Genomic DNA, 42,180 nt, shown 5'->3' on the forward strand with positions numbered 1-42,180 from the left:
GAGGACGTCTACATCCTGCTCCACGAGAAGAAGCTCTCCAACCTCCAGGCCATGCTGCCGGTTCTCGAAGCCGTCGTGCAGACCTCCAAGCCGCTGCTCATCATCTCGGAAGACGTCGAAGGCGAGGCTCTGGCCACGCTGGTCGTCAACAAGCTGCGTGGCGGCCTGAAGATCGCCGCCGTCAAGGCTCCGGGCTTCGGCGATCGCCGCAAGGCCATGCTGGAAGACATCGCCATCCTGACCGGTGGCCAGGTCATCTCGGAAGACCTCGGCATCAAGCTCGAGAATGTCGGCCTCAACATGCTCGGCCGCGCCAAGAAGGTATCGATCTCCAAGGAGAACACCACCATCGTCGACGGCGCCGGCAAGAAGGAAGAGATCCAGGGCCGCGTTGCCCAGATCAAGCAGCAGATCGAAGAGACCACTTCGGACTACGACAAGGAGAAGCTGCAGGAACGTCTCGCGAAGCTCGCGGGCGGCGTTGCGGTGATCCGCGTCGGCGGCGCGACCGAAGTGGAAGTCAAGGAAAAGAAGGACCGCGTCGACGACGCCCTCAACGCGACCCGCGCGGCCGTGGAAGAAGGCATCGTGGCTGGTGGTGGCGTTGCGCTGCTGCGCGCTTCGGCCAACATCAAGGCCACCGGCGCCAATGCCGACCAGGCTGCTGGCATCAACATCGTTCGTCGTGCACTGCAGGCTCCGGCCCGTCAGATCGCCGCGAACGCCGGTGCTGAAGCTTCGATCGTTGCTGGCAAGATCCTTGAGAACAAGGGTGCGACCTTCGGCTACAACGCCCAGACCGGCGAATATGGCGACATGATCGCCATGGGCATCGTCGACCCGGTCAAGGTCGTGCGCACGGCTCTCCAGGACGCGGCTTCGGTCGCCGGCCTGCTCGTCACCACCGAAGCCATGATCGCGGAGGCTCCGAAGAAGGAGTCGGCTGGCGGCGGCATGCCTGGTGGCATGCCCGGCGGCGGCATGGGCGGCATGGGGGGTGGGATGGGCTTTTAAAGGTCCACGCATCTCGATAATTTCGAAAGGGCGGCAAGCAAAGCCGCCCTTTCTTCGTGTCCATTGCGCCGGTTGTCGGCGACCCGCAAGCCGGATATAGGCCCGATAAGGGTTAAGCTTATGTTTGGACGGATACTGCCTTTTCTCCTGGGGCTGGCTTTACTGTTGGGTAGCGGCTGCGCACGCAGCGATGATGGTACGTGATTATTCCGAGAGCGCTTGATACCAGGCGATTCTTTGACAAAGAGCCGCCACGCCTGCAGCAGCCACAGATCGAAACCAGCGTGTTTCCGGTTGCGCCACAGAAGCCGGAACGGCTCGAACCGCGCCGTATGGCAAGTCTCAAGACATCCAACAGACGGGCATCGCCGGCCGCAAGCCCGCCGCTCTCCTCTTCCGAGCCGAGCAAGCCGCTTGTCTGCAAGAACATCAGCGAGCCCGGCAAGCGGTACCGTGTGGTTTGCGAATAGGACCCTTGGTTCGGCCAGCATTCTACCCACGCGGCGCCTTCCGGATCAGGTTGAGCGACGGACCATAGATGTTGCGATCCGGCACAGGAACACCGCCTCAGGCATGGTGCTGACGGATTGCCCGTATGGATAAAGTTCGTCAATACTCCAGACAGGACAAGGCTTCCCGGTCCGCCCGCCTCATCCGACGAAATCCGAAAGACCAGGCGCGAGGCGGTTTGTGCTTCGCGATGTAATCACCGATCTGCCGCAAATCCGCCTTGGCTTCAGTCGTAAGGCAGACTTTCATCGGCCGAGTCCGGCAGCGTGGTTTTCTACCCCGCAGTTCGCTGAAAACATCCTCAACGGCATGCGTTCGTCCTGCGTCAGCATCGGCCGGTGCTCATTGCACGAGCCGGTCGAATTGAGGTGCGCCCATGGCGAGGCGTGCTCCCTTTCGAACTCCGCCACCTATGCTATCTCCTGGGCACGGCGAAGCATGGCAGCTTCCGCAAGGCAGGTATCGCCGTACCGGTTGGAACGATTGGATGACTGGCGGACGGCTGACCGACGCCGATTATTGACCCGCCAGAGCGCAACTGCTCGACAACGCGGGACTCTGCTATTGATGATAATGCAAATTTGCATTATCTAATCGTATCGATGAATTGGAGCTGTAAGATGACGACATTGACGGTGACGGCACGGGGACAGGTGACCTTCCGCAAGGACGTTCTGCAGCATCTGGGAATTAGGCCGGGCGAGAAGATCGAACTTGATCTGCTCCCCGACGGCCGGGCGGAATTGAAGGCGGCGCGGGTGAAGGGATCATTCAGGGAGCTCTACGGTTTTCTCAAGGGCAAGACGAATGGACGCGTGTTGAGCATTGAAGAGATCAACGAGGCAATTGCGGAAGCGGGTACTGCAGCTGGATCGAGCAAGGAATGAAAGTCACGGCCGACACCAACGTTCTGCTGCGCGCCTATGTCGCCGACGATGAACGACAAGCGGAAGCAGCCGTCGATCTCCTTGCGAAGGCAGACATCGTCGCCGTTAGCCTTCAGGCCTTGTGCGAGTTCGCATGGGTCTTGGCCCGACAATATCAAACTGCACGCTTAGATATAGTGGCGGCAATCAGGGCCTTGTCGAACACCGCGAATGTCGTCGTCAACCGGCCAGCTGTCGAGGCAGGGCTTGCAGTGCTTGAGGCCGGCGGTGATTTTGCGGACGGCGTGATTGCCTTCGACGGCGACTGGCTGGGCGGGGAGACATTCGTCTCCTTCGACCGCAAGGCGGTTAAACTGCTGTCTGCGCAAGGACATCCTGTTCGACTTCTTTCGTAGCCATCTTAAGGGGTGTCTAATGACCGCGCTTGGCGGTTCCGCAGTGACCAAAGTTAACCATTGCGCGCCGATGGTCGCGCGCCGCCATCGGGCTGCGCAAGCCGAACCCCTGGGCCGCCGCCATTTTGCGCAATGAACTCGATGCCTGCCGCCTCAAACGCCGCGCGGATTGCCGCAACTGTTTTTGCCTTGAGGCGGTCACCTTTTTCGAGACGAGTGATCGTTTGCGTTGCGACCTGCGCCACTTCGGCCAGTTCCCGCACACCCCACCCAAGAGCTACCCGTGCCATCTTGCATTGGATCGCGCTAATTTCATCACTGTGTGATGATTCTTCTTGCCGACTCACATCCCGACCTGTACTCTGCCAACCTGCAAAACGGCCGGACGACGTGGTGACTCACATCGCCCAGCCTGACCAGAACCCAGGCTATAGGGAGCTCGGATCATGGGTGATTCCGACAATACACGAGTTCGTCCCACCGTCACGCGCAGGATGTTGTTGACTGGTGCAGGAGCGGCCGCGGCGGCCGTGCAATTTCAGCAAAGCGCGTCCGCAGACAGAGCGCTCTCCGGCAACACTGCCTTCGATCCAGCACTGGCGCTGTGGCAAGAATGGCAGTCCGCATACACACGCACCGTCGCGCTCTGCCGCAAGCAGCAGCATCTTGAGAGTAGACTGGTCGACGCCATCGGCTTCCCAAAAGCGGAAGTCGAGTTGCCCGACGAGAATGTCACCGTCACCGTCTCCTGGCCGGGTGATATCGAAGACCTATTGGGGGACAATCCAGGCCTTCCGGACCTGCGCGCTCGGGCGGAGGCGGATTTAGCAGCCCACCAGGCGCGCTGGGATGCGGAGGACCGGCGCATCGGCTATTCCGCCGCCAAGCGGGAGGAACTTGCCGCCGCCGACCAAGAGCAGGAGCTGGTTGAGTCCCTGATGGCAGCGCCTGCTACGACACTCGCCGGCGTGGCCGCCAAGCTGGATGCGGTCCTGCGCGAGGGCGAAAGCGCCGAAGACTGCACCGAGTTCCCCTGGCCTCAGCTGCGTACCGCGCTCAGCGATCTGACGCGCATGGGCGAGGCGCTGCAGCCGGGCGCGTTCATGCCAGGCAGCGACCACGCTGAGCCATACCCGCGAAATCGCCGGGAGGACGTCTGCATGTCGGTGATGATGTACCAGTGCGGAGATCGTGTGATATGAAAAGCCCATCGATGGCAACGCCGGTTCAGCGTGTCGCCGCGCGCAACGCAAGAGCCGGTGCCGCAATGCCCTGCAGCACGCCCGCCGCATCTGAAGAACACGGTGGCCTTTGGGCCCACAGTACCCCGGAGGCGTTTGCCAGGGCGGCGGGCGACTTACTCGGCACCGACGCCGCCCCGGCGATCGAATGGTGCGCGCTTTCGGGCCGAAAACAAGTCTTCCTGCCCCGCAGCTCGCCCACTAAGTGTCTGCCGCCCGCGAAGGCCCTGGCTACCGATCAGAAAAGTCTTTGAAAGAAAAGGCCGCGCTCGGCGGCGATCGCAACCGCGTGGGCCAAGCTTTTGGCACCCAGCTTGGCCCGTGCCAGATCGAGATGAAATTGCACCGTGCGAGGGGATAGCGACAGTATCTCTGCGGTCCGTTTGACCTTCTCTCCCCTCGCGTACCATTTCAGGCATTCGATCTCTCTATCGGAGCAGACCGTCTGATGGCGTGGCCTTCCTTGGATTCGACCGATAGCATTGTGAAATTCGCCGGCGAGATACTGGAAGTCGCGAACCTCGGATTTGAGAAACGCCTGCCACGCCGCTGCGTTCTCGTTGCTCGTCACGCTCAGAATGCTGCGGTCGCCGTCGACACCCCTAATCGGGAACGTGATGCCATGCTTCCCGACACCATGTTCCCTCGCTTCACCAAAGAACGTGCGCACGGCGTTCTCCGATAGGTCGATTTCCTTCCAATCAACCAATGTCACAGCACGCAGCCCATGGCGAAGCACGGGATCGATGTCGAAAAAATCCTTCTCGATGTAGCGTTTCACCCAGTCAGGCGAATAGGTGGTCACATAGAACGGCTTACTCGGTTCCTCGTAAACCGGCCTGACGGTAAGAAAGGCCGCCGTCTCAAGGCCGTAACTTTCGACAATTGTGTTCAGACGGTCCGCGGCGTCCGCAAGAGAGGCAACTGCTCTAATACCTTCCGTCATGTCGTGAAAATTTGAGTCAAATTGCGCCATATCCAGCTTATCTCCTTGATATCAACGTGCCTCTCCAAGCCATTCGGACGGCTATCTGACCAAGTTGCTCCTCGCTGGATCCCAGCGTCTCGCGACCTGTCAAAAGTGACAGGCGAAACCGCCAGTATACTTAGGTTGCAACCCACTTTATTCCAGGTTGCATTACCACAACCCGGCGTGGAGGAAACGCCTTGGATACGATCGGACTTTCGTCAAACGATGTGGATCGGCTGACCAAGCATATGGGTACCTCGCGCCATACGTCACATCGGAGTTCCGGAACGACCGACCACGAGGTTTGCCGTTTCTGTTCGGAGCTGGAACAATTAGACGCTGATAGAGATGCTCTTTTCGCTTTGTCCCCTCCACCTGTGCCGGGCAACCCTGCGCAGAGCAAGCAGTTCTTCACAAAGCTGAATGCGATTACGGCTCGCTATTTAGCGCTCGGACAGCGGCTTCGAGAAGCTCGCAACGACACCAGGCAAGGCTACCCCCGAAGCCGCTAAGTTCGTCCAGTCGGATGCCGCTGCGACCGCTGCGGCATAGCGCGCATTCAGGCTACCGATTGCCCCATGGTCCAGCCTTGCCGAAATCCAGAAAGTCAGACCGCCAGCGTCAACTCGACACCGATGCACTTACCTGGCCCATCGGGCACCGATGCGGATACAAGCACCCTCCTCCTTCGCTGCATCTGAGTGAGAGACACACTTGCACAGCGATTTGCAAGATAGTTTATTGACTCAATGACTCTGAAGAGGAGTGATTCATGAGAACCAGTAATCAACTTTTGCTTCGTGCACCTACGGCGGCGTCAACGGCTGCGACCAGACCGCGACGCGGGGAAAGCAGACGTGGCCTTATGGCGTTGTCACCATGGCATGGCTCGCTCTATCGGAAATCCTCACCTGCAAACCCATGACCCTCGAGCCCGATATGCGTTCATTTCGTCACATCCTCCACCTCGTCGCATCGGCGGCCTTGCTCGCCGGTTGCGCCGGGCGAGTGCTGGATGCTTCACATTCGGCCGGGCCCGTTTCGGTTACGGACTCCTATTGGAAGCCCGATCGGGTCAGTCGCAGCCGGCAAGAATATGCGCCCGACTTGGGCCGCTTCCCACCGGTCATTACCCAGCGAACCGGCTACCCGACCGAAGCTCAGGCGAATGGCGCCTTGCGCCGCTCGCATTGGAGTTCCGTGCCTGTGCGCACGCTCGTTACCAAGGAAGGCATCAAGACGATCTCCGTCCCTGCGGAAGCCCCGGACACGATCGCCGCAGGCGTTCGTGTATTTGCGTGCCGGCCCGGAGCGCTCAACGGCTATACCGGCCGCGTGCAACACTACGACGGCCCCGTCGTCGCCTGTGCTTCCGACCTCCTGTCTGCCGATGGTCGCGTGCTCGCCCGAGTACCCCTGAATTTCTACTACTGGCAGAAAGCTTGGCGCGTCCGAGACCCGAGGCCGTCCTACACGTCCGTCCCGTGGGCTTATCAGGAACCCTCGCCACCCAAGAGCAAGGGCTGGTTCGGCAACCGCTACTGAGCAGCGGCCGTCACACTGGCGCGTGTCGGCTGGCCCGATGCGCACAGAAGCCGACGGCCAAAGCACGGCAAGGCGGCGGCGTCGCCACGGAGGCCCCATCGCTGGCCTCCGGCCGAAAAGCCGCCCTTCCCGCACTTTTTCTTTTAGGTTCAATCCCGGCGAGCGATTATTTTCGCAAGGCTTTCGTTCAATTCCTTTCCAGGGCGAAATCAGTGTCAGTGCTCCGAGTTGCTGACGGTCGCTCTCGGGGTATCGTGCATTCGGCATATCGGGGGATCGGGCGGCAGGCTGCCCAGCCTAGCTACTTCACGGTCCTATCGGTTAGGTTCTGCTCTTCTGCTGGGGGCTCGCTTCGTACGAAAACGTCCAGCACTTGCGCGATATCGACCCCTGACGGCGATCCATTGCGCACCATACCCCTCGATACCGCCGAGCGCATGGCTCCAATGACGCAGCAGGCCGCGACGAGCGCTGCCACGGCATCGCCGTCGGTCTCGGTCAATAGCTGCTCCGCCAGCGCCCTCGCTCCTCGCGGAATTTGATCGACATCTTCACCAACAAGCGACCACTGACGATTTTTTTCCGTCACGGCGACACTTCCCCGACTGTTCGATTTGACCATTGGCGGCCGAGCTGGCGGAGCGGATCTCCGATCGCCGCTGTCAGCACATGAGACAGCCCGATCGCAATCGCGATCGAGATGGTTGCCGTCGTCGGAGCGCCCAAGAATTGGCCAAGGGACCAGTTGAACAGCGCCAGCACCGGCACGTGGATCAAATAGAGGGCATAGGAGATGTGTCCTACGTAGCGCAGAATGCGCGCTGGCCAGTTCACAGAACGATTCCGCAAGGTCGCCCTTGTCACGATCCATCCGCACATCAGAGCCAGTGCGGCAGTCGCCACGCCATGTGTGGCCGGCGGCAAGATCGCCAGCATAAAGGCCCCGACCGTCATCCAGAACGCCGCTTCCATGTTGCCGATCTCCCGAAGGTGTTCCGCTTGCCGTGGCCATGCGCTCGTCCCGATGATGGCGCCGCTCGCCAGCCCGACCGCGATTGCATCGATTCGGAACGCCCAGAGGGTCCCGCCCCATGGCCGCGGCGTGCACGCCCCGGCCACGAGAACGAGCCCGGCCAGCGCGACGAGCCCCCGCCGCGGTAGCAAGAACACCAGGAGCGGAGCCAGCAGATAAAATTGCATCTCGGCGGCGACCGACCAGAATGGCCCAAACGCAAAGGCGTTACCGCATCCTGTGGCGCCCCCGAAACAGGGCGCCCAATGCGCATTCGAGATGAAGGCGAATGCCGCCTTCGCGTCTGCAGGCTCAACGCCGCTTCCCGGGATGATCAACCCGATCGAGAGAATGGCGCCAACGCACCAGGCCAGCGGCACGATCCGCATGGCACGCCTGACATAGAAGGCGGAGGCCGCCTCGAGCGCTCCGCGCTCGAGGCGCAGGCTTCGCAATGAGCGTTCCACCACCAGGCCGGAAATCACAAAGAACAGGTCGACCCCGACGCTCCATGCCGGCGCAAACAGCAGAGCAGCGACCGGCCCGCCTTCTCCGAAGACCGGCCCGACATGCGACAGCACCACCAGCCCGATCGCCAGGCCTCGCAATTCATCCAACCCCGAGAGGCGGGCTTCTTGTCCCATCCAAATATCATGCTCGACAATCATTACAACATTGATTTAATCATAGGGCATAAAAGCGAGGCAAGGAATGCATGGACGCCTGACATTTGTCGCAGTCGCGACTGCCCTTACATTGGCGCCCCACGCTTCGGCTCAGTCGCTCACGCATGATCCGAACGCCTGGCGCGCCGTCGCCTACGCCGATCTCGAGCTCCCGAATTCGGAAGCCGTGCCCTACGCCTCCCTATGGGCCGACCGACTGAAGAAAAACAACGACGCCTATGTGGCTAAAGGCGATATGCGCTTTGCGGTCGCCAATGCGCCAGCTTCCGAGAGTCACATCGTCGTTCGCAGCCCAACCAAAACCGTCGTCCTCTCGGTCCTGCACACGCTCACCGGCTGCTCGCCCATTCGCACCGATCCGGTCGGCAAAGCCACGCTGAAACGGTGTCCCATGCGCTTGGCGATTTATCAGAACGGCCGATCCACGGTCGCTGACGCTGGATCCGGATGTTTCATCGAATATGGCGCGCAACCGAATAACGTCCGCCCCGACCTCGCTCGGAATGGTGCAATGGGTGCATACGATGTTCAGGGCAAAAGCATTCGCGCCGGCATCGTATTCCAAGGTGAAATCGCCCCGGAATGCCAATTCCGGGTCCCAATCCCCCAACCCTAGGGGAAGCCGCGATGCCCGGTTTGATTCCGGCAACCTCGATACTCGGAAGGAGCGCAACCATGATCGACATGGAAAACCTAACCTTACTCAGTACACCAGCGTGCCACCGGCAATCGCCAGCGGATCAAGGCTTCCCTGACGTCGCGCGATGCGCGGCCTTGACCGCGGCTGAAGGCGGCGGCCACGGCGGTGTGAAGCTCAGGAGGTTAACCAAGTCCACGCTTGGCGCTCTCGCGATTATCTCCATCTCTTCCATCTCCGCACACGCATGGGAGCCTCTAGGCTACCAGTCGCTTACGGCCGCAGGCGCGCAACCAGCCATAGAGAGCGCATGGTCCGATATCATCGCTTCGAATGCCGCCTATTGGCGTGACGAGCTGCACAGAAGCATTCCGCCCGGGCAGATACCGCCACTCGATATCCTGTCGAAGCCCATCAAGGTCGGATCGCGCACCTTGATCGTCTCGATCGCCTCGACCCGCAAATGCGAGACTGGCGCAAACAACGCCGGCTCTTCCTTGGAGCCTGACCTCTGCGAGGCGCGCATCATCGATGCAGACAGCGGCAAAATCGTTACACGCGCGCAAGCCTGCTACGTCGATCTGTCCGATGACGATCGACCCCAGGCCAATCGGGACGATCGAACCGAAATCGACGTCAAAGTGAACGCCAAAGAGATTCGTTTTCGTTCGTTCGTCGGCGGCAAGGAGTGGTCTCGATGCACAACCAGCCTAAAGCTTCCGTGAGGCACATCCCTATGTATCGTCTCTATTCCAAACTGAGCGGCGTCCTTGCCGCCGGCTTTCTAGTCTGCAACTCGGTGGCGGCGGCATCAGCCGGCGCACAATATTGCGAACGCACCGACTACTCCGCACAGGACATCACAGATGCCGTGAGGAATTCATCCCTGCGCGACGAGCTGAAAAACACGTCGTGCAGCCTCGGCGGCCTTGGCCGCTTCGAATCCGGCGGCAACAAAGGCGTCTACAATGGCTCTTGCTGCACCGGCATTTTCCAGTTGAACAACACCAACATCAAAAACTACGCAGGCATGTCGCGTTCCGAGTTTGGCTGCCAATCCCTCCAGTTCCAAGTCGACGCCTGGGCCAAACTTACGAACGACGGCTATAACTCCGCGCCCGTCAAGCAGCTCATGCAAATGGGTACCTTCGACGGTCAGAAGGTTGATGCCTCATTGATCGCCGCCTGCATTCAATTGGGGACGGGCAATTGCCAAGAGATGGTTCGGTCGGGCCGCTGTAGCGGATTCTCCGACATCAACGGGACAACGATCTGCGATATGGCGAAGAACGCCCGCTCCATGGCCGATGCCAATTGCCAGGAAGATAACAAAGCCGCTTGCCTGGGCCCGGGGGATTTCAATACAGGCGGCGACACAAAACTCGCTTCATCCGCTCCCGGTCCCACCGGCAGCGACATCAACGTTGCCCCTGGTCAGGTGTAACCGCGCCTTCCTATTGAGGGCCACGCTGTCGGCCCGCGGCCTTCAATGGGAGAGATTTCGCGACGAGAGCTTTCCAAATCCTCGTTTCAGATGGCTTGCCAGCTCCTGGCGCACGTCATCAGGCCATTGCTCCATCCCAACGCAGTTCACTTCGGCGGCAACCAGCGACCAGTACAGCAGATCCGCGTGTCGTCCTTCGAACAGAGCCGCCACGATGAACTGTCCGATCACCAACGTGATCGTCTCGGGCTTGCCTTTCTGCCGTAGAAAATCCGAAACCTCTTCCACCCATGGTTTCGGGTGGCGATCGACGAACGCGGCCGCTTCCTTATAAAGCGCATCGTCCCCCGCGACTTGCCAGATATTCGCTCGCATCGTGAACCCTTCAGCAACATAATGCCATTGCATCGACGCTGACGGATTTCTTGGTGCGAGTCAAATAAATATGAAATAGATTTTCTGCCAATCGTAGCAAATGAATCTACGCTGGTTGTTTAGCAGCTTCTACTTTTCTTGTATCTACTGATTTGCCCTGCGTCCCTTTTTGGTCGGAGGCAGCCGCTTCTTCTCGGAGGTTGCCCCAGCAGGGCTAGCTGCCTCTTTCAAAGAAGGAACACCACTGAACTCCGTCATCGAGCGCTTCACAGCCCGCGTGGCCTCAATATGCCGCGCAATCTCGGTGAAGCTGAAGCCGAACGTCTCGATGTCCCGCTTCACGGTGTCGTCGTCACCAGTCCGACCAATGAGCGTCCACACCGGAACCTTCAGGTGCCGCGCCAGCCGCTCCAGGGTGACGAATGTCGGGTTCCCCTTCCCCGTCCGCAACTGGTAGAGCGTGCCGCGCGACAGCCCCGTAGCGTCGGCAAAACTCGCATAGTCCGGGTACTCATTCTCGATTTGGCGAAGTCGCAGCGCGAGCAGGATCGAAAGCCAACCATCACTGTCTTCTGTCTTGTTTTTAAATATCGGCACAGCTGCCCCCCTGCTTATCGGTCGGAATATGACGGCCATTTTTTGCAGAATGTCTAGTGCTCAGGGGGTGTAGCCGAAACGATAACGCATTGCCCTATTGATAACGCATTGCCCTATTAAAGTGTCGCGGCATCCTCCCCATACTCCGGCAAAGTGACGACGTACAGCTTTTGACCCGCCAAATCGTTCCAGATGCACGATAGCATGTGACGATCTGCTGCGCTGTTAAAAATGAGTAATTAAATGAATCCGGCTTGGATGTCCTGCGTCCAAATGCATTTCTCGTGATGCCACCTCATCCGGAGCGGCAACCGCTGCCCGATACCACTTTGAATGACCTGGTTCAGGCCGCAAGGCTTGGTCCCGGACCCAATCGCCATCACTGTTCGAGATGGAAACGGCGCCGGGCAATACTCTGAAGCCGATACTGCCAAAAACGGTACCATGCCCTCAGCCGTCGAAAAACGCTTGATCCATGAGGGCCATTCTATCTCCATTGATCATTATAATGACGATCAATCTGTGATATTATAATGATCAGCATCGAAATAGGAGGCTCTCTGTCATGTTCGTGAGGTTCGCGTTCGCAATTTTCGCCGGCGGCGTGCTCGCTTTCTTCGCCCTGCCCGATCGGGAAGCCAGCCTTCGCATGCTCAACTTTTCCACTGCTTTCTTGATCCTGTCCCTCGCTGCCGTCTGTGTCATCGAACTTCTAACCCGCAGTCTCGTACGTTATCGTCCTCGGTCGTCGTTACAACCGCCGCGCTGTGATGACGATCTTCCTTTGCATGACGCTGCAAAGGTCGAGCGCTCCGCCTGGTCAACGTCCGGCGTCAACCCCAAGGATTCGAAACTGGTCTGGCAGTACCGCGTCAACGATCAGCGCCTTGGCCGATTCAAACTCTAACAGGCTCTGCGTGCCAGGATCTGCTCAATCACGCACACAGACGATCCTGCCGTTCCGTCAGGTCTGCGATCTCCTGATACGGCAGCCCCAAATGATTCGAGGCTTGCGCAACACCGCGTCGCAAATTCCCAAAAGGTCCCCACCGAGCCGGCCAGGAACGCCACAAATGTGCCGATCGTCTGAAGCTCGGGTTGCGCGCCCGCGCGCAGTCATAAGCCGTTCCTGCGCAGACACCACCATGCTGCGGTTCGCAATTACCTCATGCAACGGCTCCTTATCGCTAATCTCGAGTGTTTGCGAATGGCGCTCTCAGCGATCCAGGCTTGGGGCTACCTGCCCGAGGTGATCCTGCCGTCACGACGGCTAAAGTCCTGGCCCTTGAAACGCCCGGCTATTCCGCCGGCAATGTTCATCGGGCTATTGAATCATTCTATTGATCCGGCGGCGACTTGGCGGCATTATCAGATCCATGACAAAGGTGTCGTGGCCAAGCGCTGCACAGGTATATCGCGCTTTAGGAGGGTTCCCGGCGCGCGGCAGCTACTTGTGCCGTTGCCCAGTACCAAGTCATGGGCAGGGGAAAGGCGACCGCCATCCCTCCCTCTCTGTTCGCGACGGGGATTATCGTCTTATGCTCTACTGCTTTGCGGGCTGCGATCCCGTCGACATCGAGACCGCCATTGCGGACCTGGATTTGTCGAAGCGCGCGGCCGAGCCTCTGCGTCGTGTTCGTCCGGCGGCGCCCAAAACCACGGCGGCGGACGCGCTCGCGCTCTGGTCGAGAGCGACTGCGCTCGCCGGCACGCACGCCGAAGATTATCTTGCCTCTCGCCGTCTGCCGGCGACGTTGCCAACGTTGCGCTATCTGCCGGATTATCGGTTGGGAAAGAACCGCTTTCCCGCGCTGGTGGCTGCTCTGCAGGCCCCCGACCGTTCGATCTGTTCGGTGCAACTCACCCTCTTGCACCCGACACGGCCAGAAAAGGCGGGGCTGGACGAGCCGCGCCGCATCATCGGCCCGAGCCGGGGCTTTGCCTTGCGGCTCGCCCCAGCGGCCGCCGTCCTTGGTATTGCCGAAGGCTATGAGACCGGCCATGCCGTAATGCTGCGATACGGCCTGCCCGTCTGGTGCTCACTGGGAGCACCACGTTTGCCATTTCTTCAGCTGCCCGAATGCGTACAGCGGATAGTCGTCTTCGCCGATCCGGACAAGCCCGGCCTCAGCGCGGCCGAGCGCGTTCGCGAAGCCAACCCTGAGCGCCAGGTCCTCATTCACAGACCGCCCGACGACCGGGATTTCGCGAAGCTGTGGGAAGACGACCCGACGCCCGAGACCTTACCCTTGGATCTTTTGGCGCGCGAAACACTCGACGCAGACACCTGACCTCTCGGCGAGCCAGCTTGCCATCAACTTTGATCACAAATTTGGCACCACCAACCGATCCGGTCCCCCTGCGATCCTTGCTGTCACGCGTTAGCCTTTGGCGCCCGCCAGCTGCGTCAGTCCCACCGACACCTCCCCTCCAAAAAACATATAAAACGGCACAAATTCGTGCGCCGCAGTACAGAACCTCACAAGCGCGCGGTTCCGGCCGCAGGAGGTCACCATAGTGGCGTAGCTTCGTCGGATCATCCGGCACGAGGACATGACCGCGTGCTCTTCATGCGCGCCATCAATGAAACAGTCTATGTCGAGGATCGTATTGTCATCATGCTTCACCATCCCGGCGGATCACGCCGCTGACGGCTACATCGCCGCCAGAGCTGCTGCTTGCGGTTCTATGGTCGCCCACCTGAAACATCAGCCTATTCGCGCCTACCGGGTTAACCACTGTCAATCCATGGGAAGCATCGCTGAACCCAATGGGTTGAACGAAATATCGGTTCAATGATTTAATCATAAGGCGAACGATCTAAAGTCGGATGGCACCTTATGAGTGACTTTGCTATTCTGGGTCGCACGGTTGGCCCTCAGCACCCCGAAATTCAGACGCTCTTGCGTCAGGCGCGGGATCAGCAGGCTCGCGTCTTGTGTTTGTGTCGGCATCCCGGTGTGCCGATGTACATGGCCGCCGTCGGCGAGGAATTGATCATCAAGCGCATGCCGAACACCGGCAAGGACCATGCGGTAGACTGTGATCGCTATGAACTGCCGCTCGCACTGTCGGGAAAGGCGGAGGTCCTAGGTCAAGCAATCGTCGAGGATCCAGCATCGGAGGCGGCGCGGCTGAAGCTGGCCTTCGCACTGACACAAGGCAAGGCGCGACTGGGACCATCCGGCGAGGGGACTTCCCACCACACAGTGAAGGCCGATCCGAAGAAGCTCACGCTGCGAGGCTTGCTCGACTATCTCTGGGAAGAGGCGGAGCTGACATTAATGGCACCCGGCTTTGTGGGAAAAAGAAATTGGGGAGTGGTCCGGAAATTTCTTTGGGGCGCGGCCGATGTGAAGTCGAGCCAGAAGTTCCAGTTGCGGGAGCTGCTGTTCATGCCGGCAATGTACTCCCCTGAGCACAAGGATCGGCTGGCGGCGGATCGGGAGCGGGCTTTCGCGGCGGCAGCTAAGGCGGAGCACAAGAAGATCGTGATCGGCATTGTGAAATCGCTCGATCCTGCCCGGTTTGGCGGCAAGCTATCGATCAAGCATATGCCCGACGCGCCGCTGTTCATGGATGAGAAAATGTTCAAGGCAGTGCCGAAGCGCTTTGCAGCAGAATTCGACCTGTGGCGACTGCACGAAAATTCGCACCTGATCCTCATCGCAACGGTCACGCAGAAGTCGTCCGGCATCCTGTCGATCGACGAAATCGGCTTTATGAACGTGACACAGAATTGGATCCCGTTTCAGCACAACGACGAAAAGGAATTGATCGAGGTCCTGACCGGGGAGCATCGGCGGTTTGTGAAAACGTTGCGCTATAACGTCCTGCCAGCGGTGCCGATGGCGTTCGGTCTTCTGACCGACGTTGACCAGCAGGGAACGGCGCTTTTTGTCGTACCGCATGATGCCAAGGAGGCCGTACGGTCGGAATTCGACCATCTGGTGTCTAGCTGCGAGCTTGAGACCTGGTGCTGGGACGCTAGCGGTCCCCGTCCGGCGCTGCCGGGCAAACAGCAGCGGGTTCCTGGGCCGGACAGCAGACCGGCCTTGGAATATCGACCCAACACGTGAAAAGCGAAAGTCCGTGCGAGGGCCGTGACCAGGGGGGCGAAAAGGAAAATGCCATGCTGAAAAAATTCGAGATGGATCCGGGAACGGGCATCGTGATCGCAACAGTCCTGATTTTGGTGCTGTCCGGCGCCCGGCTTCTAAATCAGTGGGACAGTCTATCGTTTTGGCGAGAGCCGGGGCTGATCGCGAGTATTATTCTCGGCTTGATTTCGGCGATTGCGCCTGCCGTGGCGTTCGTGATGTGGCGGCGGCCTCAGCGGGATGTCAGGCATGATCAAGCCCGCCGGGGACCGATTATCGATTCGCAGGTGGATTCGAAGACTGACCAGCCGCGTTAGATGCGTTGCGGATGTTGTGGAGGATGATGGCATTCGGATCGGGAACGTTGGCGAACTGCCACAGGCCAAGGTGCTGCTTTTTAGCGACCTCCTGCGCGACAATATAGGGAGCGTGAACCGGAGTGCCGTTCGGAGTGATGGCCGCAAAGGCCCAGCCTGTTGAGATCAGCGCCGTGCCGAGATCGATGCGAGAACCGGCCGCGGATCCTGAGATAGGCTGTGCAAGGCAGACGACGAAGCGCGTTTTGGTCGCGACCTGCCAGGCGGCCGTGTAGCACTGGGGTTTGAGATCCCGGATAAGAGAGACGAGCATGGCGAGGCTGGCCTCGCCGCAATCGACACGCCCCCCTGCCGCATTTGTGAAATAAGTGCCTCGCAGGCAGGCTTGAACGCCGTAGAGACGGTGGGTCTCGCCGGCATAGGTCCAGGTGTCGCCGGTGCTGAAAGATGCTGTGGCGGGGATTTGAAACCAGGGATTGGGTTTGTCCTCGGCCCGTGCCGGAACATTGGCGAGGACGGCCGCGAGAAGGCCAACGGCCGAGAAGCCACGCTTCATCATTGATACCTGCTCAGATCGAACCAGAAGCGCTGTTTGCCGTCTGTGGTCGTGAGATCGAGATAGTTTGGCTCCGTCCTCTTCTCGCGCGGCGTCACGGCGGATGTTGGACGCGCACCAAAACCCGAGCCTCTCGGGTAAGTGCCCCATGAGGCATTCGTTGCATTCCGCGGCGCGCAGAAAGCGCCGTTGCTGTCGGGCTTGTAGACAGTTTGTGAGCGAGAGCTGTTGTCGCTTCCGCCCGATTCCGTCTCGGGCGAGACGGCGATCGTGCCGTCCGGGCAGGGTTTGAATTTCTCATATCCGATACGACCGGAACTGCCGGCCTCGGGGCACTGAGGCCAGGGCTCCCCATGCGCGACCATACGGAAAGCCCGCTCGACCGGAGGCACACATTCCCCGACGCTCGCCCAACCCTGCGGGTTGAGGATGCACAGCAAAACCTTGCAGCCAAAATCATCAGCATGGGCCGGCGCCACCGACAGAGCCGACAAGGTCGGCAAAAACGCCACAACGGAAAGAACCCTGCTCATTTTCATTGCGCCAACCTCATTTTCGCGATTGCGGTTCATCGATTCATTGTATTAATTCAGCATTTCAGAATCGGCAACGGCGCAGGATTATTTTAATGATTCGATCCCGCAAAACAGTACTGGCCGTGGGTGCGATCCTGGTGACGTGCCAAGCAGCGTCTGCGCAGGAAGCTTCCGGGAAGTTCCAGGGCAACGTCACCGCACGTACCGGTCGCATCGTCATCGCGGCTGTCGACGCAAAGGGCCGGGTGATGCCGGCCTTTGAGGTTGAGAGCTATGACGTGCAGCGGATCGGTGCGGCGGGAAGCGCTGACAGCGCGGCCGCTACAGTGACATCGACCAAGGCTGACAACCCCTGCCCCGGCGTCGCTGCCCTGTCGAAGGAAGAGGGACAGCGTATCGTCGAAACGGTTGCGCGCCAGCAAGGCTTTGCCCCACCGCTCGTCCTCGCGGTTGCCCGGGCCGAAAGCCGCTTCAATTCCGGTGCGCTATCGCCCAAAGGTGCCTATGGCCTGATGCAACTTCTGCCGTCCACGGCAGCAAGCTACGGGGTCGATATCTGCGATCCCGCGGATAATGTAAAAGGTGGGATCGGCTTTCTGCGGGATCTGCATCGCAGGTTTCCGAATCCGATATACATGCTCGCCGCCTACAATGCCGGCGAGGTCGCGGTTTTCAAATACAAGGGCGTGCCGCCCTACTCCGAGACGGTTGGCTACGTCGCCAACGTCATCAACGATTTCTACCAATGGCCATCGGTCGGGTCTGAGGCAGTGATGCCCGCAGGGGCGGTGCCCCTTGACCTGGCCGGCGCTCAACCGGCTGCGGCCGGCGCGACGGATCAACAAAATGATCCGACATCCCGCCCCAACTCCCGCAATGGCGGCACCACGACGTCTCGCGAAGCGACGGCGCCGGTCTGGCAGGGCGGGATGGTGCAAAACTTTGACTGAGGAGAAGCTTTGATGACCATGTGGAAGATGATTGCGACACGCAGCGCTGGTGTGGCGATGCCGCTCATGCTCTTGGCAACGCAGGCGCTGGCCGGAGGCGGAAATCTCCAGCCGGTGCAAAGCACGCTGCAGACGTTGGTGCAGACCCTGACCGGGCCGATCGCGACGGCTTTGGCGGTTCTGTTCTGCATTTTCATGGGCTTCATGGCCTGGGCGGCACGCCTGTCATGGTTTGTGGCTGGAAGCTGGGTCTTGGGTATCGTGCTGGTCTTCGGCTCGGCTCAGATCGTCGAATTCTTTCAATCCGCGGTCGGCAGGTGATCGGCATGGCAGACGGCCGGATCGATCCTGGCGAGCCCAGATTGTTGATCACTCCTCTCGTCAAGGGCTTGACCCGAGCGCCGACGGTGCTCGGCATCCCCTACGAGCTAGCGGGGTTCATCGGCGTGTTGACCGCTGTCGTGTTCCTCGCAACCCATAATCTAATCATGCTCTGTATCTGCGTGCCGCTCTATGCGGTTGCCAGGATCGCGATCATGCGCGATCCCATGTTCATCGAGATCATGTTCATCCGTTCACGAAAGATGCCGCCCCGGAGCGCCAGCTTCTGGGCCGCGCGCAGTTACCGGGTGTGACGTGGCGATCGCACGGGCTCTTCGCGATGAACTGAGTTTCGGGGCCGTATCTCGTCGGGAGAACCCGGTTTCGGCCCATATACCCTACTCGCGGCATGTGTCCGACGAGGTGATCAAGACGCAGGACGGCATGTTGATGTCCTTCGTTCACATGAGCGGGCTATGCTTCGAGACGATCGATATCGCCGAGATCAATTCGCGCCTGCTCGGTCGCAACGATCTCATTCGGGGGTTGGCGAATTCCCGCTATGCGATCTACTCGCATATCCTGCGCCGCGAGGTGAAGCCGGCGATCGAGTCAAGCTTCGAGAATAAGTTCTGCCAAGAGCTGGATCAGCGCTATACGGCGACCCTGCGCACCCAGCGCATGTTTGTGAACGACATCTACCTGACGATCGTGCGGCGCGAACTGCAGGGAACCGTCGGGACAGCGGATCTTGTGATCCGCAAGCTTTTGGGACGCAGGGCGGCGGACGGTCGCACTTCGAGCGAGGAGCGGTCGCTGATCGAACTCACGGATGTGTTGAAAGCCGTCCGAGAGAGCCTGCAGGCGTATGGCGCGCGGGTTCTGAGCGTCGTCAAGCGCAATGACGTTTGGCATTCCGAGCCGCTGGAATTCCTGGTGCAGCTCGTCAATGGCGGGTTTCCGCGGCCGATGGCACTGCCGCGCATGAAGCTTGCGGAGGCGCTGGCGACCAAGCGGCTATTCTTCGGCCCGAATGCGCTGGAAATTCGCGGGGCGTTTCCTGGCGAAACGCGATACGGCGCCATCATTTCGGTAGGCGAGTACCCTTCCATTACGGGACCGGGGATGCTCAACCCCATGCTGAGGGTGCCGCACGAATTCATCGTGACGCAATCCTTCGCCATCATCGACAAGCCCCAGGCGCTGACCCAGATGGAGCGGGTCGGGCGCAAGATCGACATGTCGGATGAGGCCGGCTCGATCGTGGCCGATCAACTCGGCGAAGCGCGCGATGAGCTTTTATCTTCGGAAGCGCTCTATGGTTTGCATCATCTCACGGTGCTGTGCCTTGGGAAAACCATGGACGACGTGGCGCGCTGCGTGACCGACGTCGGCACCGCGCTGACGGAGGTGTCCGCCCTGTGGGTTCGCGAGGACCTCAATTGTGAACCAGCGTTCTGGGCCACCCTGCCCGGCAATTTCGCCTATGTGGCGCGCAAGGCGATGATCTCATCGAAGAACATGGCGGGCTTCTCCGCCTTTCATAACTATCCGAGCGGCCGGGCTGGCGGGGTGCATTGGGGAACGCCGATAAGCGTCCTCGAGACGACGTCGCAAACGGCCTACTTCTTCAACTTCCATGTTCGAGACCTCGGCAATTTCACTCTGAACGGTCCCTCGGGCTCGGGCAAGACGGTCTTGCTCGGCTTTCTCGCGGCACAGGCGCAGCGCATCACGCCGCGCCCCAAGCTGGTGATGATCGACAAGGACCGCGGCCTGGATATCTTCGTGCGGTCGCTTGGCGGCCGCTATGAGGTTCTGAAGGCCGGGGAGCCTTCCGGCTTCAATCCGTTGCGCCTGCCCGATACGCCGCGCAACCGGGATTTTCTCTTCCAGCTTTTCAGCTTCATGCTGCGTCGATCCGACGGACACGCCCACTCGACGCGCGAGGAGCAAGTCATCCGCAACGCGATCGCCCAGGTGGCGAGCGCGCCGCCGGAAGGTCGAACCATGGAGGAGTTCGCCGAGCTGTTGCGCGGTGCGATGCGCGCCGGCGATGACGATCTCTATTCGCGCTTGCAGCCATGGATGAGGCCGGATCAGCGCGGTTGGTTGTTCAACAACGCGGAAGACTCGTTTTCGATGTCGTCCATTTTTGGCTTCGACATGACGAGCGTGTTGAGCGACGCAACGACCAGCACGGCGGCCTTGCTCTATATCTTCCATCGCATCGAGGAGCTGCTTGACGGGCAACCGGTCATGATCTTCCTCGATGAAGGCTGGAAGCTCCTGGACAATGATATTTTCAGCTACTTCATCAAGGACAAGCTGAAAACCATTCGAAAGTTGAATGGCATCATTGGTTTCGGCACGCAGTCTGCGGCGGATATCGTGAAGTCGTCGATCGCCAACACGCTGATCGAACAGACGCCGACCAATATCTTTTTCCCCAACCCGAAGGCCGATGAAGAATCGCACAGGGCGTTCGGGCTGTCGGAGCGCGAGATCAAATGGATTCGCGAAACCCCGCCCGAAGCCCGCAAATTCCTGATCAAGCATGACCAGGACAGCGTCATCGCGCGCCTCAATCTCGGCGCGATGCCTGACGCGATCAAGATCCTCTCCGGTCGAATTGAGACGGTTCAGGAGCTCGACGCGCTGCGCGCGCGCGTCGGCGACGATCCGCAGGTCTGGTTGCCAATCTTTCTTGGGAGGGACCCGGAATGAAGACCATCATGGGCGCGACGGCCGCCCTTGTCACAATTTTCGAGTTATCGACGGCCATGGCGGCCGTGCCGGTTTCTGACAGCCCTATTCTGTCGCAGCGGAGCGAGGACAAGGCCGACACGGTTCAGATCAAGCTCATCCAGGAGGACACGAAGTCCGCCACGCAGGGCGTCAATTGCTCGGTGACGACGCCCAAAAAGGCGCAGAACGTGAAGAGCCCGAAGGCTTCGGTCGATCCGGCGAGTGGCAGGGCGTCCTTGGAACAGGCCAATCCCGACATCAAGGGCTCTTCGGCGTTCGCCTCAACCGTGTCGGAGTCGGGCGCTGTCGGCGGCAATGCCGGTGAAAGAAGCCTGCTCGACAGCACCGGTCAGGTTCTCGGCGGCATGAACGGCAGCATGTCGACCGTGGTCCCCAATAGGCGGGTTTTCGAGACCATGGGGCAGGATATCGGGACCGACAAAACGGTCATGGAAGCCTTCGACCGCAACAGCGCAATCCGCGCCCAAGGCGGGCTGACTTTCAACGAGGTGATCCAGGCAACCGGGTTCTTCGCCCAAGCTTTCAACGTGCGCAACATCGGCACTGCCACACTGACGAGCCGCGGATCCTCCGGCCTGGTGGTGCCCACTCCTGCGTCCCCGCCGCCTGGCTCCAGTGGCGCGACGAGCTGCCCCGGGGGGTCGAGTGGCATCGGCAAAGCCGGCAACCCATGCTGCTCGTCGACGGACAGCGCATGCCCGGCGCCGCGCACGACCGACACGGTTGAAAACGTATCGCCCATGCTTTCGCAAATCCAAAGGGACGCGAACAGCGCCCCCGTCACCATGACGACCGACGAACTGATGTCGGCTGTCAAGCAATATCAGGCTCAATAGGAGACAGGGCTATGCGTGGAATTGCGTTAACAGCGGCACTCTTGCTTGGCTTTGGCGGGATCGCCTTTGCGCAGGTGCCTACGATCGACGAGGCCAATCTGGAGCAGGCTCGGCAGATTGCATCGGCCACGAGCGAGATCCTCAGCACCGACCGCAACATCATGAACTATACGCAAAAGACGCTCCAGGCCGTCACGGGCGACCGGTCGAGCCAGGCCGGCGAGCTGGCGCAAATGGCCTTGGGCAATGGCGGCTTCTCCATGGGGGACGCGCCCTCGCTTGGTAGCGTGATCTCGGGTGGCTCGTTGTCGTTCGCCGGCCTCGGCAACGGATCGCAGGGGATCGTTTCGAACCTGATCAACGGCCTACAGCTGGTGAAAACCATCTCGGGTCTGATCAATGGCCAGACGACGCAGATGGATAAGAACTACAGCGCCCTGGTGAACGTCGCGGCCACGGTCACCGGACTGGTCGACTCCTCGCAAAACGGGGTGAAGACGCGTTCCAACGCTTTTCAGTCGGGCGCTCAGCGGATCGGCACGGCGCAGGACATCAAGGGCTCGATCGATCAGAACAGCCAGATCATGGTGCAAACCGGTCTGACCGTGAACGAGCTGATCGGCGCGGTGAACACCGCAACGGCGGCTGCCAACCAGGAAAACATCGATCGTATGAACCTGATCACCCAGGCCTCGCGGGGGCTCGAATACAAATCCGGCCAATGACGGTGCGCTTGCTTCTATCAGCGGCCGCCATCATTGGCGCCGTCGCGACCTCCGGGTGCGGCCACAAGCCGCTCAAGGCTCCATGCTCGCGCGACGAGGGACCGATGCAGCCCCTGGGGTTCGCGGCGCCCGAACCAAAAACAGAAGCGGCGAAGCCATTTGAGTGCGGTCCGATGAAGGCACTCAATAGCGATCCATCTCTATTTCCAGGTGGGATGGCGAAAAAATGAACTTCAATATCACGACGCTTCTCCAACAGGTCGACCGGTTCGGCAATAACTACGTATCGCAAGCCTACCAAAACCTCGCGTCCGCCTTGACCGGCGGCGGACAGGTGGGTGTCGCCGGCCTGATGCTGACGCTGTACGTGATATTTTGGGCCATCAGCGTCTGGCAGGGAACCTCGACCGGATCGGGAAAAGAGATGGTCTGGCGCCTGTTCCGCGCCTTCGTCATCTACGCTCTGGCGACGAGTTGGGGGGACTTTCAAACATATGCCTATTCGTTCGCGAATGAGACACCTTCCGCGATCGGGAACAGCCTTCTCACGAGCGTGTCGGCCAATGTGACCGGGACATCGGCCGGGCTGAACTCCGTCAACTCCGTGCAGACCGCCCTGCAAAATATCTGGGATTCGCTCGCCAACTCCACCGCTGCCTTTATCAAGAGCCTAGGGGTGTTGAACTTCGGCGGCTACGTGCTGGCGGCAATCATCCTCGTCGTGGGCGCGCTGCTCATCGGTTATGCGATCTTCCTCATCATCCTGTCGAAGATCTTTCTTTGGCTTTTGCTGGCGCTCGCCCCAGTGTTCATCATTCTCATGCTGTTCGGCTACACGACCCGGTTCTTCGCTGGCTGGATAACCGCCATCGTGCAGTACATGTGTGTGCAGATTCTGGTCTACGCCTTCTGCGCCTTCTTCATCTCGATCACCCAGACCTATTTCGACGCGGTCAACCGGTCGAACGGCGCCGCGACAACGACCTTGACCGAAGCCGCGCCGCTGATCCTGATCTGCCTCGTCGGCGTGCTGCTGCTGTCGCAAATCACCAACGTTGCCGCCTCACTCGCAGGCGGAATTGGTATTGGAACGCCTTCGTTTGGGCGGTTTTACGGCGGGGCTTTCGGAGCGCTGGGCCAAGCCGGTCAGCGGACGCTGATGGGACGCATGGGCTGGAGCACGCGGCAGGAACGTTTGGCGGGTCGCGAGCGGGCGCGCGTGAGCCTCGCACAAAGAAGATACGAGAATTCAGCGGAATATGCGCGGCTTTCGCGAAAGCTGACGGATCCCGCATAGTTTTGGGGCACCAATGAGCGATGTGACGGAAAGCGCTGGGGGACCGGCGAAGGAAACCGAGTCTCCATTGCCGTACTACGTGGATGCGGCAATCTGGGAAAAAGATATCGCGCGGCGCAATCGCTGGTCGCGATCTCTGGCATGGTGTGTGGCAAGCGTCGCCTCGGTCATTGCCGTGGCAGCCGTGGGCGCACTGATCCTGGCGCTGCCGCTCAAGACCTATGAGCCCTACATGGTGGTGGTCGACAAATCCACCGGGTTTGTCGAGGTGAAGCGGCCGCTGGCTGACGGTCCTTTGCAGCAGGACGAGTCGATGGGGATGTTCGATATCGTCCGTTATGTGAAGGCTCGCGAGACCTACGATCCGAAGGCGCTGAAGGACAACTTCGACCTCGCGCAATTGCTGAGCGCCGGCGATGCCTCGAGAGAGCTCGTCGAGCTTTTCAGCCCGGCAAACAAGGTGACCAACCCCGTCGTGCTCTACGGGCGAAACACCGTCGTGGCTGTGACCGTGAAGTCCGTGACATTTCCTAACCAGAGGACCGCCCTGGTCCGGTTCATGACGGAGGAAAAGAGCCAGGCCAACACAGTGCAGCGGCATTGGGTGTCGTTGATCCGGTTCCGCTACACCGGCGCGCCAGCCAAAAACGAGATCCGCTTTCAAAATCCGCTCGGCTTTCAGGTGCTCGAATATCGGCGCGATCAGGAGACGGCGCCAGCACCCACCGCGGAGACTCCGCAATGAAGGTCGCCGGCATCCTGACGGCAATCGGGCTCGCCGTTTGCGCGGTCCAGCCAGCCCTTGCCGAGCAGACCCCTCGGGCGGGATCTCGTGACAGCCGCATTCGCTTCGTCTGGTATCAGAAGGACGATGTCGTGTCGGTGCCGGCGAGCTATGGCGCCTCGACCATGATCGAATTCGGTGATGACGAGAAAATCGAAACCCTCGGCGCTGGCGACGTACCGGCCTGGAGCATCGAGCCCAACAAGAAGGGCAATGTGCTGTTTGTGAAGCCGATCGAAAAGAATGCGGGCGGGAATCTCAACGTCCTGACGAACAAACGCAGCTACGTGTTCTTCCTCAACGGCGAGTTTCGGCCGGTTGCGCAACAAGTCTATGCGATCAAGTTCCGCTATCCCGAAGAGGCGTCGGACGCGGCGCTGATGGACGAAGCCCGGGCCCGGGCAGCGCAGCCGAACCGGCAAGGCTTCAGGGCGGAAAATGCCAACTCGTCCTATGCCTATAAGGGGTCGTCGGCAAATAAGCCCCTCGTGATCTACGACGACGGCGCGAAGACCTGGTTCCGCTTCGATCCGGCAAGAGAGGTGCCGGCGATCTATGTCGTCGATAGCGAGCGCAATGAAACCCTTGTGAATTATCGCCGCGAGGGCGCGTACATCGTCGTCGACAAGGTCAATTACCAATGGACCCTGCGCAATGGCAACGAAGCAACCTGCGTCTTCAATTTGAGACTGAACAATGTAAACGAACCGACCGGGCTTGACCCTTACGAGCCGCAGCGTGTCGGCGGTGGGGCTGTTCGGAAAGTGAGGGGACCCGATGCCATCTCCCAATGAGTACAGAATGCTCGCTGAGGAGGGCACGGCGGTCGCCGCGCCAAAATTCGGGGCAAGCACATTGTTCAAGATCGCCGTGCCGCTGGGTGCGGTGGTCTTCGCCGGCTGGATGATCTATGCGGCGACGCGTGCGTCGGACAAGCCGCTGTTGACGGCGTCGGATGGCGAGGAGTTTCACACCACACAGTTTCCCGCACCTGGGCTCGATACGCCGCGTCCCCAGCTTGATAACGGCACCCTGAAAATCTCGACGGCTCCCGAGGAGCCGCCGGCGGCACCAGCGCAGCCGCCGTCCACGATCGAGGCTCCCCCTCCCCCTCCGCCAGCATTGCAACCGCCTGCGGCTCCACAGCAGGTTCAGGACGATTCCGAGGCCCGGCGTCTGGCTGAGGAAGAACGGCGCAGGCAGGAAGAAGAGGAGCGCCGCAAATGGGAGCGCCTGCGCGCCAAGCAGCTCGTCGTCGATAGCGGCGATACGCCTGGCAGTGCATCAGCACTGGGCGGCAATGGAACGGATCCAGCGGCGGCCGGGAACGCAGGCGAGGGCGAGGAGGACCCCAATCGGCGTTTTTTGGCACGGGCGAGCCAGAGCGGAGCGGATACATCGAAGGCCACGATGAACCCGCGCACCGACGCTCTGGTCGCCCAGGGGACGATGATCAAGGGCGTGCTCGAGACCGCGATCCAGAGCGATCTTGCCGGTATGGTTCGGGCTATCGTGTCGGAGGATGTATGGTCGTTCGACGGTCGCAGGGTTTTGATCCCCGGTGGCTCCCGCCTTATCGGTGAATATCGCAGTGGCCTCGCAACCGGCCAAACGCGGGTGTTCATTGTGTGGACACGCCTGCTTCGATCGGACGGCATGTCGGTGCAACTCGGTTCGACCGGCACCGACGAGCTCGGTCGCAGCGGCATGCCGGGCGAGGTCGACAACCATTATTTCGAGCGGTTCGGCTCGGCGATCCTTCTAAGTGTCGTGGGCGGCGCGACCCAGTTCATCGCCAACCTTGGCAATGACCAGAACGGGTCGAACACCAATCAGACCTATACTGATCCGCAGACCGGACAGACGGTGACAGCGCAGACGCAACCCAACCAGTACATGCAGAGCGCCCGCCAGATCGGCGCGCAACAGATTTCGCAAAGCCTCAACCGCATTGCCGAAGAGGCGCTTCGCAACTCGATCAATATCGCGCCCACGATCCACGTCGATCAGGGGTCGCGCATCATGGTGTTCGTGCGCCGCGACCTCGATTTTTCGGAGTTCTATCCGGACCCGGTACGCGAGGCTTTGAGGGAGATACGACGTGAGCGGGCAGCAAAGAACCGTCTTTCTAAATAAGGCGCTGGGGCCCGTGCGGCGCTGGCTCGATGACGAGCGCGTGGTGGAAATCTGTGCGAACGGGCCTGGACTTGTATGGGTCGAAATCGTTGGCTCCGCCCATATGGAGCCCTTCGACGTGCCTGAGCTCGACCGCGCCGCGATCACATACCTCATGGAACGTATAGCGGCATCATCCTCCCAGTCGGTCAGCGAGGAAAATCCCTTGCTTTCGGCCGCCCTCCCCGGCGGCGAACGTTTTCAAGGCGTGCTTGCGCCGGCAACCCCGACAGGGGGCGCCTTCGCGATCCGCAAGCAGGTGGTGAAGGATATGCGCCTTGAGGATTATCGGAAGCGGGGGGCGTTCGATACGATCTCCGTCCAGGATCCCGGCGACTTGAGCGAGACTGACAGCGCCCTTTGCGAATATCTCGACGCCGGCAAGATCGAGGATTTCCTCCGCTTGGCCGTGCGCGAACGTTATTCGATCTTGCTTTCGGGAGGCACATCGTCGGGCAAAACGACATTTTTGAACGCGATTTTGCACGAGGTGCCTTCGGATGAGCGTATTCTCACGATTGAGGATACGCGCGAGGTCAAACCCCACCAGCCCAACTATCTGCCCCTCGTCGCGTCAAAGGGCGACCAGGGCCTGGCGCGCGTGACCGTTGAAACGCTGCTGCAGGCGGCGATGCGCTTGCGGCCGGATCGAATCTTCCTGGGCGAGATCCGGGGAGCGGAAGCCTATTCGTTCTTGCGCGCCGTCAACACGGGTCATCCCGGATCGATCACGACGATCCATGCGGACAGCCCGGCCGGTGCGTTCGAGCAGCTGGCTTTGATGGTCATGCAGGCCGGGCTCGGGCTGAGCAAGGCGGAGATCATCGATTACGTGCGGTCGGTCCTGCCGATTGTGATCCAACAGACGCGCCGGGGCGGCTGGCGCGGAACCTCGGCGATCTGGTTCAACCGCATGACTGAGTGGAGAGCCGCCAGAAAGGTTCCCCAGAATGTCTCGCTTATTGGCTTATAGGCTTTTCCTCGGCCTCATCGGCCTCGCCGCCTTCTTTGCTCTTTGGAGCCTGGCCTACGAGCTGGTGGCGACATGGCGTTGGAATCCCGCCCTCCCTTCCGAAGGCGCCTCGCGCTGGGGGCTTGTAAAGTACCAGAACGCGCAACGCAGCCTGAGCGGCCTGTTCGTTGCCTGGCAGCATTTCAGCCAGCGCCTGGCCTATCATCCCACGCAGGGCGAGACGATCATTCGGGGCGCGATCGCGGTCGCGGTTGTCGTGGCGATCGGCGTCGGCCTGATCTTTGCAAGCCTGATCAACCGCAAGCCAAAGCACTACGGCGATGCACGGTTCGGCACGATCATGGACGCCGAAAGGCAAAACCTGCTGGCAAAGCAAGGCTTGATCCTCGGCAAGATGGGTGGGGCGACGATCCGCTCGGATGATCCCGCGCACGTCCTGGTGGTCGGGCCGACCCGATCCGGCAAGGGCGTCAGCTTTGTCATACCGAACGGTTATATGTGGCGAGGATCCTCTGTGTGGTTCGATCCTAAGCGGGAAAACTTCGAGGCGTTCGGTGCGCACCGGCAGGCTCTCGGCGACAAGGTCTTTTTCTTTTCCCCCGGCGAGCGGGACTCGCATCGCTATAATCCGCTGGATTTCATCCGGCGCGATGCGCGCATGCCGACGGACTGCGCGGTGGTCTCCTCCTTCATCATCCCGGAGGCGACAGGAAGTTCCGAGATCTGGGCGCGCGCCGGCCGGCAGCTGCTTGCGGCCATGATCGGCTATGTCCTGACATCGCCGCGTTATGAGGGGCAGCGTCATTTGCGCGCCGTCGCGATGCTTCTTTCGACCGGCGTGGACTTTCTGAGGGTGCTGACGAATATCCGTAATGACGAGGAAAAATATCTGCCGTCGTGGGTCCTGCACGGGCTCAACCAGTTCATTGCGCTGGAAAAGGAAACGCGAAACTCGGCCTACTTCAACCTGACGGCGGCTCTCAACCCCTGGACCAATGATCTCGTTGCGGCCGCTACGGCGTCGACCGATTTCGATATCTCGAAGCTTCGCAAGGACCCGACGGCCCTCTTCATCGGCTGCTCGGTGGCGCAGCTCGACGTGTTCCGGCCCATCATCAAAATCCTGGTTCAGCAAATCCATGATGTGTTGATGGCCTCCTTGCCGGGCCCGGACGAGCCCTACCAGGTCCTGGTGATGATCGACGAGTTTCGCCAACTCGGCAAAATGGAGTCTATCGTGTCCAAGCTAGCGATCAACGCGGGCTATGGCTTCCGCATGGTCCTGGTCCTGCAGGACCTCGCCCAGCTCGACGAGGTCTATGGTAAAGCGACGCGGCAGACCACTGTGTCCGCGTGCCAGGTGAAGCTTTTCATCCGCATGAACGACGTGGAGACCTCGGAATATGTCTCTGTAATGCTGGGACCGACCACGATCGAGGTGCCCACGCCGATCATCAGGGCCGGTCAAGGTATATTTGGAGGTCGAGACAAGAGTTTAAGTTACCAGGAAAGGCCGTTCCGGACGGCGGCGGAGCTTCGACAGATGCCGGCGAAGCAGGCCGTAGTTCTGGTCATGAGCGCACCTGGTTTCATGGTGCGCAAGATCACCCATTATAAGGACGCTCCCTATAAGGCGACCTACCAGGAGTTTCGGCACCGGCGCTTGAAGGTTCCGCCTCTCTCACGATGGCAGGATCTTCCGCTGCGCTCCATGGCGGAGGTCGAAGCGGCGGCTAGCAATGCGCCGGCGGCACCTTTCGAGTTGGGGGAACCCGATACCGTCGAAGCGCCGGTTTCGGGCGATACAGCCTATGCCGAGGCGGTGCCGCCTGCGAATGGTGCGGCGGCTGAAAGGGCTGGTCCCGTCGGGTTAAAGCCGAAAGTAAAGAGCGGCAGCGCGGACGCACCACAGGCGCTGCCAAGCTCAGGCCTTCCAACGGGCGGTGAGGCTGAAGCAAAGAGCGAGGTCGCCGCTGAAGTTCCGGAGTTGAAGCCGAAGCGGACCGCTCAGACAGCCGATGATGCGCCGAGGCCGCTTCCCACCCTTGGCCGGCGATCGGCGCCGGCAGCATCAAAGGCGTCTGACCCGAGTGCGTCTGAAGGCAAGGCGAGTATCTTGCAATTCCAAGTCCGGCCGGGAAACAAGTCCACGTCGATCGCCGCGCTGCTCGCATCGCTCGATCAGGAAGTGGAGGCCGGCGCTCGTTCCCTGTCACCGTCAGTGGATAGCGGAGATGTCGACGGGGTACCGTCAGCCGCTCTTGAGGCGCTGCAGGATCAAATTAGACGTCACGGCGATCGCTAGGACGTGAAATTCAGTTGAAATGAGCGATTTGTGCGTTCGGTACTTATGTCGAGTGTGAGAACCAGACAAAACGTCCCTAATCCGATGGCGGGCGCATCGAACCGGTTCGAGCGCCTCCCGGTTCTTGGTGGGGACGTGAGCTGATTGCTCGTCCGTAAAATGCGATTGATTTCACTCTAGCCAACCTGTATCAAAACCGATACAGTGCACCCCGATGAAGGTGATTGAATGGCTTGGAAGCAGTAGGGCGGATGTTCGAGCGTTTCCTGACGATGCGCGGATAGAGGCCGGCTGGCAGCTCGAACTTGTCCAGCGCGGCGACGATCCCGACGATTGGAAGCCTATGCAGATCGTGGGGGCCGGCGTCAGGGAAATCAGAGTCCGAGAGGCATCCGGAGCGTTCCGCGTCATGTATCTGGCAACCCTAGAGGACCGCGTTTTGGTGCTTCATGCGTTCCAGAAGAAGACACAGGCCACATCCAAGAAAGACCTCGATCTGGCGGCTCAACGGCTAAAACGATGGAAGACAGAACGATGAATGTAGAAATCTATGAGAACGTCTGGGACGCCCTGGCGGACACCGAACAGGAGGCAGCAAACCTTAAAGCGCGCTCGGCGCTGCTCTACGAAATCCGTAAGGCAGTCCAGCGTTGGGGCATTCCCCAGGAGGAAGCCGCCAAGCGGCTCGGCCTGACGCGCCCTCGTATCAATGATCTGCTGCGCGGTAAGCTCGCCAAGTTCTCGCTTGACGCGCTCGTCAACATCGCCGCCTCCGCTCACTTGGATATAGAAATCCGGGTGAAGGAGGTTGCATAATCACGAGGTGTCTAATCCTCGCCTTTCCTCGGAGTACATCCGCGTTTGGACGCGAGCGTGGGCCGAACGGAGCGCTGCCAGAGCCCCGGCTTAGGGAGCAACGAGCCTACGCGGTGCTGCATGGCGAGGTGACTATTGCTTTTGCGGCTTATGTGAATCCGGTTCCTCGCCATCCACGGGTGAGGTGTTGATGCTTTTCGATTGCAGGCGCTGCAGCTCTTCGAGACGTTCGCCCTTGACCGTGTTTGGATCGAGCCGTTCGGACGGATTCTGCGCCAATGCGCGAGCGGCCTCGCTTGCAGCCTGCGCCTCGCGAGCTTCCTTCGCCGCGATGCTTTCGGCATTTCGAACCATTTCGCGGTCTTGTGCAACCTGCTCAAGCGATGTCGGATCGATTGAGCCGGCATGTTCATCACGAAGTTGTTGCTCGATGGCACGATTGCGGATTTCGTTCGCGCGCTGTGCCTCTAGGTGCTCCGTAGCGTCGATCTCACGTGCACGATTTGTGAGCTGCACGGCCGCTGGTTCGTGTTGAGCAGGACCATATTCTTGTCGCGCCTTTTCCCAAGCATAATCTTTAACATGTTCAGCAAAGGGCTCATCTTGTTCCGCGTTTCTTTTCGAATAGAATTCGTCATCTGAGCGTTGCACGGATCTTGCGAACGCCGCTACGTCAACATCCGTCCATTCCGACGGATCTTTGATCCTATACTGTTCATCTTCCATCTCCCATGCTCTTGCGATAAGCGCTTCATTTCGTGATCCGGCGATCTGATGCGCTTCTTCATGCGAAATGTGCGTCACACCGCGTTCCTGCAGTGATTTGAGATCCGTCCGGATCGCCAATAGCTCCATGGTGGGCGCTGCCCGCCGCAAGAACTCCGCTTTGTTCTGGCCGTTCATCATGGCCGCTGTCTTGTTAACGGTCTCGTTGATCTGTTTCAGGTTTTCCCGCATCTGGTCCGCGCTGGCATCTGAACCCATTCGAACACCCTTTCCATCTCGAATAGCGACCACAACACTACCTGATCGGACAGCTTGCGTCATCCGATCAATTAATTGACTCGCCATCGTGTTATCCGGCTGAGCAGCTGCGACGGAGCGCCAGTCCCGAAGGCTTGCCTGGGTGGCCCGCAGCTGGCGCGCCGAAATCGGTATCTTGATCGGGTTGGCCCTCGCGTAGTCGATCCGTTGTCGTGCTTTCTCGATGACGTGCGGGTTTGCACGGGCATAGGCGCGGTCCCGCGCCTCCCTACCTGGCCGCGGCTTTTCGGCCGTGGCCACGATCGCCTTGTCGCGCGTACCATAGCTTTGTGATGACGCTCGATAGGCCGCGGAGGTCGCGACGATTTTCATGCCCTGCGCTTGTGCGTGCTGGGCATAGAGAGCGCGCCATTCGCGAAGCTGGGCCGGACCTGGTCGCAATCGCTGACCATCCTCACCCTTCACCGCGACGATGGCATGGACATGAATATGGCCGCCCTCCTCGGCCATATCGGCATGCATCCCAAAGGCGAATTTGTGATTGGGGAACTGTTCATGCAGGAACCCACGTGCGGCCCTCACCAGGGCGTGTCCGTCCTCGCCTGACTTGGCCGACAGGATCATATGCATGGTGTCACGAGGCTTGTAGGAATTCAGCGTCTTGTCCCAGGACTGCGCGGTCTGCCGGACCGCCTCCTCAGACGCGATCGTGACGCCGTCGGCGCCGATCGCCGCTCCGTCATGGGTAAGGCGCGAGAGCTGGAACACGACACCAGCTTTGCCGTGGCTGGGTTCCCCAATCGGCTTGACCGAAACAGTATCCTCGTTGACCCCAAGCTTCTCGGCGATCCGCGAGGCGATCATGGCCCGGGTCGGTGCCGAGAACTGGCGATCCTCCTGGCGCCGATCGGAAAAGTGAAACCGATGTTTCTTCTTCTCGTCTCCGTTCTCGCCCCGCTCGACGCTGTGTCCGGCCATGGTCGCGACGACACGCGCGACGCTCGATCCGTCCTGCAGCGTATCGATACGATAAGCGAAACCGTGGCCGGCGAAACCAGCCTGAACCGCCAGTGAATGGCGCTCGGCATTCTCCTCTCCAGCCACCGAAAGCCGGAACGTCGCGACATCGTCGCTTTCCCGCCGCTTGTCGAAGCCCTTGCCCCACTGTTTCATTTCCTCGGCAACGGCCTCCTGCGTTGCCAAGATACGCGCGTCATGCGTTTCGGGCGCGACGCCCTCCTTCTGGATATATTGACCGATGGCGGCTGCCCTTGTGACGCCATGCCCGTAGGAAATCACCTTCAGAACCGCCGGCTGATACCCGGCCGCCAGCCTGTCGGCAGCGGCCCTCGGTGCAGGTCCGTCGGCGAGCTTCCGCCGCTTCGTTGGCAGGGCGAGGTTCAGTCGCCCGGCTTTACCGCGCGGCGGCTCCAGCTCCTGGGCAGACGAGCGCGGCACGGCCGGTTCCGGTGGCTGGCTTGCCTCGGAACCGCCCTCCCCCTTCCGGCCGCGAACCGTCTTGAACAACCAATCATCGTCGTTTCCAGCAAAGGACAACATGGCCTGATGCCGGCGCTTGCGGTTCTCGTCTTCAAAAGCTGCGCTCGCGCGAATCCGATCGGCGATAGCCTGTATGGAGGACTCGTCGAGGTTCACGCGTTCTCACCATCCAGCAGATGCGCCGCCTTCCGAAGTTTCAGGCCATGCGCGATCGTCATCGCCGTCAATTCGGCGTCGACGGCTTTCACTCTCTCATCCAGTGCTTCCCATATCGGCAACGCCGTCTCCATGGGGACAGCATCGCCGGAATGAATGGCATGCAGAAGCTGGCTGAGATTTCGGCCAACCATCCGGACTTGCGAGGCCAAGGCCGCGACAGTGCGTGAATTCTCTGCCGACAGAGCGGGGCCGACATCCAGGCTGGCCCGGATGATGCGTCGCAACGTCTCCGCCCGATCAAGCTGGAACACCTTGCAGGCCTCGTCCAGGAGTGCGCCCGCCTCCGGCCCGATATCGATCCGGGAGCGCTTTCGAGTGTCCTTTTGGGCGGGGCTGGTGCCGAAAATTCTCGCCATGGCGGATGGGGCCTCACGTCGAAGACGGTCCAGGTCGAAGCGAAGCGACGACCTGCTCAGCCAATTTGGACCCAAATTGCGTATCTTGTCAATTCACGATGCAACATTATAATGAGCTGATGACTCGCTAATCCATAACCATCTATGCCTTCTTGAGCATTGCACAGACACGCAAATTTATATTATTACATAGGCACTTAGGCGCATATGCACCTTGTTGCATCGGCGCATAGGCAAAATGCAAGAAAGTCACTTTGGCGCCAAATTGCCTACACGCATTGACGCCAAGGTGACGCGACATTTGGAAAAAACAATGCCGGAACAACGCGCGGTGCAAATCACAGTGGCCTCTCCCAAAGGCGGGGTCGGCAAGACCATGACCACCATCCTGCTCGCTGGCGAATTCGCCGCCGCCGGTCATCGGGTCACGGTGCTCGACACCGATCCACAACTGTCCGCGGTGGAGTGGAGCAAAAACAGTCGCCGCGCCGGGTACGCTCTTTCAAACATCGACGTCATCCCCATCAGCTCGACCGACGAACTGATCGATCGCCTGGCGCAATCCGACACCGAGGACCTGCTGCTGGTGGATGTCCAGGGCACGGCCGTGGCCGCACTCGGCCCGGCCGTCGCCAACGCCGACTTCGTGTTGATTCCGACGAAAGCGCACGTCTTCGATGTCAAGCAATGCCTCGGTCTGATCCGGCACATCCGCTCACTTGGCGGACGCCACCGCGAAATTCCCTACGCGGTGATGCTCAACATGGTTTCCGGGATCGAGCACAACACGATGGCCTTCCGCACAGCCATCCAGCTGCTGCGGCAGGCCGACGCCAGCGTGCTTGAGACCTTTTTGTCGCAACGGCCGACCTTCGCCTCAATCGCAACCGCCGGGACGCTTTACGAAGTCCAGCCTGTGAACAAGGCCGTCGAGGACGCTCGCGACCAGACGAATGCCCTGACTGCCGAGATCATCCGCAAACTGAACGGAGCCGCCACGCAATGAACGAGAAAAGCGATCGGACCGCAAACCAGCTGCCGCTGCCCGCCTTGAAACCGCGTGCCCGTTCGGATGATCCGTTCTCGCGCAACATGGCTGCCATAGTGGAATCCAGCATCGGCGAAACGGACAGGCTGGAGCAGCAGACGAGAGCCCAGTCTGCCAGAGCGGCGAAAGCGAAGCTCGAAAGGCCAAAGGCAGACGGCGAGACAGCCCGGCTGCACACACGCATTCCGGTCCCGCAGATGATCGAGCTGCAGGTCCATTGCGCGCGCAATAGAACAACCATGCAGGAGGTGGTGCAGGACCTGATAACGGAATTCCTTGCCCGGCAGCCGAAGTAGCGAGACGCGCCAATCAGCGTCGATTTTCGTTACGACCGACCACGCATGACTCGGGCCCAACAAGGATTCGCTACATCTCTCCGGGAAAGCCCTCAAAGATGCTGCTGAACGACTGACGTTCGGTTCCATCCATCACGAGAGTGAATCGATCCGCGTCCGCTGATTCAAACCATTCGTTGGACGCGCGCGTCCGGCTGCGCGATTCTGTCCCCCATGATCGCGCAGCTCTATTGCCTCTGTATTGAACGCCGCGACGCGGATCGGAACATGGCGCGCTTCTATGCGCTGTCGATCGAGGAGACTCTGTTTCGCTTCGGGGGCACGCAGCCCGCAGCCGGGCGCGCCCTACACCTATGTGACGACCAAGAATTTTCTGTCGCTATTTGGGCTTGATACGCTGCGCCAGCTACCGGATTTGGAGGCGCTCGAGGACACAGGGCTGCTATCGAAGCAGAAACTTCTCGCGGGGGACATTCCGGCAGGACTGGTTGGCGGGGCGGGCGATGCCGAAGAAGGGCCGGAGGACAATGTCGTTGAGGACCAGATGTCGTGAGCGGGCGTTGTCGCGTTGCGACCACAGAGACAGGCGATGACTCAGGACCAGGACGACTGGTCGTGCGGCAGCCGTTGATCGGGATCGTGAACCGCGGCATGGTCGCCGTCGATAAGATTGGCCGGAAAGATCACCAGATTGGTGCCGCCGGCATGACGCAGCGACGGAAACAGGATGCCGCGAAGCCAGGCGGTGATGACCAAATCCGCGAGCTTCCACGAAGGCGGGATCTTCTTGTCGATGCGAGCGATCTGGCGCCAGGCACAATCCCACTCCTTCCACGCGCCGTCCCATATGTCCGGGTCGAATCCGGGCGAAAGATCGGCCACCTCGGCGAGCGTGATCTTGTAAGCGGCAAGGGTGGCAGGCGGAGTGATGCTGGCACCCTGCTTGTATTCATCGAGCGCTGTCTGGGCCGAACGGGACAGATAGAGCGCCTCGACGCCTGGCCGGTTGAAGCGCCCGCCGTCGATCGCCGCGCCTGCGCCACTGATGGGCAGGAAAGCCCATTTGGGTGTCAGATAGCGATGGAAGATTTCGTCCGGCCCGACGCGGGTGACGTTCACCCGCGCGCCCCGTTCTCAAGATCCCGGATAAAAGCCAGAACCGCCTCGACCTGGCCGTCCGCGACGAGCTCGGCCGCCGTGCGATGGCCATAGTCGGCAATCGGTTCATTGCGGTACCAGTAGATCGCCTTGTCGACTTCGCCGGTGAGTTCCGTCGCGGCCGAGATCACTTTCACCATTTCGCGCATCCGGCCCTGCAGGCGCTCCGATGACGGGTTACGGAGCGTGTTGCGGTGGACACCGGTCAACTGGGCCAGGTTGGCCACCTTCACACCCAGCGCCTGCGACAGGCGCTTCGGCGAGATATAGGGTGTGCGCGGCTCCTGCAGGCTGTCGACAAAGCCTGAAACCACCGTGGAATGTGCGAGCTGTGCGTGGGCCATGACAAATCTCCGACCTCTCATACGCACAATATATGCACATTTAAACGCATAGCAAGTGAACAGTGACTTGGCGCCTTCCAGCGCCCTGTTTGTCCTTCCTCATCCTCGTAGCGGTTGCCAGCTGGCGGCAGCAATGCGCCCCAGAATCGGGCATTGGGGCTCCGAGATGGAGCCCGCGAAAGCAGACACCACTTTCGAATTTGTCGAAGTGCAGGAGGAAGCCAAGTCGCCGCAGAAAACCTGCGGTACCCGCCAAAAAATATCGCCCTCGATTTGACCTCCGGCGTGACTAAGTAGCGACCAATTCGGCGATTTTGGCGGCGACTTCCGCCATCGACTCTTCGGCAGTATTCAGCCCGGCTCGAGAGGCTAACAGGAGGCTGACCTGCTCAAGCTCTTCATAGGTCGTTCCGTGAACAACCGGGACGAGCCGCTCCCGCCGGAGTAGTGCCGAAAGCTCTTTGTCTGCGATGCCTTCTGCCGGGAGGCGTCGCAACATAGCCGGCGTCACCAAAACGATACCGACGCGCGAATTCACCAAGCCCTTGTCGATCGCCCGCATCATCGGCACCCCGAGGCCAAGGTCTTTCTCGCTGAACCACACGCGAACACCACGCGCTTCGAGCAGATCATGCAGTTCCTTAGCGGAGCCCTGCCTGTCATCCCACGCGTGACAGAGAAACACGTCTCGAAGGTCAGGCTGCGACGCCGCTAGGTTCTCGACGTTCTCGCGAACCGGCGTGAGCGCCTGCACTTGTTCAGGCGTGTACCACACAGCCGAACCGGCTCCCGACCAGCGCGGCTTTGAGGTGCGGCGCCCCGACCCGCCGCTGCTCCTTGAGGAGGAGGAGTATGAAGGGGACGAGTATGATCCGGAGCTGCTGTAGCCGCTGCCGTACCCGTGGTAACCGCTATAGCGGCCATAGCGGCTCCCGCATGCAGGACAGTCGGCTGCGGCGGCCGATGAGCGATGGCCCCTTACTGGTGCAGTGCATCTAGCCACGTCTTTTCTTCTCCTTCACCAATCCGCAGCTCGCCGAGCCAACGCATTCAGGGTCGGTATGTGAACATCCCCGATCGCAGGGCCGCATCGCAGGGGGCATTGCTTTCCCTGCCCCCCTGCGCGATTCTCTGTCATCAGAACATGCTCGGAGTGAGCAGTTACCGTGTCAAGGTACTTCCCCGTTCTCAGATGATTGAAGCAGTTGCAAAGCGGGTGAGTTCTGATGATATTGCGAGAAGGTTTGGGACTTCGTCTGATCTCGTTGACTAACGCCTAAAGCGCCTGGTCTCTGTGTCAAGCGAAGTAAGGATTTGACCCCCCTATTGCCTCATCCGAGCGTTACCGAGCGCAGTAGTATCGACATGGCGCGGGCGCGATGTCGCCAGCCGGAAGTCAGTGATCTTGACACTCCCACAGGTCGCACTTCCGGGGCCGTTGCCGATGTGCACTCAGCGTTCCGGCGGCCCGCGCAAGCGCAGTAGAAAAGGGCAACACCTGCCCTTGTGGCTTACCGCTTTGCTTTCCGCCAACCGGCGGCCACCGCCTCTTCCTCGCTGCAGAACCACCGCTCTCCCTTGCGAGTCGTAATTAGGGTGCGATCGTAATACTCTTGGCCGGGCATGTGATAGATGTGCTCACCGCGAGCGTTGATGTTGCCCTTGATGTTGCAGGCACTGGGCGACGCAGCGAGCAGGGGGGGCGACCGCCGATGGCGGTTCATTGTCAGCGCGATGCTCGGCACGCCAATCCCAAGGCGCTTCAAACGTTCCTGCCCAGATGCCAACCCTTGCCGCCTTGGCCTTCTCCTGCACCATGGCGTAGGCACCTTGGCTGTATTTCGGCCAATCAAGAGCTTGGCCGTTCTCGACCATCCAGACGGCGACGCTGACCCCATCGGCCCGGCTACAATTGCCGACATAGCGGCCGTAGCGATCCCATGACACAAACATGCACTGGGTCGGTCGGGAGGCGGCGAGAAAGGCATCGAGCGCGGCGGCAGACTTGACGCCACATTGATACTGCAAGCCATTGGCGTCGTCGCACTGCTGTGCTGACTCCGGTGCATCGATACCATTGAAGCGAATGCGTTGGCCGTGGATCTCGATCGTGTCGCCGTCGATCACAGATGCGACCCCAGCAATTGCTACCGGTCTCGGCCTGATTAAGTTCTGCAGATTGATGTCCGGCGGCAATCCGCTGGTATGCATGACAAACTGAGTCACAAAAGCGGAAGCCGCAGCTACGGTCACCAAGACCAGCCGCATCGGCACGTTGGCCCAGCGTCGTACCAGCGAGCGTCTTGCGCCAGTACACTTGCGCCACGGGCTCGACCGATCATCGTAGCGGGATTTATCCAAGCCCCTTCTCCCCGGCGGGGAGAATGCGCCCTGAATACACGGAAAGTCCAGAATCTTATCGGAGCCGCTCAACGGCTCGCCTGTCGTGAAGTAGAAGGGACATTGCCGCTCTATCTGTCATGACACGGCTCTGGATTTGCTCAATCGGGCGGCACCATGGCGAGCGCGCACGAGAGTGGGCAAGGCTCGTGCAGCGACCTGCGCAGCAGGCGCACGGAGGAGCCGAAACACGTCAGCTTTTTGGTGAGGCCGTCCGGCCCTTGCGGCGGACCGAAAAGCCGTAGGCTCAGGTGGCAACAGAGGGGACACCGGATTCCGATAGGGGCCCGCGTCGGTTTGCCGTCTCGGCGAGACTGCGATGCCGACGGAGCAGCACGCCCGAAAGGCGACGCTTCTTGCTCCGTCCGCCTGCCGGCGTTCGTTTGGGAGCGGCCAAAGGCCCCGCCTTGCGGCGGAGCCCTCGTCGAGGCGATCAGTCCCGGTTGGGGCGAGACCAGATCAGCTGCAGGCCTTCCTCGCCTTCCACCTCGATCAGGGTGGCGTAGATCGGAGCGGGGAAGCTCGGGTCGTCCAGCTTGACCGAGAGGTAGTCGCGGCCCTCGTTGGAGACCTTCTGCCAGGCGGCTCCGAGATCGACGCTACCCGAGTAGACGCGGAAGTGAGGGCCTTTGTCGGAAGGGTTCTCGACGCGGATCAGCTTGGCCTTGACGTTGAGGTTGAGGGTCTTGATGGCTCCGGAAAAGCCGGAGTTGCCGTTTGAGGTGAAAGTGCCGATGGTAGCCATTTGTCGTCTCCTTGAGTTTCTCGGGCCGCGACCACCGCGACCTCGATGGCGGTCGACAGACCGGAGGCGATCGGCCCGCACCCACCGGGGTTCCCATTGCGCGTGCGCAATGGGGTGGTCCTTAGGGCCGGAACGACAGTGAAGGGCAGCCAGGGCGCGGCTTTCTTGTTCCGCGCGGAATGATGGCGAAGCCAGCAGGGGAAGAAAGTCGCGACCGGCTGTTGCGGGCTAGAGAACGAGGCGGAGCGAAGCGAAGACGGCCTTCGGTCAGACCAGCCACATCGAGGACGCAGGTGGTGCGCCCTTCCACGAAACCGCGGCCACGGACGACAGGCGAAGCCTATCGGCATGATCACCGCAACCGCAGCCACGGTGGGGCGCCATCAAGCCCGGCCGTCCACGTCACGCGTCATTGCAGAACGACGGCCCATAGCCGGAAAGATGCGCCAGCCTCCTCATATCGGTCGAACGACGACGAGGCCGATAGGCGAAACAGCAGCCAAGCAACCTGCTGCTTCAAGCAGGAACGGCCCGTAACGGTCATGGACATAGGCATCTCGGACAGGGCGCCGGCACGGGCCGGCTGATTGGCTCCGGCCCCTAGGTTACCGCTCTGACAGGGGCCAGCCGCAAGGGGGGCCTTCAGCCTGATGTGCAGCCCGGTGTGCTGAAGCCAACGACGCTTTCCAGGCTGGACGATCACACGCCGCACGTCCCTTCACATTCATTTGGCAACAAGTCGAGCTGGCCTGTGCCGTCGACAAACCGACTTCGCCAAGGGGAACGCCGGATCGGTGCAGAAAGACCTCGCCGCCGATACCACGCAGGCCGGTGCGAGTTGCCGGTCAACGTCGACAGCACCGGGGACATGCCTCGGCGTCATTGTCACGCATGGATCGCGAGACGCTATTGGCGTGGATGGGGCAGCCGATGCAGGCGCTTTTCGGCGGATTCCGAGCCATTGAGTGGCGACCGGATGCAGCAGCGAGCGCCCGCGCGTGAGGCTAGCCGGCGCGGGATCGTTTCGATCCGCCGGCTGTGGTCGTGCACTGCCAGCGGGTCATGCCGATCAAGACATTGGCGCGCCGGTCGACGGTGCGGGTAATAGCGGGAACCGATGCCCAACGCTTGCCTACGGCGAGCGTCGAGGAGATTTCGCGCAAATTGCAGCCGAGACAAAACCGGAAACGGGCAGCACATTCGGCGACATAACTAGAGACAGCGACGGGTTTCCAGCACGCATCGGCGAATATAGTGCAATCCAGCCGCCCGAAATGCCATGTGCCGCCATCAGGGCGAGCGCGCTCGATTGCACTCCCCCGCCGGGGCTGAGCACGCGAAGGCGGATCGAGGAGGGCTCGGCGCCCTCCCCTTGCAACGCGGAGCGCGTAATGTCAGGCCGCCCTCCCCAATTCTTTCGCCTGCGGCTGGAGTTCGTGGAGATAATTGACCGCGCGTTGCGCGTGGGCGGCTGCCTGGAAGATCGCGCGCTTGTCGCCGCCCAGCAAGCTGGCCCACCCCTGAATGTAGGCCGCATGATCGGGCCTCGGCTCGAGCTCGGGGACGATATCGAGGTCCGCGCAGAGCATGGCGGCGCCAAGCTCGACGAGCAATTCTTCGCGCGCGCGGTCCGTGCGGTCTTTGTGGTAACGGCTGAGGTCTCGGTTCAGTCGATGGGGAGCCGCCGTCCAGTGCAGGGTTTCGTGCGCGCGCGTAGCGACGAACGAAGCCATGTCCCGGAAAAATTCCGGGGACGGTAGCTGCACATGATCGGAAGAGGGAGAATAATAGGCCTTGTCTCCGCCATACCGCACGACCGCTCCAGTATTGTCGAAAAAGCGATCGGCATGCTCGATGCGCTGGACAGGATCGGTAACAGGATCGGGCGCCGCGTAGTAGTGGGCCGGCAGACCCTCGATCTGGTCGGCGCAGAACACCGTATAGGCTTTCAGGAACGGAATGCCCCGTTCGACTTCTTCGCCATGAGCATTGGTTTCGGTCCTGGTGAAGCGGCTGGCATAAACCACCATGGAGCCGGTCTCCCCCTTGCGGACATGACCCCCCAGTTCGACGCTCTGCTTGAAGGTTATCCACGTCGAACAGACGAAGCCTTTCGAAGCGGCCTCCGACCACAGAAGCAAGGTATTGATGCCCTGATACGGAAGGCCATTGTGGCGTAGCGGGCGCGTGATACGACCCTTCGCATTGCCCACGCTCCACGGCCTCACCCATGGGCGCACACCCTTTTCCAGGTCCGCGACGATGCGATCGGTGATTTTCGCGTAGATGTCGACGCGGGGCTTGTTGCTATTCTTGTCCATTTCAAACCTCCATTCGAGGCCGCGCCGATCGCGGCC

General features: G+C 60.5%; 45 protein-coding genes and 1 pseudogene. 29 read left to right on the plus strand and 17 right to left on the minus strand.

From position 1 onward, the window contains the following. The 3 genes from groEL to FCU66_RS30865 all read left to right on the plus strand — a co-directional run. Positions 1-1,014: chaperonin GroEL (groEL, locus tag FCU66_RS30850; RefSeq protein ID WP_136621846.1), on the plus strand; the 1,014-nt coding region annotated here is incomplete at its 5' end. A 1,130-nt stretch (positions 1,015-2,144) separates the two neighbouring features. Continuing rightward, the gene (locus tag FCU66_RS30860) at positions 2,145-2,411 is read left to right on the plus strand and encodes an AbrB/MazE/SpoVT family DNA-binding domain-containing protein (protein ID WP_136621845.1); all 267 of its coding nucleotides are present in this window, start codon (positions 2,145-2,147) and stop codon (positions 2,409-2,411) included. After that, positions 2,408-2,806, plus strand: a complete 399-nt coding sequence (locus FCU66_RS30865) for a type II toxin-antitoxin system VapC family toxin (RefSeq protein WP_136621844.1) — start codon at positions 2,408-2,410, stop codon at positions 2,804-2,806. The genes FCU66_RS30860 and FCU66_RS30865 overlap by 4 nt, the downstream gene beginning before the upstream one ends. Positions 2,807-2,859: 53 nt before the next feature. Here the strand turns inward: FCU66_RS30865 and FCU66_RS30870 are convergent, their stop codons facing one another. After that, the gene (locus FCU66_RS30870; protein ID WP_136621850.1) at positions 2,860-3,117 is read right to left on the minus strand and encodes a helix-turn-helix domain-containing protein; all 258 of its coding nucleotides are present in this window, start codon (positions 3,115-3,117) and stop codon (positions 2,860-2,862) included. Between the two features lie 135 nt (positions 3,118-3,252). On the opposite strand from FCU66_RS30870, the gene FCU66_RS30875 reads away from it, so the two are divergent. After that, positions 3,253-4,008 (plus strand): hypothetical protein, encoded by a 756-nt coding sequence (locus FCU66_RS30875; RefSeq protein ID WP_136621843.1) that lies wholly within the window; start codon positions 3,253-3,255, stop codon positions 4,006-4,008. Between the two features lie 277 nt (positions 4,009-4,285). Here FCU66_RS30875 and FCU66_RS30880 read toward each other — a convergent pair whose 3' ends face one another. Beyond that, a complete protein-coding gene (locus FCU66_RS30880; RefSeq protein WP_136621842.1) occupies positions 4,286-5,023 on the minus strand; it encodes a helix-turn-helix transcriptional regulator in 738 nt (245 codons plus the stop codon). A gap of 873 nt (positions 5,024-5,896) precedes the next feature. On the opposite strand from FCU66_RS30880, the gene FCU66_RS30885 reads away from it, so the two are divergent. Continuing rightward, positions 5,897-6,562: a hypothetical protein gene (locus tag FCU66_RS30885; RefSeq protein WP_246094104.1), complete on the plus strand. Its 666-nt coding sequence runs from the start codon at positions 5,897-5,899 to the stop codon at positions 6,560-6,562. A 301-nt stretch (positions 6,563-6,863) separates the two neighbouring features. Here the strand turns inward: FCU66_RS30885 and FCU66_RS30890 are convergent, their stop codons facing one another. Both FCU66_RS30890 and FCU66_RS30895 read right to left on the minus strand, forming a co-directional pair. Continuing rightward, positions 6,864-7,151, minus strand: coding sequence for a hypothetical protein (locus FCU66_RS30890; RefSeq protein WP_136621841.1), 288 nt, complete (start codon positions 7,149-7,151; stop codon positions 6,864-6,866). Beyond that, positions 7,148-8,242, minus strand: a complete 1,095-nt coding sequence (locus tag FCU66_RS30895; RefSeq protein ID WP_168992157.1) for an acyltransferase family protein — start codon at positions 8,240-8,242, stop codon at positions 7,148-7,150. The genes FCU66_RS30890 and FCU66_RS30895 overlap by 4 nt, the downstream gene beginning before the upstream one ends. Positions 8,243-8,285: 43 nt before the next feature. On the opposite strand from FCU66_RS30895, the gene FCU66_RS30900 reads away from it, so the two are divergent. Genes FCU66_RS30900 through FCU66_RS30910 form a run of 3 tightly spaced genes read left to right on the plus strand, consistent with a single transcriptional unit; the run spans position 8,286 to position 10,341 of the window. Beyond that, entirely contained in the window at positions 8,286-8,876 is a 591-nt protein-coding gene (locus tag FCU66_RS30900; RefSeq protein ID WP_136621840.1) for a hypothetical protein, read from the plus strand. A 59-nt stretch (positions 8,877-8,935) separates the two neighbouring features. Beyond that, entirely contained in the window at positions 8,936-9,622 is a 687-nt protein-coding gene (locus FCU66_RS30905) for a hypothetical protein (protein ID WP_246094105.1), read from the plus strand. Positions 9,623-9,633: 11 nt separating this feature from the next. Continuing rightward, a complete protein-coding gene (locus FCU66_RS30910) occupies positions 9,634-10,341 on the plus strand; it encodes a hypothetical protein (RefSeq protein WP_136621838.1) in 708 nt (235 codons plus the stop codon). Positions 10,342-10,383: 42 nt separating this feature from the next. Here FCU66_RS30910 and FCU66_RS30915 read toward each other — a convergent pair whose 3' ends face one another. Both FCU66_RS30915 and FCU66_RS30920 read right to left on the minus strand, forming a co-directional pair. Next, entirely contained in the window at positions 10,384-10,749 is a 366-nt protein-coding gene (locus FCU66_RS30915; RefSeq protein ID WP_136621837.1) for a hypothetical protein, read from the minus strand. A gap of 111 nt (positions 10,750-10,860) precedes the next feature. After that, positions 10,861-11,313 (minus strand): helix-turn-helix domain-containing protein, encoded by a 453-nt coding sequence (locus FCU66_RS30920; RefSeq protein WP_136621836.1) that lies wholly within the window; start codon positions 11,311-11,313, stop codon positions 10,861-10,863. A 565-nt stretch (positions 11,314-11,878) separates the two neighbouring features. Here FCU66_RS30920 and FCU66_RS30925 point away from each other — a divergent pair. The 4 genes from FCU66_RS30925 (at position 11,879) to FCU66_RS30940 (ending at position 15,730) form a co-directional block, all read left to right on the plus strand. Then, on the plus strand, positions 11,879-12,220 hold the full coding sequence (locus FCU66_RS30925) for a hypothetical protein (protein ID WP_136621835.1): 342 nt from the start codon (positions 11,879-11,881) through the stop codon (positions 12,218-12,220). Positions 12,221-12,851: 631 nt separating this feature from the next. Then, complete coding sequence (locus tag FCU66_RS30930; protein WP_168992156.1) at positions 12,852-13,604, plus strand: DUF7146 domain-containing protein; 753 nt, start codon at positions 12,852-12,854, stop codon at positions 13,602-13,604. Positions 13,605-14,153: 549 nt separating this feature from the next. After that, positions 14,154-15,392, plus strand: coding sequence for a DUF1173 family protein (locus FCU66_RS30935; RefSeq protein WP_136621833.1), 1,239 nt, complete (start codon positions 14,154-14,156; stop codon positions 15,390-15,392). 53 nt (positions 15,393-15,445) lie between these two features. Continuing rightward, the gene (locus FCU66_RS30940) at positions 15,446-15,730 is read left to right on the plus strand and encodes a hypothetical protein (RefSeq protein ID WP_136621832.1); all 285 of its coding nucleotides are present in this window, start codon (positions 15,446-15,448) and stop codon (positions 15,728-15,730) included. Here FCU66_RS30940 and FCU66_RS30945 read toward each other — a convergent pair. Continuing rightward, on the minus strand, positions 15,687-16,286 hold the full coding sequence (locus FCU66_RS30945; RefSeq protein WP_136621847.1) for a thermonuclease family protein: 600 nt from the start codon (positions 16,284-16,286) through the stop codon (positions 15,687-15,689). The two genes, FCU66_RS30940 and FCU66_RS30945, sit on opposite strands and share 44 nt — an antisense overlap. Continuing rightward, the gene (locus FCU66_RS30950; protein WP_136621831.1) at positions 16,286-16,858 is read right to left on the minus strand and encodes a hypothetical protein; all 573 of its coding nucleotides are present in this window, start codon (positions 16,856-16,858) and stop codon (positions 16,286-16,288) included. The genes FCU66_RS30945 and FCU66_RS30950 overlap by 1 nt, the downstream gene beginning before the upstream one ends. A gap of 56 nt (positions 16,859-16,914) precedes the next feature. Here FCU66_RS30950 and FCU66_RS30955 point away from each other — a divergent pair, with 56 nt between their 5' ends. The 14 genes from FCU66_RS30955 to FCU66_RS31020 all read left to right on the plus strand — a co-directional run bounded on the left by FCU66_RS30955 (position 16,915) and on the right by FCU66_RS31020 (position 30,773). Then, positions 16,915-17,772 carry a lytic transglycosylase domain-containing protein gene (locus FCU66_RS30955; RefSeq protein ID WP_136621830.1) on the plus strand — a complete coding sequence of 286 codons (858 nt, stop codon included), beginning with the start codon at positions 16,915-16,917 and terminating at the stop codon, positions 17,770-17,772. Positions 17,773-17,784: 12 nt separating this feature from the next. Next, positions 17,785-18,093 carry a TrbC/VirB2 family type IV secretion system protein gene (locus tag FCU66_RS30960; protein ID WP_136621829.1) on the plus strand — a complete coding sequence of 103 codons (309 nt, stop codon included), beginning with the start codon at positions 17,785-17,787 and terminating at the stop codon, positions 18,091-18,093. A gap of 5 nt (positions 18,094-18,098) precedes the next feature. Continuing rightward, the gene (locus tag FCU66_RS30965) at positions 18,099-18,407 is read left to right on the plus strand and encodes a VirB3 family type IV secretion system protein (RefSeq protein WP_136621828.1); all 309 of its coding nucleotides are present in this window, start codon (positions 18,099-18,101) and stop codon (positions 18,405-18,407) included. Between the two features lies 1 nt (position 18,408). Further along, a complete protein-coding gene (locus FCU66_RS30970) occupies positions 18,409-20,820 on the plus strand; it encodes a VirB4 family type IV secretion/conjugal transfer ATPase (protein WP_136621827.1) in 2,412 nt (803 codons plus the stop codon). Then, positions 20,817-21,698, plus strand: coding sequence for a hypothetical protein (locus FCU66_RS30975; protein WP_136621826.1), 882 nt, complete (start codon positions 20,817-20,819; stop codon positions 21,696-21,698). Before FCU66_RS30970 ends, FCU66_RS30975 begins: the two co-directional genes overlap by 4 nt. A gap of 41 nt (positions 21,699-21,739) precedes the next feature. Beyond that, a complete protein-coding gene (locus FCU66_RS30980) occupies positions 21,740-22,423 on the plus strand; it encodes a type IV secretion system protein (RefSeq protein WP_246094106.1) in 684 nt (227 codons plus the stop codon). A gap of 226 nt (positions 22,424-22,649) precedes the next feature. After that, positions 22,650-23,720 (plus strand): TrbL/VirB6 family protein, encoded by a 1,071-nt coding sequence (locus tag FCU66_RS30985; RefSeq protein WP_136621824.1) that lies wholly within the window; start codon positions 22,650-22,652, stop codon positions 23,718-23,720. 13 nt (positions 23,721-23,733) lie between these two features. Then, positions 23,734-24,465 (plus strand): VirB8 family type IV secretion system protein, encoded by a 732-nt coding sequence (locus FCU66_RS30990; RefSeq protein WP_136621823.1) that lies wholly within the window; start codon positions 23,734-23,736, stop codon positions 24,463-24,465. Continuing rightward, the gene (virB9, locus tag FCU66_RS30995; RefSeq protein WP_136621822.1) at positions 24,462-25,298 is read left to right on the plus strand and encodes a P-type conjugative transfer protein VirB9; all 837 of its coding nucleotides are present in this window, start codon (positions 24,462-24,464) and stop codon (positions 25,296-25,298) included. Before FCU66_RS30990 ends, virB9 begins: the two co-directional genes overlap by 4 nt. Positions 25,299-25,305: 7 nt before the next feature. Next, the gene (gene virB10 / locus FCU66_RS31000; protein ID WP_246094107.1) at positions 25,306-26,640 is read left to right on the plus strand and encodes a type IV secretion system protein VirB10; all 1,335 of its coding nucleotides are present in this window, start codon (positions 25,306-25,308) and stop codon (positions 26,638-26,640) included. Beyond that, positions 26,606-27,652 carry a P-type DNA transfer ATPase VirB11 gene (gene virB11 / locus FCU66_RS31005; protein ID WP_136621820.1) on the plus strand — a complete coding sequence of 349 codons (1,047 nt, stop codon included), beginning with the start codon at positions 26,606-26,608 and terminating at the stop codon, positions 27,650-27,652. The genes virB10 and virB11 overlap by 35 nt, the downstream gene beginning before the upstream one ends. Then, complete coding sequence (locus tag FCU66_RS31010; protein ID WP_136621819.1) at positions 27,630-29,957, plus strand: type IV secretory system conjugative DNA transfer family protein; 2,328 nt, start codon at positions 27,630-27,632, stop codon at positions 29,955-29,957. The genes virB11 and FCU66_RS31010 overlap by 23 nt, the downstream gene beginning before the upstream one ends. 214 nt (positions 29,958-30,171) lie before the next feature. After that, positions 30,172-30,495, plus strand: coding sequence for a type II toxin-antitoxin system RelE/ParE family toxin (locus FCU66_RS31015; protein ID WP_136621818.1), 324 nt, complete (start codon positions 30,172-30,174; stop codon positions 30,493-30,495). Continuing rightward, positions 30,492-30,773 carry a helix-turn-helix domain-containing protein gene (locus FCU66_RS31020; RefSeq protein WP_006205593.1) on the plus strand — a complete coding sequence of 94 codons (282 nt, stop codon included), beginning with the start codon at positions 30,492-30,494 and terminating at the stop codon, positions 30,771-30,773. The genes FCU66_RS31015 and FCU66_RS31020 overlap by 4 nt, the downstream gene beginning before the upstream one ends. 132 nt (positions 30,774-30,905) lie before the next feature. Here the strand turns inward: FCU66_RS31020 and FCU66_RS31025 are convergent, their stop codons facing one another. After that, positions 30,906-33,413: a relaxase/mobilization nuclease domain-containing protein gene (locus tag FCU66_RS31025; RefSeq protein WP_136621817.1), complete on the minus strand. Its 2,508-nt coding sequence runs from the start codon at positions 33,411-33,413 to the stop codon at positions 30,906-30,908. Next, positions 33,410-33,727, minus strand: a complete 318-nt coding sequence (locus tag FCU66_RS31030) for a hypothetical protein (protein ID WP_168992158.1) — start codon at positions 33,725-33,727, stop codon at positions 33,410-33,412. Before FCU66_RS31030 ends, FCU66_RS31025 begins: the two co-directional genes overlap by 4 nt. A 418-nt stretch (positions 33,728-34,145) precedes the next feature. Here FCU66_RS31030 and FCU66_RS31035 point away from each other — a divergent pair, with 418 nt between their 5' ends. The 3 genes and pseudogenes from FCU66_RS31035 to FCU66_RS31050 form a co-directional block, all read left to right on the plus strand. After that, positions 34,146-34,838: a ParA family protein gene (locus FCU66_RS31035; protein WP_136621815.1), complete on the plus strand. Its 693-nt coding sequence runs from the start codon at positions 34,146-34,148 to the stop codon at positions 34,836-34,838. Continuing rightward, positions 34,835-35,176: a hypothetical protein gene (locus tag FCU66_RS31040; RefSeq protein WP_136621814.1), complete on the plus strand. Its 342-nt coding sequence runs from the start codon at positions 34,835-34,837 to the stop codon at positions 35,174-35,176. The genes FCU66_RS31035 and FCU66_RS31040 overlap by 4 nt, the downstream gene beginning before the upstream one ends. A 310-nt stretch (positions 35,177-35,486) precedes the next feature. Continuing rightward, a pseudogene (locus FCU66_RS31050) lies at positions 35,487-35,729 on the plus strand (SMC-Scp complex subunit ScpB); the annotation flags it as partial. A gap of 41 nt (positions 35,730-35,770) precedes the next feature. On the opposite strand, the gene FCU66_RS31055 reads toward FCU66_RS31050, so the two are convergent. The 7 genes from FCU66_RS31055 to FCU66_RS31085 form a co-directional block, all read right to left on the minus strand. Next, complete coding sequence (locus tag FCU66_RS31055; protein WP_136622796.1) at positions 35,771-36,295, minus strand: RES family NAD+ phosphorylase; 525 nt, start codon at positions 36,293-36,295, stop codon at positions 35,771-35,773. Further along, positions 36,292-36,678, minus strand: coding sequence for a hypothetical protein (locus FCU66_RS31060; RefSeq protein WP_136622795.1), 387 nt, complete (start codon positions 36,676-36,678; stop codon positions 36,292-36,294). Before FCU66_RS31060 ends, FCU66_RS31055 begins: the two co-directional genes overlap by 4 nt. 289 nt (positions 36,679-36,967) lie before the next feature. Then, positions 36,968-37,453, minus strand: a complete 486-nt coding sequence (locus tag FCU66_RS31065; RefSeq protein ID WP_309486639.1) for a toll/interleukin-1 receptor domain-containing protein — start codon at positions 37,451-37,453, stop codon at positions 36,968-36,970. A gap of 736 nt (positions 37,454-38,189) precedes the next feature. Continuing rightward, positions 38,190-38,402, minus strand: a complete 213-nt coding sequence (locus FCU66_RS43005) for a sunset domain-containing protein (protein ID WP_484177840.1) — start codon at positions 38,400-38,402, stop codon at positions 38,190-38,192. Beyond that, a complete protein-coding gene (locus tag FCU66_RS31070) occupies positions 38,317-39,039 on the minus strand; it encodes a thermonuclease family protein (RefSeq protein ID WP_246094108.1) in 723 nt (240 codons plus the stop codon). Before FCU66_RS31070 ends, FCU66_RS43005 begins: the two co-directional genes overlap by 86 nt. A 472-nt stretch (positions 39,040-39,511) precedes the next feature. Further along, positions 39,512-39,823 carry a DUF736 domain-containing protein gene (locus FCU66_RS31075; protein ID WP_027054589.1) on the minus strand — a complete coding sequence of 104 codons (312 nt, stop codon included), beginning with the start codon at positions 39,821-39,823 and terminating at the stop codon, positions 39,512-39,514. Positions 39,824-41,217: 1,394 nt separating this feature from the next. After that, positions 41,218-42,144, minus strand: coding sequence for an ArdC family protein (locus FCU66_RS31085; RefSeq protein WP_136622793.1), 927 nt, complete (start codon positions 42,142-42,144; stop codon positions 41,218-41,220). Positions 42,145-42,180: the final 36 nt, after the last annotated feature.

The organism is Mesorhizobium norvegicum, from assembly GCF_004919685.1.
In the GTDB taxonomy this organism is placed as follows: domain Bacteria; phylum Pseudomonadota; class Alphaproteobacteria; order Rhizobiales; family Rhizobiaceae; genus Mesorhizobium; species Mesorhizobium norvegicum.

Excerpts from the sequence above, each read along its gene's own strand:
- FCU66_RS31075 (WP_027054589.1), bottom strand. The coding sequence starts at position 39,823 with ATGGCTACCATCGGCACTTTCACCTCAAACGGCAACTCCGGCTTTTCC.
- virB9 (WP_136621822.1), top strand. The coding sequence starts at position 24,462 with ATGAAGGTCGCCGGCATCCTGACGGCAATCGGGCTCGCCGTTTGCGCG.
- FCU66_RS30965 (WP_136621828.1), top strand. The coding sequence starts at position 18,099 with ATGGCAGACGGCCGGATCGATCCTGGCGAGCCCAGATTGTTGATCACT.
- FCU66_RS30905 (WP_246094105.1), top strand. The coding sequence starts at position 8,936 with ATGATCGACATGGAAAACCTAACCTTACTCAGTACACCAGCGTGCCAC.
- FCU66_RS30955 (WP_136621830.1), top strand. The coding sequence starts at position 16,915 with ATGATTCGATCCCGCAAAACAGTACTGGCCGTGGGTGCGATCCTGGTG.
- FCU66_RS30925 (WP_136621835.1), top strand. The coding sequence starts at position 11,879 with ATGTTCGTGAGGTTCGCGTTCGCAATTTTCGCCGGCGGCGTGCTCGCT.
- FCU66_RS30860 (WP_136621845.1), top strand. The coding sequence starts at position 2,145 with ATGACGACATTGACGGTGACGGCACGGGGACAGGTGACCTTCCGCAAG.
- virB10 (WP_246094107.1), top strand. The coding sequence starts at position 25,306 with ATGCTCGCTGAGGAGGGCACGGCGGTCGCCGCGCCAAAATTCGGGGCA.
- FCU66_RS30885 (WP_246094104.1), top strand. The coding sequence starts at position 5,897 with ATGGCATGGCTCGCTCTATCGGAAATCCTCACCTGCAAACCCATGACC.
- FCU66_RS30910 (WP_136621838.1), top strand. The coding sequence starts at position 9,634 with ATGTATCGTCTCTATTCCAAACTGAGCGGCGTCCTTGCCGCCGGCTTT.
- FCU66_RS30900 (WP_136621840.1), top strand. The coding sequence starts at position 8,286 with ATGCATGGACGCCTGACATTTGTCGCAGTCGCGACTGCCCTTACATTG.
- FCU66_RS31020 (WP_006205593.1), top strand. The coding sequence starts at position 30,492 with ATGAATGTAGAAATCTATGAGAACGTCTGGGACGCCCTGGCGGACACC.
- FCU66_RS30935 (WP_136621833.1), top strand. The coding sequence starts at position 14,154 with ATGAGTGACTTTGCTATTCTGGGTCGCACGGTTGGCCCTCAGCACCCC.
- FCU66_RS30940 (WP_136621832.1), top strand. The coding sequence starts at position 15,446 with ATGCTGAAAAAATTCGAGATGGATCCGGGAACGGGCATCGTGATCGCA.
- FCU66_RS30985 (WP_136621824.1), top strand. The coding sequence starts at position 22,650 with ATGAACTTCAATATCACGACGCTTCTCCAACAGGTCGACCGGTTCGGC.
- FCU66_RS30945 (WP_136621847.1), bottom strand. The coding sequence starts at position 16,286 with ATGAAGCGTGGCTTCTCGGCCGTTGGCCTTCTCGCGGCCGTCCTCGCC.
- FCU66_RS31015 (WP_136621818.1), top strand. The coding sequence starts at position 30,172 with ATGAAGGTGATTGAATGGCTTGGAAGCAGTAGGGCGGATGTTCGAGCG.
- FCU66_RS43005 (WP_484177840.1), bottom strand. The coding sequence starts at position 38,402 with ATGAACCGCCATCGGCGGTCGCCCCCCCTGCTCGCTGCGTCGCCCAGT.
- FCU66_RS30975 (WP_136621826.1), top strand. The coding sequence starts at position 20,817 with ATGAAGACCATCATGGGCGCGACGGCCGCCCTTGTCACAATTTTCGAG.
- FCU66_RS31010 (WP_136621819.1), top strand. The coding sequence starts at position 27,630 with ATGTCTCGCTTATTGGCTTATAGGCTTTTCCTCGGCCTCATCGGCCTC.
- FCU66_RS30960 (WP_136621829.1), top strand. The coding sequence starts at position 17,785 with ATGACCATGTGGAAGATGATTGCGACACGCAGCGCTGGTGTGGCGATG.
- FCU66_RS30950 (WP_136621831.1), bottom strand. The coding sequence starts at position 16,858 with ATGAACCGCAATCGCGAAAATGAGGTTGGCGCAATGAAAATGAGCAGG.
- FCU66_RS30930 (WP_168992156.1), top strand. The coding sequence starts at position 12,852 with ATGCTCTACTGCTTTGCGGGCTGCGATCCCGTCGACATCGAGACCGCC.
- FCU66_RS30895 (WP_168992157.1), bottom strand. The coding sequence starts at position 8,242 with ATGATTGTCGAGCATGATATTTGGATGGGACAAGAAGCCCGCCTCTCG.
- FCU66_RS31060 (WP_136622795.1), bottom strand. The coding sequence starts at position 36,678 with ATGGCCCACGCACAGCTCGCACATTCCACGGTGGTTTCAGGCTTTGTC.
- FCU66_RS30875 (WP_136621843.1), top strand. The coding sequence starts at position 3,253 with ATGGGTGATTCCGACAATACACGAGTTCGTCCCACCGTCACGCGCAGG.
- FCU66_RS30880 (WP_136621842.1), bottom strand. The coding sequence starts at position 5,023 with ATGGCGCAATTTGACTCAAATTTTCACGACATGACGGAAGGTATTAGA.
- FCU66_RS31035 (WP_136621815.1), top strand. The coding sequence starts at position 34,146 with ATGCCGGAACAACGCGCGGTGCAAATCACAGTGGCCTCTCCCAAAGGC.
- FCU66_RS30990 (WP_136621823.1), top strand. The coding sequence starts at position 23,734 with ATGAGCGATGTGACGGAAAGCGCTGGGGGACCGGCGAAGGAAACCGAG.
- FCU66_RS30865 (WP_136621844.1), top strand. The coding sequence starts at position 2,408 with ATGAAAGTCACGGCCGACACCAACGTTCTGCTGCGCGCCTATGTCGCC.
- FCU66_RS31085 (WP_136622793.1), bottom strand. The coding sequence starts at position 42,144 with ATGGACAAGAATAGCAACAAGCCCCGCGTCGACATCTACGCGAAAATC.
- FCU66_RS30915 (WP_136621837.1), bottom strand. The coding sequence starts at position 10,749 with ATGCAATGGCATTATGTTGCTGAAGGGTTCACGATGCGAGCGAATATC.
- FCU66_RS31040 (WP_136621814.1), top strand. The coding sequence starts at position 34,835 with ATGAACGAGAAAAGCGATCGGACCGCAAACCAGCTGCCGCTGCCCGCC.